The sequence below is a fragment of the Dyadobacter jejuensis genome (assembly GCF_003149085.1).
GTDB classification, from domain to species: domain Bacteria; phylum Bacteroidota; class Bacteroidia; order Cytophagales; family Spirosomataceae; genus Dyadobacter; species Dyadobacter jejuensis.
Genome location: NZ_QGDT01000010.1, coordinates 57,672 through 115,342 on the forward strand (window position 1 = coordinate 57,672; position 57,671 = coordinate 115,342).

Sequence of the window (57,671 nt, forward strand, 5' to 3'; positions counted from 1 at the left end):
GGTGGTAATGCCTGGGTGGTCAAAAGTGTAGCGCCGAACTCCATGGTATACCATCAAAGTAAAGTGGATGTACGCCAACAAACAGTAGCCTAGCCACTTACATAATACTTCGGATAAACCTGCGAACACTTTCCATATATAATGGCTCAGCCTGGGTAAATGCATATCTGGGCTGAGTCGTCATGGTCATGGAAACGAAACCATAAGTAAGGCACCAGAATTCATAATAGGTTTTGGTAACTGCATCGGCCGACTTGGGCCTCAGATGGGCAATCATTTCCCACACGGGATTGTCTTTAATGCGCATCGCCTCCGCATAGCTACGCTTAGAGTCACAATAGGCTCCTTCCAAATTAAACATCACTTGAAAAATCTCCGGATTTTCAATAGCAAACTCCCAAATATGACGGGCTACCTCCACCAGCTGCTTTTGGGGATTGCTGTAATGGGTTCGTAGGGAAACAAAAATCGTATTTAAACGCTCAAAACCCTCCATTCGAATAGCCTCTAAAAGCTTATCCTTACTTTCGAAATATTCGTATAAAATTGGAGGGCTATATTCAATAACCTCTGCAATTTTTCTGATTGACACAGAAGTCCAGCCTGACTCCCGGGCAATGTCCTTGGCAGTACGGATGATATCGGCCCGCACTTGCTTTCTGAGTCGCTCACGGCGCTCACTTATTCCCATACTATTACTTCCTTTGAGTGGCGCATGCTAACTAAGCACCAAAGATAAACAGATACGGGGTAGATCTCAAAACCGATCCAAACCTTAATATAACTTTTATCTTCTTCGTATTCAAGCGTATAAAACTATAGGTCAGTCGGCCACATCCTTACGATCCTCGGTGTCAAACTCATCCTTTATTCTATTTAAAGCGACCTTTTTCCATTTTTCCACCAGACGGTAATTGGCATCCTGTGCCCGTAACTTCGGGCGACCGTCCTCTTTTAAGGAAAGGTTATTCTGATACAAATCCAACTTAACGGCTTTCTGAGTATCGTTTTGGTAATTCCGAAGTACCAGCTTAAGCTGACTCTTCAAATTATCTTCTAATATCGGAAAGCATATGTCTATCCGTCGGTGCAGATTTCTAAAGGTCCAGTCGCAGGAAGATAAAAATATCTCCTCCTCGCCCCGATTACAAAAATGAAAGATTCGGGTATTCTCCACGAAACGATCGATATGACGATATACGGTGATATTATCGCTAATGGAAGGCAACCCGGCTATCAGGCAGCTACTCTCACTGACAATCACGTGTACGGACACCCCTGCCTGGCCCGCCTCATAGAGCTTATCGATCAGAATATGATCTTGAATCTGATTGATTTTAATGGTAACAAAAGCCCTAAGCCCGGCATTGCTATTCACTATCTCCCGGTCGATCAACTCGATGAGTCGTTTTTGTAGGTTGAACTGGGTCACCGACAGGGTGTTGAAAGGAAGGTATTTGTACTTTTTCGGCTCCTCTTGAGTAGCCAGATATCCGAACAACAGCTCCAGTTCATTGGTAATTTCCCTATTACAGGTCAACAGAGCATGATCGACAATTTCACGGCTCGTCAGCTTATAAAAGCCTCCGGTGCCCAAAAAGCCATATCGTTCCCACCCTTTTTGGCCTCGGCGCTTCACCAATGCGATTTTGGCATGCACTTTTAGGCCTGGGGCATTCAGAATGATCTTAACACCGGCATCCCGCATTTTTCTGGACCAGTGGATATTCTCTTGAATATCTAGCTTGGTATTCAATTCTACATAAGTCAACACCCGCTTACCATTCCTAGCTGCACTAATCAGCGAATTGAGAATAAAGGAGTTGGGGCTTATCTTATATAGGGAAACCTGGATTTCCTTCACCTGTGGATCAACGGCAGCCTCATTAAAAAAACGGATAATGGGCTCATAGGAGTGGTAGGGCAAGTGCAGCAGACGGTCTCCCTGTTGAATATAGTCGAAAACAGAGACTTGATCCCGGTACAAATCGCTCTGAATGGGCCTTATATCGGGGTAGGTCAATTTCTTAGAGACGAAAGGGAAGGTCATCAAATCTTGCAAGAATATATAAGGGCCGGAGTCATTGAATTCGTCGGGAGCTAGCGACAACCGGGTCACCATATAATTGCGCATATTAATAGGGACGCCTGTCTCCGTAAAATAGGGCAGAGATAATGCAAAATTCCTTTTCTCTAATTGCTTCAATATCCGCTGGGCCATTGGAAGGGGATATTCATCCTCTATATTGAACTCCACCTCACTCTCCATTCTGAAAGCATAGGAATCCAGGACTTCATAACCTGGAAACAGGATATTAAGATTTTCCTTGATGATGTCGTCTACAAAGGCATAATGCCTTTTGCCATCAAGTTCTGGTAATTCTATGAATCGGCCGAAGGAGTCTGTAGGGATATTGACCGTAGCATACAGGTCTTCATCTGGCTGTAACAACCGCTGCAACCTGATCACCAAATAAAGTTTCTTGGGTTCAAAAACGGCAAATTTAGCACTTCGTTTACTCTCTAAAAGAATGGGTTGGAGGTAACGAAAAAGCTTCTCTATAAAAAAATATCGAGAATAAGACTGATGCTCGGCGGCAAAACTCTCCTGGAAGTACAGGTGAACCCCTTGCTCATAGAGCTCAGGTAGCACCTTGTTAGAGAGAATATTATAAAACTCTATCTGCTGATTCTCTATGGTTTCTCGAACATGCTCTATTAGGGACTGCGGATAAATGTTGAGCTTAGATCGGATGTCGCTGGTAACTTCGCCCATGGCCATAATAGTGGGAATCCGGACTCGAAAAAACTCATTAGTCTGATAGGCATAATGCCCTAAAAATTGCAATCTTTCCCTTACAGGCACGGAATCGTCTTGGGCCTCCAACAGCAAGCGATAGTTGTTGGATAGCCAGCTTAAATTAACATCAAAATAAGGGTAAGAAGCGTCAATCATTTATGGTGGGCTAAAAAAATTCAAATTTCGCCACAATATAAAGACAATTGACCGCTTAGAATATACCTTTGCAATAGAAAATTAAAGATCGAAGTACTTCGTTATAGAATCGTATACAATTAATCTTAATTCCTCAAATAATGCGTTATCAATTATTGGGCCGTTCCGGCCTTAGGGTTTCAGAAATATGTCTTGGAACAATGACCTTCGGAAAAGAATGGGGCTGGGGAGCCGACAAGCACGAAAGTTTCAAAATATTTGATGCATATGCACATGCGGGCGGTAATTTCATAGACACTGCCAATCGCTATACCGAAGGAAGTTCGGAAAAATACCTGGGTGAATTCATCGAAGCAGACCGCGACCATTGGGTGGTAGGCACCAAATTCACGCTTAAAGATCGTAATGGGGACCTGAATTTCGCTGGCAACCATCGTAAAAATATGTTTAGGTCGGTAACCAACAGTTTAAAACGACTCAATACCGATTATATCGATCTACTGTGGGTACATTTATGGGATAACACCACCCGCGTCGACGAAGTGCTCCGAGGCCTTGACGACCTCATTTCGAGGGGAATGGTGCATTATATTGGTATCTCGGACACTCCCGCCTGGATCGTATCACAGAGTAATGCCATCGCCGACCTGCGTGGATGGAATGCCTTTACGGCCATTCAATTCGAATATAGCCTATTGCAACGTACCCCCGAAAGAGACCTGCTACCCATGTCGAAGGCGTTAGATTTGGCAGTAACTCCCTGGGGAGCCATAGGTGGAGGTGCCTTAACGGGTAAATACTTAAGGGGCGAGAAGGGTCGTGTTCCTGACGACAGCACTAGGAGAAACGAAAAAAGTGGTAAAATCGCTCAAACCGTTGTGGACATAGCCGACGAAATGGGGGTGACACCGGCTCAGGTAGCCATCAATTGGACTCGCCACCGCAACCAGGTGATGATCCCGATTATTGGTGCCTCTCGTTCCACCCAAATCCAGGATTCGCTCGGGTGCTTGGACTTTACCCTGCCCGAAGAAATGATAAACCGACTCAACCTAGCCAGTGCGATAGAGCTAGGATTCCCTCATGAGTTCCTGAAGTCGGACGGTGTAAAAGAAGAAGCATTTGGAGGAATGTTCGAAAAATTGATCAATCACCGCCTTTAAACAAAAAACGGGGAGCCCACTATGAACTAGAAGGCTCCCCGATTCAAATCCGTTATCTGATTATTTTTTACCCCAAGTGGACGGTTGAAGGCGCCATTCGGACAGATAGGCCTCCTGTTGTTGGGTGATCCTACCTTGGCTTACCGCCTCTTCCATCAAGGCCGAATAGTTACTAAGTACTGTTAGGGATACATTTTTAGCGGCAAACTGTTCGGCTGCCACAGCAAAGCCATAGGTAAAAATAGCTACCATCCCGGCCACTTCTATTCCCTGAGCCCTTAAGGCATCCACTACTTTAAGGGAGCTCCCACCGGTTGAAATCAAATCTTCTACGACCAATACCGACTGCCCGGTTTCGATACGGCCCTCTATTTGGTTACCCATCCCGTGTTTCTTGGGTTCGGGACGTACATAAGCGAAAGGCAAGTTGAGCACATCGGCTACCAAGGCTCCCATAGCGATGCCTCCAGTAGCTACGCCTACGATGGTATCGACGTTAGGATACTGTTCCCGTACAATGTCTGAAAGTTTTTGTTTTAGATAGTCTCTGGTCTCGGGATAAGAAAGAGCTACCCGATTGTCACAGTATATGGGGGAGTTCCAACCCGAACTCCATACGAATGGGTTTTCGGGACTTAACTTGATTGCCTGGGCTTGAAGCAATAATGCTGCCACTTTACTCGAAACTTCCTTCTCCATTTCCATCATTTTAGTCTTCAGATTCTTCCTTTTTATTATTAATTACAATTAATTTATCAATTCGGCTACGATCCATGTCCACCACCTCAAATTCAAAATGCTTCCAAACAAACTTTTCACCCGTTACCGGGATGTTTTCGAGTACGTGGAGTACAAAGCCACCGAGGGTATTGAAACCTTCGAACTCTCTTTTTTCTTGTTCGGGAATGCTCATATTGAAATAATGCAGGAAGTCATCGAAGGGCAACTGTGCATCGACCAAGTAGGAACCATCGTCTCTTTTAACGATTTCGGCATCCTCTTCCACATCCTCCGAGATGTCGCCCACCAGCGCATCCATAATATCGTGCATGGTTACCGCCCCCAAGATCCCCCCGTATTCATCGACGATAACCCCGAAATAAACCCGTTTCTCCTTAAATTTCTCTAAAACCTGGTAAGCTCGGTTGCTTTCGGGTAGGTAAACCGGATCGCGCATAATAGACTCTAGGTCGCCCAGTTGTTGGTCGATATCTGTAGCAATCAGATCTTTAACATACACCAAGCCAAAGATTTCGTCAATCGACCCCTTCCCTACGGGATAAATCGAGTGCCGACTATCAAATATTTTTTCTTTGTTGACTGCCGCCGAATCTTCAGTATCAAGCCATACCAATTCCTGGCGGTTGGTCATTAAGGAAGTGACCCGTCTATCACCCAGTTGAAATACATTATGGACAATTTCCTGTTCAATTTCCTCAAATACGCCCCCACTGGTTCCCTCTTGCATGAGGCTTTTAATTTCCTCTTCAGTTACAGAATTTTCCGACTGCTTAATATTGAGTAAGCCAATAATAAGGTCACTGGAAAAGCTTAACAGGGCTATAAAAGGGGAAGTAAGCCTCGAAAGGATGTTCATGGGACGAGCCATAAATTTGGCTATCGCCTCAGGCTTAGACATGCCGATTCGCTTAGGCACCAATTCGCCCAATACCAGCGATAGATAAGTAATAAGCACCAATACCGCACCCACTGCAATGGTATGGCTATATTCCTTAAAGATATCGAACTGAGCAATAAATGCTTCAAAGTCAGAGGTAATGTTATCGCCACTGTACATACCCGTCAAAAGCCCTATAAGGGTGATACCGATTTGTACCGTAGACAAGAAACGATTGGGTGAATTGGCCAAACTTAGAGCGGCCAGGGCCGATGCATCTCCATGTTTGGCAGCAGATTCTAATTTCGACTTACGAGAAGAGACGAGGGCTATTTCGGACATGGAAAATATTCCATTCAAAATGACCAGAAATAATATAATTAGGAGTTCCAAAAACGATAAATTTATTCCAACAGCAAATTTATCAAATATTATGGCTGTCTAAACTAAACTCTTTACTTATTTTGCAATCTAGCTCACTGAAACAAACGAACCATGATCTTATTTTTTGACGACCGGCCTTGCAAAATTGTTCGTCCTAACCGTATTTCGGCTGAAGAGACGTCGCACTTCGACCATATCATCGATTTACGCCTTTCCAAATTCTCGAAGGAAATGCTGAGTGGCCATGTATTATTTTTAAATACGACTGGTTCTGTTGCCGTTCAAATTGTTCAAAGCCTTGAAACCACCGTCCCCGTCGAACTTCTATCGATTACCATGGCTACCAGGGAGAAATCAATTCTAGAAGACCGAATCAAAGGGCTCTATAAGGTGGTGAAGGCCGCTGGCGGGGTGGTCATGAAGGAAGATAAATGGCTATTTATGTACCGCCGTAAAAAATGGGACTTACCCAAAGGCAAACTGGATAAGTCCGAAAAGTCGAAGGCAGCCGCAGTAAGGGAGATCGAAGAGGAAACGGGGGTCAAGGCCGTCATTAAGGACAAACTTTGTACCACTTGGCATACCTACACCTTTAATGGGAATAGAATATTAAAGAAGACCAAATGGTACGTTTTGGATTGTGTGGATGACTCCACCATGGCTCCTCAAGTCGAGGAACAAATTGAAAAACTCGACTGGCTTACCCCGAAGGAAGCCAAGACCGTTCTCATCAACTCCTTTAGTTCCATCCGTTTTGTGATCAGCACCTTGACCAAAATCCAACAAAAGAATGAGCAAGGGATCTCCTACAATCCCGAATAACCTGGCTTGGCGACGAAGACGCCACCCCTCAAGTAGGTCGTAATCAATTAGTTTCTTCCAGGCTTAGACTTCTCTGTTGAGCTGATTGAGCTCAGAAAGTGAATAAGGAAGAAAATCATCGACACTCTGCCCGTACCGGTGTAAGTCCCTAATAATGCTAGAGCTAATGGGGGCTAGCTGGGGGGAGGTGATCAGAAAGACGGTCTCAATCTCTTCATAGACATACCGATTGACCTGAGAAATGCCATTTTCATATTCAAAATCGGTGGTATTTCTCAGGCCTCTAAGCAAAAAGCGGGCACCGAGCATACGGGCCGTATGAGCCGTAAGGTCGTCGTAGGAAATAACTTTTATATTAGGATAATCGCTAAATGTCCTTGCTATTAACTCCTTCATCACCTCCAAAGGAAAATACCTTTTCTTGGTGGAATTAGTCCCAATACCTATTACTATTTCGTCGAAAAAACGTAGACCCCTTAGTACAATATCTTCATGCCCTTTGGTGAATGGATCAAAAGAACCAGGAAACAATGCAATTTTTTTCATATTTAATACAATACCGATAGGGTTAAAAATTACTTTCCCCTAAATAAGCTCATTTATTTCAATTTTGAATCCATATATCACAAGAAAAACACCAAAATGGTGTCCATTCGGAGGTCGGAACTTCTCATGATTACGAAATAACTCGCTACCATTTAGAGCCTCTTCTAAAAATCAACCCATAAATAATATGCTATTTGTGGGCTATCATCGAAGTCGGCCACCTGTTGGTCTATTCCGAAACGGTTGGGTGCAGGATAGCTAAGGCTAGCTCGGTAAAATCAGCCCTGTTACGCATACTAGCGATGCAGGAAACAATGAGTAGTCATTACGATTTAAACAGATCCCAGAAATTTCAATGGCCTTTCAAAAGGCCTAGGACGATACCAGGAAGGTATTAAACAATCCAAAATAACGATGCCCCGGAATATCTCCGCAGTGCTTACTATACCTAAGGGTAGTAGGCCCTCGCCCCAGGCTTAGGTTAGAAAAGAAGCGCATCAATTCGGCCACCAACTCCGAATCCATGGATATTTCTCCATAACAGATAACACGCACTTCCTCTGAGGAAAGGTTGAGCTGATGTAGGGCAAACAATACAATATAGGCCAATTCAGAAGCATGTTCGAATCGATAGCGATTGCATAATACCAATCGGTTGGTATCTGTTACAATCATCGTAAAGTGATCGACCTCGAAGTATAAGGATACAATTTTGACCTCTTCATTTTCAGCATGACTTACCAAGGCACCGATAATCAGAGGGCTGGTAATATGATAAAAGCTAATATGAGAAGAACTGAAGTGATTGACGATCCAGTCGTACCACAGGTTAGGAACACAAAATACATTATGTGCATGCACCAGCGGCACTTCGTGATAAAGGACCTTATCGTCGGCCGATACGGGGGCGCCCATCGCGAAATGAAGGTAATTATGGATGCGATGTTCTTCGAAAAGAATGGAAGGAATCAGGCTAAATGCGCGGGAATTGATGGCAATACGGACATTAAGCCAGGAATTGGACGACCATAACAAATGCCCCTTAAAGATTCTTTTTAGTCTTTCAAAAACTTCCGTTTCAGTGAGTACTTTATCGAACCCATAGTCCTCTATCCATACGCATTCGAGGTTTTCATCTCGAACGATGCAAAACCGAATCCTTCTCTCGTCCACCTCAATACAGAGCGTACAAAATGGAATGGAATCTACATCAAAAGAACCATCTCCTGCGAGAAGGCTAGGAATAACCTCAATAATTTGATTTTCGGTGTGTGCCATTTTGCTCTAAAATAATAAAAAAATCAAGCTTCGGTACGAGGAATTAAACCCTTCCATTGGGCTACCTCATCTAAAGACTTAAATTTCCGCAGTACTACATGTTTGTTTGCATCTGGCATGGATTCCAAATGAGATGCCGGTACAAACATGACCTTTTTAATGATTTGCTGGTCCTTCTCCATTTCAGGATCTTGTCCTTTCACCAGTCGTCCGGCCCTAACCTTCACTTTGAAGAACAACTCAACGGCATGCAAGGGATGGTCCAAAAACTCCGAGACTGACAACAATTCCTCCACTTCAATATCCAGCCCCGTTTCTTCCAAAAACTCTCTTTTCAAAGCCTGCTCCATCTCTTCTCCAAAGTCGACTCCACCACCGGGTGGTGCCCAAAACAGGTTCTCTGGATGTGCTCCTTGCTGGTGCCCTACAAGAAGTATGGAATCGCTCTCTACCAAAACGCCACATACCCGAACCCGAATCCGGCCGCCATAATGTTGGTCGATATGTAGACTTCTATCCATTGGCCTCGGCGATTGATGAACGCAAAGATAGGCAACAACGCATCAGGAACAACATCACGGCGTAGAATCCTTAGAGGGGGCTTCCCGAAATATAGCTTTCCAAGGATTTAATATGGGCCTTTTGTTCTCTTATGATAGCCGACACAATATCGTTGATCGATATAATCCCTACAAGTTTCCCTTTGTCATTAACGGGCAAATGTCGAATATGCTTTTCAGACATGATTTGCATACATTCTTCAATTTTTTGGTCGATCTCCACGGTAATCACCTTGGAGGTCATGACCTCCCCCACTAGGGTATCGCGAGAGGCACGCCCCAGCAAGATCACCTTACGGGCATAGTCCCTTTCTGAAAATATACCTATTAATTTCTCACCTTCTAGGACCAAAACCGCCCCGATATTTTTGGTGGACATTAATTCCAAGGCTTCAAAAACGGTGTTACCAGCATGAATAGACCAAATAGCATCGATTGTCTTACCTTCAAGAATCTGAAATACTTGCATATCGCTATAAGTTAGTTTTATGTATAAATTGCATCCTAATATATTCATTTACAATCAAAAAATCCAACTTATTCCCGGTATATTTTCGCACCCTATATGGATTTTGAAATTATACCACACATTAGTAGTTTCGTCGCCATGGATCAAAATGAAAAACTCCCCTCCCACTTGTTGTCTAAACGGTTTCCTTTTCGCCCTACAGAGGGTCAATTGCGGTTTTTCAAACAAATGGACGAATTCTTGGTCGATATACCCGGCCTAGAAAGGTATCGTGATGGATTTATATTGAAAGGATATGCAGGGACCGGTAAAACGACCATTATCAGTACCTTGATCAAAATTTTAAAACAATTTGGTTATCAGTCGGTGTTACTGGCTCCCACGGGCCGGGCGGCCAAGGTGATGTCCAATTATTCTGAAAGGATAGCCCTCACCATCCATAAAAAAATATACAAACAAACTGCTGACTCCCACTCGGGGAATCTAGTGTTCCAGAGGCAAAAAAACTACCACAACGATACGCTATTCATTGTGGACGAAGCCTCTATGATAACCGATGAAGCGGATTATGGGAGCCATAGCTTACTCTCAGACCTGATTGAGTATGTTTACGAAAATCCGGGTAACAAGCTGATGCTGGTAGGCGACGTGGCCCAGCTACCACCCGTGGGGCATCAGCTTAGTCCTGCTTTGGACCAGGCTTATCTAGAAAGCAGCTATTACATGTCGGTCTATGAGGAGGAACTTCGGGAGGTGATGCGCCAAGATTTAGAGTCCGGCATCCTTTTTAACGCCACCAATCTTCGAAATGAATTGGCGGAAAGCCTTCCTCAAATCAAAATTCAAACCAAACCCTTCAAAGATCTATTCAGGATGACCGGTGAAAAACTGGAGGAAGGGCTTCGCTATGCTTATGATAAGTATGGCCAAGAAAACGTGATCATATTGACCCGCTCCAATAAGACCGCCGTTCAATACAACCAATATATCCGAAGGGCCATCCACTTCTCGGAGGAGGAGCTAGACGCCGGCGATAGATTGATGGTTGTCCGCAACAATTATAGCACGCTTTCAGAAGATTCCCCAGCTGGCTTTATTGCGAATGGAGATTTTGTGGAACTCCTTAAACTAAGAAACATAGAAGAGATGCATGGCGCCCGCTTCGCCGACGCTACCTTAAGGCTTACCGACTATGAAAAACAACCGCCTTTTGAAGCCAAAATCATGCTAGACACCCTTCATACCGCCAGCCCTTCGCTTTCCTCGGAAGAGAACCGTAAGCTTTATGACAGTGTTTCACAGGATTATGCGGACATAAAATCTAGAAAGGAGCGTATGGAGGCCCTAAGAAAAGACCCCTACCTCAACGCACTGCAAATTAAATTTGCTTATGCCCTAACCTGTCATAAAGCGCAAGGAGGGCAATGGAGCGCCGTATTTATAGATCAGGGTTATCTACCAGAAGAGCAAATCAATACCGAGTTTCTCAGGTGGCTCTACACAGCCATCACCAGGGCTACCGAAGAAGTATTCCTCATGAATTTTCATCCTCAATTCTATGAATAATGCCTACGCCCCCCTCCCCCTACCCGTTAGTATGTCGGGGGGCAGGACTAATGGGCAGCCGCACGCCGTAAACGATCGTTAATAGCCCTTCCCAGTCCTATTTCTGGCACCTCCTCAGCGAATATTTTAGCATAAGAGAGCTGATCTAATCTTCTCAAATAGGAAAACAAATTTCTGGCAGCCTCCTGCATATCCCCCGTAGGAGAGAGCAACAGCTGGTCGGACTCCGCTACGTCGGGCAAGTACCGATCGAAAAGCAAATAGCCAGTACTGACTGACTGATCCTGCGCTAATTGGCCTCTTTCCATCAGATAAAAAGGCTTTCTTGGGGCATAATGACTTTTTAACATGCCCGGTGCCTGAGGGTTGGAGCTGGAATGAGGAAATACCTTAACCGGACCCGCCACGCGCTCGATCTCCTCGATGGCGTAGCCCCCCAAACGGTACACGACGGGATTTCCATCTTCAAAACCTATAATGGTCGACTCAATTCCTATTTCAGCCTCTCCGCCATTCAGTATTAGCTCTATTTCACCACCAAGTTGCTGGTTGACATGCTCGGCCGTTGTGGGGCTTATATAACCGAAAGGATTGGCACTCGGGGCCGCCAAAGGATAGTCCAAAATGGCCAATAACTCCAAGGTCATTGGATGCTTGGGGATACGTATCGCTACGGTGTCCAGACCAGAAGTAACCAAATCGGGAATGAGCTCCGACTTGGGCAGTAGCAACGTCAACGGTCCTGGCCAGAACGCCTCCGCTAACTGCCTAGCCGCAAGGGGGATGGTACGCACCAACTCCTCTACCTTCTTCAACGTATGGGTATGAACGATCAGAGGATCGAAGGCCGGTCTTTTTTTAGTATCAAAAATTTTGAGCACTGCATCCACATCCAGGGCATTGCCTGCCAGTCCATAAACAGTCTCAGTGGGTATGGCCACCAGTTCGCCCCGATCCAGGACTTCCTTGGCGGCTTCAATGCTTTCAGTAATTGTAGCCACGTATATCATTTTACAAAACACAAAGGTAAGTAAATTCAAAATATCCTATTAAACCCATTGTCAGGAATCAGGATATTAGCTTCCTGATTTAAAGTATTTTTTTGATATTTAACAGAACAAAAGACAGTAATACATGCTTAGATTCATTTTAAATTAGCCGAAAAAAAAGCTATTTTTAAAATATTTACAAAAGACTATCCCTATATTTATTCAATATTCTATTTCTTAAATACATTTTTGGCTATGTTTCAAATAAAAGAACAACCGACCGTTTTTGACGTCTGCATTGTAGGCTCAGGAGCAGGCGGTGGAATGGCTGCATATCAACTGGCTAAAGCCGGAGCAAAGGTAGCATTGCTAGAAGCCGGTGGATATTTCGACCCTGCTGACCCTAAGTATATCAATCAACTCAAATGGCCTTGGGAGTCGCCAAGACGGGGAGCGGGCAACCACCGCCCCTTTGGTGATTTTGATGCCGCTTGGGGAGGCTGGGAAATTGATGGAGAACCATATACCCGTAAAAATGGCACCCAATTCGATTGGTTTCGCTCGAGGATGCTGGGTGGGCGTACCAACCACTGGGGGCGCATCTCCCTGCGTTTCGGCCCTAAGGACTTCAAAAGGAAGAGCATCGATGGACTAGGCGACGACTGGCCCATTGGTTACGATGATGTAAAACCATATTATGACCAGGTAGATAAGCTGATTGGGATATTTGGAACCGTTGAAAACCTGGACAACGAACCAGACGGTATTTACCTTCCACCGCCAGCGCCAAGGTTACACGAGATGTTTATTCAAAAGGCCGGAAAAAAAATCAATATCCCGGTTATTCCATCGCGTCTATCCATTTTGACCCAACCTATTAATGACGAACGAGGCGTTTGTTTTTATTGCCGGCAATGTAGCAGGGGCTGCCAGGCCTATGCCGACTTCTCCTCCTCCTCGGTATTGGTGATTCCTGCCCTAAAAACGGGGAATGTGACGTTGATCAATAATGCCATGGCCCGGGAAGTATTAACCGACCCTAAAACTGGACTAGCCACGGGAGTTTCGTATGTAGATCGGGAAAAACTTACTGAACATACTATTCTTGCTAAAACGGTTATTCTGGCGGCAAGTGCCGGTGAATCGGCAAGATTATTGCTCAATTCAAAATCTGATAAACACCCCAATGGCCTAGCCAACTCCAGCGGAGTAGTAGGACGTTACCTTCACGACTCTACAGGAGCCAACCGGAGTGCATTCCTTCCACATCTGATGGAAAGAAAACGATATAATGAAGACGGGGTTGGTAGCTTGCATGTATACACCCCTTGGTGGCTCGACAACAAAAAGCTAGATTTCCCTAGAGGTTACCATATCGAATATGGTGGTGGTATGGGTATGCCTAGCTATGGCTTTGGCTCTGGAATAGAAAGTCTTAATGGCAAATACCCCACCTCCGATGGCACCATGCGCCAAGCAGGCGGATACGGCGCCAGCCTCAAAGAAGACCACCGTCGCTTTTATGGTGCCCATGTTGGTATGGCGGGCCGAGGAGAGGCTGTCCCCAGTTATGACAACTACTGCGAGATAGACCCCAATACGGTCGACAAATTCGGGATACCTGTACTGAGGTTCAACTATAATTGGTCCGATTATGAGATCAAGCAGGCTAAGCATATGCAGGATACCTTCGAAGAAATAATTCATTCCTTAGGAGGGGTACCCAATGGTAGCAAACCGGACGCGAGCAATAATTATGGACTGGAAGCACCGGGACGGATTATCCATGAAGTAGGAACGGTACGTATGGGTAACGACCCAAAGACTTCCGCCTTAAATAAATTCTCTCAAGCCCACGACGCCAAAAACTTATTTGTAGTGGATGGCGGTTCATTTGTTTCGCAAGCGGACAAAAACCCTACCTGGACCATCCTGGCCCTGTCAATGAGGGCTTCCGACTATATTATCAATCAGGTGAAAACAAAAAAAATGTAATCACTCAGCCGTATAACAAGTAACAATATGAAACGTAGAGATTCGCTAAAAGCACTTACCTTTAGTTCACTTGGGTTGGCGTCGATTAACCCCCAGATGGCTCTGGCCGAGCAAAGGGAACAAGCCAGCGCAGTTGAAACAGGGAATGAGGAGATAGAAATTCCTGCAGGCCGTACCAAGGAGGAAGCCATTCGTGATGCCAAACTCATGAAGGAGACCTATTTGACGAAGGAAGAATTGGCAACAATTACCGTACTTTCCGATATCATCATCCCTGCCGACGATGTATCAGGGAGTGCCAGTAGTGCTGGAGTACCTGACTTTATAGCCTTTATCGTTAAGGATATGCCTCAGCACCAAGTACCTCTTCGAGGTGGACTTAAGTGGTTAGATATTGAATCGAACAAACGATTTAAAAAGAACTTTGTCAATCTAAGTCACGACCAAAGGATCAATATTGTCGACGACATTGCTTATCCCAGAAACGCCAAACCACAGTTTAGCCAAGGTGTCGCGTTTTTCACCCTCATGCGCAACCTGACGGCTTCGGGCTTCTACACTTCCAAAATTGGTATAGATGATATCGGGTACGTCGGGAACACCCCCAACATATGGACTGGCCCACCGGCAGAAGTTTTAGAACAATACAAAGAATACCTCCCATAAAAAAAGGAGCCCGCTTGGGCTCCTTTTTTTATTGTTAGTAAAGCTGCTTACGCTGCTCTTTTATATAATCGTCGTGTAGGTACTCATCGTAACTCATCAGTTTATCCAAAGCACCCTTAGGCCCTATTTCGATGATTCTGTTAGCCACCGTGTGCACAAACTGGTGATCATGGGAGTAAAATAACAGACAGCCTGTAAAATCGATCAAACCATTATTGAGTGCAGTAATCGATTCAAGATCCAAATGGTTGGTAGGATCGTCAAGAATCAATGCATTCGATCCCGAAAGCATCGTTCTAGAGAGCATACAACGTACTTTTTCTCCTCCAGAAAGAACTCCCGCTTTTTTAAGTGATTCCTCACCAGAGAACAACATCCGTCCCAAGAACCCTCTAATAAAACTCTCATCTTTTTCCTCGGAATACTGACGCAGCCAATCTACCAGATTAAGGTCCACGTCAAAGAAAGAGGTAGGATCCTTAGTAAAGTACGATTTGGTAATGGTAACTCCCCAATTATAAGTCCCTGTATCGGCCTTGGTTTCTTCATTCAAGACGTCGAACAAAGCACTCACTGCTAATACATTTTTGCTTATAAAAGCTATCTTATCCCCCTTGTTGACATTGAAGCTTAGGTTACGGAATAACACCGTTCCATCCTCAGCAGTCTTGGAGAGGCCATCTACATTTAGTATTTGATCGCCCACCTCACGGTCCGACTTAAAGGCGATGTAAGGGTATTTCCTAGAAGATGGCTTAATATCCTCTACGGTAAGCTTTTCAAGGAGTTTTTGGCGTGAGGTCGCCTGTTTCGATTTCGAAGCGTTGGCACTAAATCTACGAATAAATTCTTCAAGCTCCTTTTTCTTGTCTTCCGCCTTCTTATTGGCATCCTGGCGCTGCTTCAATGCCAATTGGCTCGATTCGTACCAGAAAGAGTAATTCCCCGAGAACATCTGAACCTTGCTGAAGTCGATATCGACCACATGGGTACATACTTCATCCAAGAAGTGCCTATCGTGAGACACTACAATGACGGTATTCTTAAAATCGGCCAGGAAGTTTTCTAGCCACAGCACCGTTTCAACATCTAGGTTGTTGGTAGGCTCATCTAGAAGTAGCACGTCTGGATTACCAAAAAGTGCCTGCGCCAATAAAACTCGAACTTTGTCGTTGGCGTTGAGCTCGGCCATCATCGTCGCGTGAAGCTCTTCTCCTAAGCCCAGGCCACTTAATAATTGGGCGGCTTCGGTCTCGGCGTCCCATCCATTGAGGTCGGCAAACTCCGCCTCTAACTCGGCCGCTTTCTCACCATCGGCATCGGTAAAGTCGGTCTTCTCATAGATGGCCTCACGCTCCTTCATGACCTTATAGAGCTTTTCATGGCCCAATATCACGGTATCCATCACTGAATACGCGTCAAACTCGAATTGATCTTGTTTCAAAAAAGTCAATCGTTCACCCGGATTCAAACTAACCAAGCCAGTTTGAGGCTCTATTTCTCCTGAAAGTATCTTTAGGAAGGTAGATTTTCCGGCTCCATTCGCCCCAATGACACCGTAACAGTTTCCGGGTACGAACTTAATATTCACTTCATCAAATAAAACCCTTTTACCGTATCGTAGCGACACGTTTTGTACCGTAAGCATTGTTTAATCTTTTTTTTATGAACGAAAGTGCAAAACTACACATTTCGAGATGAATATATAGAATATGACCTATTAAAACCGAAGGAATACTTCCAATGGCTGCTCCCCCAGTTAGCCGCCTTAAAGGCCCCAGTCGGCAGGACTATACCTTCGTAGAACCGTCTTAAGACGAACGAAATCGGCGCATGACCTAGAAAGCCTAGCCCATTTGGGATGTTATTAACTAAAAAGACCGGCACGAGGCCGGTCCTTATAGTAATAACTATTTGGTTTTATCTTCCATCAAGGAATCACACGTACCGTATGAGCACCTTTACCAAGACTTACCTTCGCATCTTGTTTCTTCAGAGCAGGTGTATCTCCTTTGGTTACCGTCCAGAACTCTACCCCCCCGTTACCAGTACCAAACTCTAGATATTCGAATACTGTTACGGCGATGTTGGATCCGTCTTTATCGAAGGCTACACTACGTGGGTAGATTCCTTCGAAGGGGTAATCGGCCACTTTAGATAGTGTACCATCAGCACCAATTTTGAAAAGATTCAACGATGAACCTACTCCCGATCCTGGCTCAGTCCATTGTGAACCACTTTTGGCGGCGTTAACCGCTACTAATAGGCTACCGTCAGGGCTAATCGCAAAAGAACCTGGGTTTACTCCAATATTGGTTTGGCTGGCTATTTTGTGCTCTGCCGAACCATCCATCGAGAAGTCTACTACCAATAACTCTCCTGCCTCTGTTCCCTTGCCTTGGACACTTTTACCGTCAACGATGAAATAATGCTTACCATCTGGAGAAAAAGAACCAAAAGTTGGGTTGCTACCTACTTTAATGGTTTTGCCTAGCAAGTCCACATTTTTCAATTTTCCAGCTTCCCGAATCACCTTATAGATTCCTACCTCGTGGTTATCTAAGGTAAAGGCGATAAAGTCACCAGATGGATGCCATGAAAGGTCTACAATACGGGTAGTAGAATCGATGGCAGCCGGTAAATTAAGGAAACGAGTAGGCTTACCATCGGCTGCTGTTTCTATAAATACCAACTCTTTTCCAGCTTCGCTGGTAGATATTATCAACTCGTTCTTATTAATATCGATGGACGTAGGATTTTTCCCTACTGGGAATCCAAATTTAGCTTTAGGATCTGCCAAGTTAGAAATATCGACAACATATAGCTTCTCTCCGATGGGGAACTCCGACAATATATCTTTGTACTCTGCAGTTCCATCTGCAGGGCGAACTTTATTTTCTAATACAAATGCCAACCGACCAAAAGTAGGAACGGCCATTGTTTTGGTATTTCCTATGACCGAATTTGCGATAATACTACTACCTACCCCCTTAGTGCCTCTTACGGCAGGAAACTTAATAGTGGTCAATTGATCTTTCGCAGCGATGTCGGTCAATAACTTTCCGTCTACCAAAGCCGAAGCTTCCATGTCACCGTCAGACAAAACAACGATTCCTTTGGCATTAAAATCAATGGTAGACTGGGCTACGGCTGGCACCGATCCCATGGCGATTAAACCGGCAAAAAGGGCGATTCTTTTCATAAAATTGTTAATAAATTAGGTTTAATTATTTAATACAATACATGCCTTATAACATGCCAAAAGAAACTTCAACAGACCGAAATGTCTCATTAAAGTTTCTTTCACGATTCTGCAATTTAATAAAAAAATGGGTAAATAGAAGGTTTGGCCTCATTTTATGCCAAATTTCCATCGGGCTACAGCCGTCATTTAGTGGCTTCGAACGGGATAAATAAATGGCTGATAAAGCCTAAAAATAAAAATACCCTGATGGAAAACCATCAGGGTATTTTTATATATTATCTTACTAATATTTATGCAGCAACTGCCAAAGAGTTAACAAGCTTAGCCAGTTTAGATTTCTGGTTAGAAGCTTTTTTCTTATGAATAATGTTCTTCTTTGCCAAACGATCTAGCATGCTTGAAACGGTCTTGTACACTTCAATCGCTACAGTCTTGTCGGTTGTTTCACGCAATTTTTTAACATAAGAACGAGTAGTTTTATGCTGATAACGGTTGCGCAAACGCTTTGTTTCGTTTGCACGAATTCTTTTTAATGCTGATTTATGATTTGCCATTTTCTAATGATATATATGAGTCTATTCTCAATCGGTTGACAAAAGTAAGAATAACACTTTTAATAGACAAACATCATGTTGATTTTTTTGTCTTTTATTCTGCCATTTGCTTCATATCGGACGATAAATACTCTGTTAATCGGTTGAAGAGTTCCGAACCAGGCACATTTGAAATCAACTCTCCTTCAATGGCTAGGGAAATCTTACCGGTTTGCTCAGAAATAACGATCACAATAGCGTCGGTAGCTTCGCTCATTCCGATAGCGGCCCTATGCCTGAAGCCTAAGGAGGAAGAAATGTCGATACCGTCGGCCACGGGTAACACACAACGCGCAGCTTTAATACGGCCATCAATCACCAATACGGCTCCATCATGAAGCTCGCTGTACTGATTAAACAAGGAAACCAGCAAGGGCTTGGAGAGCTTCGCATCCAAAATATCCCCTGTTTCTATATATTTCCCCAAGTCATCCTTTTTATTGATCACGATAAGGGCACCGGTAAAGCTGGCTGCCACCGCTTTGCTGGCCTCTACGATCTCTTTCAAATTTTGTGATTTTACATCTATTACCGCATTGCCCAGAATCCTTTTCATGATTCCATTATTGGTATATATAGTCGACTTACCGATAATAAGCAGAAACCGCCGTATTTCCTGTTGAAAAATAACGATCAATGCCACGGCACCTACCCCCATAAAATATTGAAGAATGGCCGTCATAAGCCCCAGGCCCAAACCGCGAACGACCAAGTAGAAGAAATAAACAAAAAGATAGCCCATAAATACCCTACTGGCTATACTTCCCCGTACCAAAGTATATACCTGGTACAACAACACTGTCACTAAAAAGATATCGAGAACGTCCGTCCAATGAATATCCAAAAAACCAATCCGCATAAAAAAGTTAAAAATACCCAGCTAATTTACCAAAATATTATTGTAATGTATGTGTTTCTGACCATAGTTTTATAACTTCTACAGCCGGCCGTACATCATGAACCCTTAAAATGGAGGCCCCTCTTTCGATTGCCAGCATATGCAAGGCAGTCGTTCCGTTCAGCGCATCCTGTGGTGCGCAGCCTAAGGTCCTCCATACCATTGCTTTTCGGGACACCCCCACCAGTATGGGCAAATTTAATGCCTGAAAAGCATCCAAATGACGCAATAATTCAAAATTCTGTGCCTGTGTTTTAGCGAATCCAAACCCTGGATCCACAATGATATCGGCTAACCCATCGGCCTCGAGCCGTCGGATCGTAGGAAGGAGGTCACGAATCACATCTTCCACCACATTCCCATACCCCGTCAGCTGCTGCATCGTTTGTGGGGTCCCCCGCATATGCATCAGTACATAGGGTACCTTCAGCGCCAAAACCTCCCGCAACATATGGGGGTCCAAAGTCCCTCCCGACACGTCATTAACAATATGCGCACCCTTTGCTACTACTAACTTTGCAACTTCTGAACGAAAAGTATCAACAGATATGATAATTTCAGGTAAGAATTTATTAAGCGGTTCGACGACCGGCATCAATCTATCCAGCTCTTCGGACACACTGATATCGATCGCCCCTGGACGGGTAGAATACCCACCAATATCAATAAAACTGGCCCCCTGCTCCCACATGCTCCCCGCAATATCGATCAGTTGGTCAACAGAGGCTATTCGACTGCCATGATAAAAGGAATCTGGAGTAAGATTTAGTATTCCCATTACCTTAGGGATAGAAAGGTCGACTAACCGCCCACCTACATTGAGCGTTTTTTTACTAACTTGCGGCATATTTAGTTAAGTTAATCAGATAACACGACGTGAAATCCACAGAAGCGGAATATCAGGAAATCATTCAGCATTGCCAAGATCTTTTTACAAAAAAAAATCAGGATTATGGAACCTCTTGGCGCATACTAAGGCTTCCTTCCATTACTGACCAGCTATATATCAAGGCACAACGCATACGTACGATCCAAGAAAAAGGACAACAAAAAGTGGAAGACGCTATAGCTGGTGAGTTTATTGGTCTCATCAACTACTCCGTGATGGCTTTGATTCAAATAGAGCTATTGGACACCACAGAACCAGAATCCGACTTAAGCCAGGCCTATTCGCAGGTAGTTTTGGAGGTACAAGAACTACTCTTTAACAAGAATCACGATTATGGTGAAGCCTGGAGGGCCATGCGCATTAGCTCCATGACCGACATCATTCTCATGAAACTACTGAGGATTAAACAGATTGAAGACAACCATGGTGTTACCTTGGTTTCGGAAGGCGTGAAGGCAGGCTATCAAGACATCATCAACTATTCGGTGTTCTGCCTGATACAGTCCAATGCCCTCCAGACCAACTAAAGAATCTATACTAAAACGACCCTTAATATGAAGATCCTAGCCCAGATTTCGAGAGTTATAGTAAGTCTATTATTTATCTTTTCAGGCCTAATAAAACTCAACGATCCGGTTGGCACACAATATAAGTTAGAAGAGTATTTTGAAGTATTCGCCGCAGACCTGCCTCCGTTTCACGACCTTTTTATGGCCATGGTGCCCTTTGCCCTTTACTTTTCGGTGTTCTTATGTGTGGCCGAAGTAGTGCTGGGAATTGCCTTACTGCTCGGCTACAAGCCTAAGACTACCTCTTGGCTACTCTTATTGATCATCCTATTTTTCACCTTCCTTACCTTCTATTCGGCCTATTTCAATAAGGTGACCGACTGCGGGTGCTTTGGCGCCGCTATAAAACTAACTCCCTGGACTTCGTTCGGTAAGGATCTCTTCTTACTAGTACTCATTATTATTATCGTCCTTTATCGATCCAAATTCAAAGCGCTGCCTACCGGAATGTTGGTCATGCTCGCTACGGTAGGCTCCTTGGGTGTGGCCTTTTATGCCCTGCGCCATTTACCCCTTATCGACTTACTACCTTACCGGGTAGGCGCTAGTATTCCGGAACAGATGAAGCCGTCGGAAGCCTTTCGGTACCAATATATTTTCGAGAAAAATGGGGAAACCTTTAAGTACGAACAATACCCTAGCGACACCACGCTCACCTATAAGGATATGGTGGTGTTAAATCCAGAAGCAGCTCCTAAAATCACCGATTATAGAGTCTGGAAGGGTGATATCGATTTTACAGAAGAATCTTTTCAGGGTAAAAAGCTCTTTGTAATTCTAAAGAACTTTACCGATATCAATACCGCCGCATTGCCTGGCATTCAAAAGCTTATTACTGAACTAGGGAGTTCCGATGTTCAGCCTATTATACTCAGCTCGGGAAGTAGCGATCGGATAGAAAGCTTTATTGAACAACATCAGCTAAATGCTCCTTATTATTTTGTAGATGGCACTGTTCTAAAAACTATTTCTCGGTCCAATCCTGGTCTATGGTTGCTAGAAGACGGTGTTGTCAAAGGAAAATGGCATTATAATGACACCCCTACCGCCCAAGACGTATTGACCTTGGTCCGCTAATTAATTACAGACTCGTTATCTATATAAGGAACTTCTGATGAAAAATATCATCCTAGTGGGCATGATGTCCTCTGGCAAAACCACCGTAGGCAAACGACTTGCCGCCCGTTTAGGGTATCAATTCATAGACCTCGACCAACGAATCGTAGCGTTGGAGGGTATGGAAATATCTGATCTTTTTAAAACTAAAGGGGAAGCCTATTTTAGAGAAGTAGAACTTCGAGCCCTCCTCGAGTTAAAACCAGAAGCAGGCTTGGTAGTAGCTACCGGAGGCGGAACCCCTTGCTTTTTTGACAATATGACCACCATCAAATCGCTCGGGATTAGTGTATTTCTGAATATTCCGGCGGAAGTGCTGGCCAAACGAATCGAAAAGCATGCCAAGGACGACCGTCCGATTTTGTCAGGGGCCGTGTCCTTATTGGGCACTCTAGAGGCAAAAATACGAGAAAGATCCCCATTTTACGCCATGGCCGATTATACGCTGGAGGGCGAACAACCGGTGGATGAATTAGTGGCCAGAATAGAAAAAGTCCTTTCACAGGCTTAAATGCCCCCTCCCCTTCTAATGAGAAATATACGCTACTAAAAAAAGCAGGAACCTGTTTGAATTTTAATAATTGAATTGCTTCTCACAGTGGTAGCCCAAAAAGAGCATCAACAATCATATGGTTAATTTTCAAACAGGCTCCTTGCATTTAGAAAAAATATTGACTCTATGGTCTTACTGTCCAAAGAATACTCCCGCCGACAATTGGACGTTAAGGGATGTGTTTTTGATCTCCGCCGAATAATAGTCCTGTGCATTATTTAGCACATAAGGAGTAAAAGCAGTTTTATAGGGGCTGAAAGTCGCAGATATATCTAGAAAATATTTGTTATTGCGAACACCGGCTCCGAACGATGCCAACCAACGATCCCGGTTGACGCCATCGTTTCGACTTAAATATGGGTCAGCCAGGTAGGCCATTCCCGCACGGGCGCGAAAAACGCCGGTTCTGAACTCCCCTCCAACTCTTACGTTCACCGTGTTTCTGTAAGTGTTTGCGATCTCATTTTTAGTATTGGTTTTGAAGGCACTATTCCTTTCAGCGCTAAGATCCTTAGTGTTAGCGCCCATCCCGTTATAGCCAATATATTCGATGGTACCGGTAATAAAACCACTTCTATTGATCAAATAGGTGGCCCCGACGGCTCCCTTAAAGGGGCCCGTCAGCTGATACTTAAAGTCATTAGGAGCCATATCTACAAAGTCGTACGAGGGACTGATCAGGTTGCCATTACCGTCCGGCACCACACCATCGACAAAAGTCGCTCCAAAATACTGATAAAACGTTTCATTCACCCCCGTGAAGGTGGGAGTAGACAATTGCCCGCCCAGCTGAAAGCTAGGTGTAACGCGGTACATCATACCCAAGGTAAGGTTCACACCGGTACCACGTACGGTAAGGGAATCGACTTTGGTATTGGAAATAATATCGGGGCTATTTAGATATAGGTCGTCATGATAGAAACGATAATCGTATCGAATGCTACTAATCCCCAAATTCCCGCCTACATATAACTTGTCATCGTAGTTCCCTGCATAGGCAAAGGACCACTGTGTGGTGGCTCCCTTGGACTCAAAGGTCCCCAACTGATCGACAGCGCTTTCGGCATCGAGGGCAGTCCAGGTATTGGGAACATTGGTTTGGGAAGAAGTCGGATTGATCAGGTAAAGTTGGTAATAGGCGGCTGGCACACTATACGCTAAGGGCACGGAGCCATTGCTACCCGCATCAAAATCGCTCGTTATCTCGTTGATAGAATATTGTTGCGCATTGGCATCTTCTACCACCTGGTCCAAATAGGCGCTGCGATCGTTAACACCAGCGTAAGTAAAACGGTTAGTAAAAGCTTGCTGCCGGGAGAAAGAGACGCCAAACGTCGACCGCTTCCATTTCCTTTGGAAACTGGGTTGGCTAGTCAGTATCAAACTGGCTTGGCCGATATTAAAATTCGCCTTGCTGTCGACACTTTCAGTTCCTATATAATTGGTTTTGGTATTGAATGAAGTTACGGCCGGCGAAATGGACAGCTCGGAACGGTTGTAAAAGCCCAAGCCAGCTGGATTGCCAAAAATATTGCTAGCATCGCCACCCAAGGCGGCATGGTTACCGCCCACCCCTTGAAAGCGTGCGGTCCCGGTCTGGGCACTTTCAGAATACCTAAAAGCATCTCCGGCATATTGTGCCTTAGCTCCGAAGGCAAAACAACTGAATAAAGAAAGATAAAAATAGTGCTTAACTGGCATCATGGCTAAGAATAGATTAAAAAATACGTTTTCGCTTATAAAACGAAAACCCTGCAAAAATAGGATAAATTTTGCAGGGTAATCGTAGCTTTTTGTTATAAAACATGCGGTATTATATCATCTGGGCCCCCTGGAAGACGAACGGCTCGAGCCTCCGCTTGATGACGGTGCGCTACTCCTGCTCGGAGCGCTGTAAGTACGCGTAGGAGCCGTGTACGTTCTGGTGGGCGCCTGATAGGTCCGTTGCTGAGTTGGAGGCGTATAAGACTGAGTCGACCTAGAAGGTGCCGTATAAGTCCTGCCATTAGGAGCCGAATTCGTCACCCGAGTTCTGCTACTTGGCGTGCTGTAGCTGGACCTAGAGGCTGGGGAGCTATAAGAACCACTTCTCGAAGTATTGGTGCTCCGTGGCGCATAATAAGTATTGGCCTCCGAGGCTGTCCTATAGCTACGCGACGAGCTGGACGAAGGAGTGGAAACACTACCTGATGAGCGACCACCGTAATAGGCATTGGCACGTGTGCTAGAAGCGGCTGCCCTGGAATTAGAATATGCACTGGAATTGACCGTGGCCGAAGAGGCCTGACGTGCACTCCTACTAGAGCTAGAATTCACTACAGCATTACCCCTCGAGGAATTAACCGCCGCACTGTTATAGCTGCTTGTGCCCGACCGGGTTGTTCTTGGACCAGCAGTCCTAAGCCCTACCCTTTCGTAGTTATTGACTACGACCACCGGCCGGCTGTAAGCCCAGGGATTGTACCCGTAGCCATAGCCACCGTAGTATCGGTTGTACATTCCATATCCCAACATACTACCATAACCGAGCATACTGCTATATCCGAATGGTGAATAAAAGGGGTCATACATGAAAGGATCGTAAAAGCCCATCATATTGCCGTACCCGTAGGGAGAATATCCCATCCCATAACCCATGCCGTAGCCAAGAGAGATGGAAGGACGGAAACCAAAACCGCCAAAGCCTAAACGAAAGCCCATACTGGAACCGGGCCAATAATTGCCCATTCCATAATAAGGATTGGAAAGCCGCGTGGCTTGATTGAAACCATCGGCGAAGCCACTATTATAGCCTACCTGGTCGGAAACCCGACGCTGCACGCTTCTGGAAGATAAATAATTCTCATCGTAATAATCGGCCGATCCCGATTGCTGGGACTCATTGCCCACGGCATAGTCCGGATTATCATAGCGCGAAAGCTCCTCTGGTACAGCACGTTGGTATCTTTGCACAGACGAGCTGCCCCCTCCGTAAAGGTCATCATAATCCGCGCCAGATTTGGAAATATAATTATTGGTCGTGCAGCCCAAAGTTCCAAAGAGGGCTAACATGGAAAATAGATTAAATTTATGGAAAATCTTCATGGCTGCTTTAAGATTAAAAGTTCGGTACTAATATACAAAAAATTTATACCCATTATCCTGTTTTAACATCAAAATTAACGCTTTAATTCCAAAGTTAGTATAATAACCTATCTTTGCATCCAAAAGTCAAAACGACGATCGAACCGCATAATCAGGCGAAATCACTCGAATAATTAATAACCTAAATATGAGCAAATCCTTACCAAAGCGTAGTGAAAACTACTCCGAATGGTACAATGAACTGGTAAAAAGGGCCGATTTGGCCGAAAACTCCGCGGTAAGGGGTTGTATGGTAATAAAACCATACGGTTTTTCTATCTGGGAAAAGATGCAACGCGCACTGGACGATATGTTCAAGGAAACTGGTCATACAAATGCTTATTTCCCCTTATTTATCCCTAAGTCTTACTTGAGTAAAGAGGCCTCACATGTGGAAGGCTTTGCCAAGGAATGTGCCGTAGTGACCCACTACAGGCTCAAAAACGACCCGAATGGAAAAGGGGTCATTGTGGACCCGGAAGCCAAGCTAGAGGAAGAACTGATCGTAAGACCTACCTCCGAAACGGTGATCTGGAGCACTTATAAGAATTGGATACAATCCTATAGGGACTTGCCTCTACTAATTAACCAGTGGGCCAACGTAGTACGATGGGAAATGCGTACCCGACTGTTCCTGCGGACGGCGGAGTTTTTGTGGCAGGAAGGCCATACGGCACATTCCACCGCCGCAGAAGCCATTGCTGAAACCAAGCAAATGCTCGAAGTGTACACCACTTTTGCCCAAGAATGGATGGCCCTTCCCGTACTTAGAGGGGTTAAAACAGCCAATGAGCGATTTGCTGGGGCGGTGGACACCTACTGTATAGAAGCTCTGATGCAAGATGGTAAAGCCCTACAAGCGGGAACCTCCCACTTCCTAGGCCAGAACTTCGCAGAGGCATTCGACGTCAAATTCCAGAGTAAAGAGGGTAAGTTGGAGCATGTCTGGGGGACCTCTTGGGGCGTAAGCACCCGGCTCATGGGCGCCCTTATTATGGCTCACTCAGACGATAACGGATTGGTGTTGCCTCCGAAGCTAGCCCCTATTCAGGTCGTAATCGTACCTATTTATAAGAGCGAAGAGCAACTCCAAGCCATTGCCGACAAGGTAAAACCCATTACCACCGAATTGAAGAAAAGAGGTATCTCCGTCAAATTCGACGATAATGATGCTTTCAAACCCGGTTATAAATTTGCCGAATATGAACTTAAAGGCGTGCCTGTCCGCCTCGCCATCGGAGCTAGGGACCTCGAGAACAATACCGTTGAGGTGGCACGAAGAGATACAAAAACCAAAGAAACAGTGGTATTGGATGGAATTGTAGACCATATTAGCGACCTACTCGACGACATTCAATTATCCATTTATAATAAGGCCTTGGCTTTCAAAGAGGAGAATACTACATCCGTAGACAGCTATGAGGAGTTCAAGCGCGTATTAGATGAAAAAGGCGGATTCGTTTTGGCCCATTGGGATGGGACTTCCGAAACAGAAGAGCAAATCAAGGAAGAGACTAAAGCTACCATTCGTTGCATTCCCCTTGACCAAAAGCAAGAAGACGGGGTATGTTTTTATTCCGGTAAGCCATCGAAAGGAAGGGTAGTATTTGCTCGGGCATATTAATTTTAAGACTTTTGTATACCGGACGGCCGACGGGTTATATTTTTTTCGGTCGAGATACTAAACATTTTTTACTTATGAAACAGGCGCAAGCAGGTGATACCGTTCATGTTCATTACAAAGGAACACTAACTGATGGCCAACTTTTTGACTCATCGGAAGGACGTGAACCACTTAGCTTTCAATTGGGAAGCGGCATGGTGATTAAAGGATTTGACGACGGCGTTACTGGAATGGCCATTGGCGAAAAAAAGACCATTAATATTCCAAATATGGAAGCCTATGGTCCCGTTAATGAGGAAATGGTGATTAAATTCCCTAAGGCACAAATTCCTGCCGATATACCATTGGAAATAGGTAGCTCCTTGAACATGCACCAAGAAGGTAACGGTCAAACGGTACAGGTCATTGTCAAAGAGGTAGGTGATGAATTTGTAGTTCTTGATGCCAATCACCCTTTGGCGGGTAAGGACTTGATTTTTGAACTTGAATTGGTAAGCATAGCCGAGTAATACCGCGGCAAGCCAGTATTAAGAAGGCGCATGGTTTCATGCGCCTTCTTTCATTCCGACCATTTTAGGCTGTACTCTCCCGCTTTAGACACTTTCAATAGTATTTGCTTCTCCGCTAAGTTATTCAGCATTCTTTCTGCCCTTTTTTCCGAAATATTAATCACCCGACTAAATGCCTTGGGGTTAATCGTATCATTCTCTTTCAATAAGTTGATGAGCGTCTTTACATGCCTAGTGGTGAGTAGCTTTTCAGTATCTGCGTCCACTTCCCCAGCCATGAGTAACCTGGGGATGGGAATACTCTTGTCCTTTACCCGAACATAGATAATCCGTTCCTGTTTTTCATTGATCAGGTAATGCGGTTTCTGATCACTTTCGGGAATTTCCACTCTTAGAATCGTTTTACCCTCTATTTTAGGGGATTTGATGCGCACGGCCATCGGCGGATCGATTAGTTGCGTTACAATACGCTCCAACTTACGGAGTTCGTTTAGTTCGGAAGGAACCCCTACGATCTCCCCCTTATCCCCAATTCCAATCAACAACACCCCACCTGAAGTGTTGGCAAAGGAGTTAATGGTTTTAGCGATTTTATAAACGCTATCGATTTTGCGCTTAAATTCTATACAGAGGCCTTCCCCTGATTTGATAAGTTGGATCGTCGTTTGCTGTTTCAAATTAAGCCATATTTTTTACCAGGTAAGGATTTAACCATTCCCTGAAATTCAAGACTGAGTAAAATATTCGCCAGTGTGTTCAGATGTAGGCCACTTTGCCAGGCGATTTCGTCGAGCTGCATCGGTCCGTGCTGGTAGAGCATCGACAACACCTGCCCTTCATTTTGACTAAACCCATCAAAAACTCCCTGTTGCCCCCCTATGGTGGCATTTAAATCGAATAATTCGGGATCCATTCTTTCATGCCATCCCAAAGCCAAGGCCATATCTTCGACGGCTGTAAACAACGAGGCCTTGTTGTCCCGAATCAAAGCATTACAGCCCTCCGAATGGGCCTGTCCCAGATTGCCCGGCACGGCATACACCTCCCGATGGTAATTTAAGGAAAACTCCACGGTTATCATGCTTCCCCCTTTTAAGCCAGATTCTACAACGATGGTAACGTCGGCCAGTCCGGCAATAATACGATTTCTTGCTGGGAAACGCATAAAATCTGGCCGGGTCATTAAGGCATTCTCGGTGACGATGCCTCCACGTACCATCATTTCCTGAGTCGATTTTATATGTGCTTCTGGATATATGACATTAAGCCCGCTGGCCAACACCCCTATCGTAGACAGATTGTGCTTCACACAGGCCCTATGGGCGGTAATGTCCACACCATAAGCCAAGCCACTGATCACCGTGGCGTCGTAAGGTGACAGATCCCGGACTATGGCCTCCGTCACCCGCTTACCATAGTCGCTGATTTGCCGTGTACCTACAATTCCGACCGAAAGCCCCCTGTTAAAATCCACGTTGCCCCGCGAATAAAGGACTATTGGCGCATCATAGAGGGGCTTTAATCTGGTAGGATAAGTTGCATCCATGTAAAAATGTAAATGCGTCCCCGATTTTAGACAGGTGTTATACTCTTGCTCGCCAAACGCTATTCCCGACTTGAGCCTGATCGTTCGGGCCATTTTTTCCCCTACACCCGGAATTTTCAGTAGTTTACGGGATTCGCTGGCGAACACTTTCTGGGCACTTCCACAATAACTTATAAGTTGCCTTACGGTAATAGCCCCTATCCCCGGCGTGTGCATCAATGCTAAGGTACATATTTTCTCTTCCTCCGATAAGTGTACCATGGCCCTTCATCATTTGGTGAGCAAAACATACGGACAATTCCCCAACAAAACCTCCCCAATTACCCTAAATGGGGTTGGCACAAGAATTATAAGAACAAAACCGTATCATGTCAGTAAAAATAGCAATAATCTTCAGATGGCACTATGAAAACAATAGATAATGATGTTGTAGAATCGGAAATTGGCGACTACGGAATGGGTGCCACTTGCCTACCACAAGGGGTATATTTTAAAGTATGGGCCCCGCACGCCGAAGCGGTAGCTGTAGTCGGCTCATTTAACGAATGGAATCCTGACAGCCATCCCCTACAGCCCACTGGAAATGGGCATTGGGAAGCCTTAGTAGATGGAGCCCAAGAAGGCGATGAGTATAAGTTCCACATTAAAACTGCCGACAACAGTTTTACAAAAAATGATCCGTACGCAGCTAAAGTAACCAATTCGGTAGGTAATAGCGTGGTATACCACCAGGGCCATTTCGATTGGGAAGACGACACCTTCACCATTCCGGCGTGGCATGAGCTGGTCATTTATGAAATGCATGTAGGCACCTTTCATGTTAAAGAAGAAGGCCGGGTGGGCAATTTTTCCAGCGCCATTGAAAGGCTCCCCTACTTGAAAGAAATGGGCTTCAATGCCATAGAGCTTATGCCATGTTCGGAGTTTGCAGGAGATAAATCCTGGGGCTATAACCCTTCCAACCTCTTTGCGATCGAATCGGACTATGGCGGCCCCGATGGATTGAAAGCCTTCGTAAAAGCGGCACATCAGTCGGGAATGGCCGTGATCCTCGATGTGGTATACAACCACCTAGGGCCATCGGACCTTGACCTTTGGCAGTTTGACGGTTGGAATGAAAATGGGCAAGGCGGCATTTATTTCTATAACGACTGGAAAGCCGAGACGCCCTGGGGAAACACCAGGCCCGACTATGGTCGACAGGAGGTGCGCCAGTACCTTTTCGACAATGCCATGTTCTGGCTAGAACATTACCATATCGATGGCCTTCGCATGGATATGGTACCCTATATTAGAAACGTAAAGGCCGACGGAAATCCTGGCAACGACATAGAGGATGGTATCTCGCTGATTCGGTGGATCAATGGCGAAATACGATCACGTTTCCCCAATCATATCACCATTGCCGAAGATATGCATGCCTTGGATTTTATTACCCAGTCGACCGATGGCGGTGGCCTAGGCTATGGCTCCCAATGGGATGCGACCTTCGTGCATAATATCAGGGAGGCGATCATTACCCAGCAAGATGAAGATCGGAATATGGAAGCCGTCGAACGCGCCATACTACAACGCTATAACGACAATGCCTTCGAAAGGATTATCTATACCGAATCGCACGATGAAGTGGCCAATGGCCAGGCCAGAGTGGCTGAAGAAATAGCCGTGGACGATGTAAATAATTGGTACTCCAAAAAACGAGCCGCATTAGGGGTTGCCTTAGTGCTCACCTGCCCCGGAATTCCCATGATATTTCAGGGCCAACCCCTATTGGAAGATCGATGGTTCTCCGATACCGACCCATTGGATTGGTCCAGACTCGAAGCTTTCAGTGGGTTTGTTCAGCTGCACAAGGAACTCATTCATTTGCGAAGAAACTGGTTTGGCGTTACCAAGGGGCTACAAGGGCAGCATACTGATATCATTAGGGTGGATCAAGATCATAAGGTAGTGGTGATCCATCGATATAGTGAAGGTGGCCCCAAAGACAGTGTCGTCGTTGCTTATAATTTTTCAATTTCCAACTATGAAGACTATAAGGTAGGCTTTCCCGCTACGGGCGAATGGAAACTACGGTTCAATAGCGATGAAAAAAAGTATGATCCGCATTTCAACAATATTGCCCGGCACGACCTTGAAGCCTGGGAAGGAGCGTATGACGCACTCCCTGCCTATGTATCGATGAATCTCCCCCCCTATTCGGCCCTTATATTCTCACAAGAGTGAATGAAGGCCAATAGGCTATAATATTCGGAACCAGCACAATACGATCTTGCGCTGGTTCCTATTCAATAGACATCCATGCTCAACTATAAGGCTTAAATATAATTCTTTTTGATATATAATGTTTAATTATATATCAAAATTTAACCTAAAAAAACCCCGGCCAGCGGGGTTTTTAAGTTTATATCTGTTAACTATTGCTTAGTCAATCACTCTAAATAGTCGGCTCCAACGTATTTTGTTGAAGAAGCTTGTAGGATTCGGATCGATCGACATCCATACGAAAACGGCTTTACCTACAATATGATCGTATGGAACGAAGCCCCAATACCTCGAATCGGCCGAATTATGGCGGTTATCGCCCATCATAAAGTAATAATCTTGCTTAAATGTATATTTCGTAATCGCTTCTCCACCCACCTTAATCTCATTGTCCAGGATCTCCACTTGCTCATTATCCTCGTAGTTCTTAATAACGGGCCCGTACATGGCAATATTCTGAGGAGTCATTTCTACAGTCATACCCTCTTTAGGGACGGTAATAGGACCATAATTGTCTCTATTCCATTTAAAAAGATTAGAATTTGGATAAAGCATTGGCTCACTAATTTCCTTAGGGGCCATCACCTTCGAAACCGACTTCACGAAATCATACGACTCCAGCGTCTTGGCGATTTCTACGGTAGTCCACACCAAATAACCCTGTTGATCATTACCAGGAATGGTGTCGTTAAAGGTCTCCGTGTAGCTATTAAACTCCGATATACCATTTTCGCGGAACACCTTCAATTCGTTAACGGAAGTAGTAGTAGCCACAAAATATTCGTCTTCCATACGCACAGGATCGGGCACTTTTTCACCATTGGCGTATACTGACAGTTGGCGCACCTCTAATTGATCGCCAGGCAAGCCCATACATCTTTTGATATAATTCGTTTTTAGATCGATAGGGTGTTGCAATTCGGGAGGGTAGTTAAACACCACCACATCTCCGCGCTTCACCTCGCTAAAACCGGGTAATCTAAACTGCGGAAGCTGAACCGCATCCGAATACGAAGGAATATTAGTACCCCAGATGGTTTGATGGGTTAATGGTACCTGAAGGGGGGTTTTGGGAGTACGGGTCCCATAATGCAACTTACTCACGAAAAGAAAATCGCCTACCAAGAGGCTATTCTCCATAGACGGAGTAGGAATTGTAAAAGCTTCAAAAAACAGCCAGCGAATCAGGGTAGCGGCAACGACTGCAAACAACACAGAGTCGAACCATTCTCTTAAAGGAGATTTATTTTTTTTGGAAGTAGTAGCCATAGAGGATTTCAGGTAACAATTTCTAAGTTAAAGGTTTAATATTTAATGATAATGGGACTAATCGTCCAAGTGACTGAGCAAGTCTTCCATTCCGAATACTCCTTTTTTACCAGGCAACCATTCGGCCGACACGACGGCGCCTAACGCAAATCCCTCACGATTATGGGCCGTATGGGCTATTTCGATGGTATCGACCTCAGAGGTATACTTCACGATATGGGTCCCAGGAACCTCTCCTTCCCTTTCAGATAAGATCGTGATCGCATCGTCGCTCTGTTCAGGTGCGAGTTTCCATTGGCTCAGATGGTCCGTTTCGGCCACTAGGCCCTCAGCCAGAGTAATAGCCGTCCCACTAGGCGCGTCCAATTTGTGAATATGGTGAATTTCGGTCATACTGGCCTTATACCCTTGGCCATTCATCAGTCTGGCTAGCTGCTTGTTAAGTCTAAAAAACAAATTTACCCCAATGCTATAGTTAGAGGCATAGAAAAAAGAGCCCCCATTCGTTTTGCATAAGTCCTCTATTTCCGCCTTATGGTCCAGCCAACCAGTGGTACCACTCACTACTGGCCAGCCTTTTTTGATACAATAAGTAATGTTGAGATAAGCTGCCTCGGGAGCACTAAACTCGATGGCTACATCCACATCTTGAGCCCCTAAAGCCTCCATTTCGTCTCTGTTCCCTAGATCGATTCGCCCTACAATTTGGTGTCCTCTTTCCATTGCTATGCGTTCAATAGTCTTACCCATTTTACCATAACCGAGCAATAAAATATTCATTCCGTTCACTTTACAATATTATTATTTATTTCAAATTAAAAACCAGCCTAATCCCCGGTGTCGGTGTCAGCATACGTGGTTGCTGCAGTTTAGGTCCAATTTTAAGGCTTAGATCCTCCGATAGGTCGAAGGTTTTGAGGTGGGCCGCCACATTGGCCTCCACTATAGTAAGTCCATAAATGATCCCAGCTACTATAATAGAAAGATTTTTGCTCCTTCTCCAATATGTTTTCCCTCTCTTTACCTGGTCGATGGTCAAATCCTGAATCTTACTTTCGGTATGGAACAAGTTACGAACGAGCACGGGTCGGGTAGCGTCTCCGGTCACCTGGCCATAATCTGGGTTGTCTACCACGTCTCCATTTTCATCGATTATGGTTTCGTTCAAGTCATAGAACGACTTATAAGCCGAAAGATAATCTTGGTATTTGACTTGATTTAAAACATAGGCATATACGCCACCGCCAATCCCGAGGTAGATAAGAGGGAGCTTCCAATAATCGCGGTTATACAGCTGTCCTCCGCCCGGGATAAGGGCCCATCGAGTGGCCTTCTGCGGAACGGGAATAAACTTATCCTCCTTCCGGTGTAAAATGGAATCCACCTGGCTCGTCAGGACACTATCCGCATCTTGCGTGGTAATGTGGAGGTCATCCGTACCCACCACCTGAGCCATGACCGGATGCATCAGCCCTATGGCCAATAATATTATAATAAGGTTTTTCAATTCTATGGACTATATTTTCAGGGTATTCAATATGCGTTGTAGTTCCTCCTCCGACGTAAAAGGGATCTTAATTTCTCCTTTATGGTCGGAATTACTCTTCACCGATACCTTGGCACCAAATAGTGATGACAGTTGGAACTGTAATGTCTTTAGCTCCTGACTTGTAGAAGGCTTTTTGGCAGGCTCAGGATTGGAGAGAGAAGTCGTCCCTAGTCTTCTGACTTCTTCCTCGACCTTTCGAACCGACCATCCTTCTTCAATAGTTTTACTAAATATCCGAAGTTGACTCTCTTCATTATGAATGGTTATAAGCGCCCTGGCATGCCCCATGCTAATTTGGTTGTCACGAAGGGCCGCCTGAATGACCGGCGGTAGCTTGAGAAGCCTGATATAGTTATTGACTGTCGTCCGATTCTTACCTACCCTAGCACCTAGTTCATCTTGTTTTAGGCTACATTCCAATATTAACCGCTGATAACTAAGGGCAATTTCTATGGCATTCAGATTTTCCCTTTGAATGTTTTCTATAAGGGCCATTTCCAGCATCTGCTGGTCGTCGGCGGTGCGTACATAAGCCGGAATCCGACTCATGCCTATAGAACGGGAAGCCTGTAGTCGACGCTCCCCAGAAATCAGCTGATATTTATCACTACTGAGCTGTCGTACCGTAATGGGTTGGATAATCCCCTGGGTTCTAATAGAATCGGCAAGTTCCATTAAGGCCTCCTGATCGAAATTACTCCTGGGCTGAAACGGGTTGGCCTCTATTTGGTCCAACTCTATTTCGGACATATTGCCTACCGTATCGGGAGAGACAATCCGAGCATTGGCCCTAGGTGTATTTACCTTTTCAGAGTCTTGTAGCAATGCCCCCAAGCCTCTTCCCAATCCCGTCATTCTTTTGTTCTTATTATCCATCAGATCCTTCATCCAGTACAAATATCAATTTCAACTTATGCCCATTTGGCTGTCAGTAGAAAAATGTCCATTTTTCTCGAGTATTTCCCGAGCTAGGTTCAAATAACTCACTGCTCCTTTACTTTCAGCATCCTGGGCCATTACCGGAATACCGTAACTAGGGGCTTCACTAATACGAACATTCCGTGGAATAATTGTATTGAATACCAAGGATTGAAAATGATTGGTAACCTCTGTAACCACCTGATTCGACAAGCGTAACCGCAGATCGTACATCGTCAACAAGATCCCTTCGATAATCAGATCGGTATTGAGCCTAGACTGAATGATGGTAATCGTATTGAGGAGCTTACCTAATCCTTCAAGGGCGAAATATTCGCATTGAACGGGTATGATCACCGAGTCGGCAGCTGTAAGGCTGTTAATGGTAATTAATCCCAATGACGGTGAGCAGTCTATGATTATAAAATCGTACAGCTCTTTAATGTTCGCAACGGCCATTTTCATCCGGTGCTCTCTATCCTTCAAGTTGATCATTTCGATTTCGGCGCCAACCAAATCGATATGAGAAGGAATCAAATGCAGATTCGGAAAATCCGTCTCAATAATGATACCTTCCGTTTCCACTTGTTCGATCATACACTCGTAGATGCTATTCTGCATATCTTGGGGGTTAAACCCAAGTCCGGAGGTAGAGTTGGCCTGCGGATCAGCATCGATAATAAGTGTACGAAACTCCAGAGCAGCCAAACTTGCCGCTAGATTAATCGCTGTGGTTGTCTTCCCGACACCTCCCTTTTGGTTTGCAATTGCAATGACTTTGCCCATGAATATTGTGTGTTACCAGATATCAAATTTCCGTTATTCGGATCAATTCACCAAAAAATGTTCCACGGAGTTCCAACAAACTTAGACAATCTACTCATTTAAAGCGATTTGATTGGCATTATTATTTAATTAATTTTTGAAGCTTAAAGGGAAAAACTTCATGTTTCACGCCCAGACCTGGGTTCCTTCCGTACAGTTTTTACACATTTCTATCTCCGATCTCGATTTGATTAAGGAAGCGCGAAAAGCCCTATATTTTTCTCCCTTCCAAAGTTGGGTAAAAGTCTCCTGCTTCATATCACCTAACTTATACTCGGCATCTTTATCGAAACAACAAGGCACCACGGCGCCATCCCAGGTGATCACACAGGAGTGCCACATTTTCCAGCAATGGTCGATAAACTTGTTTTTGATGGCATATTTCCCCTCTTTCTCCTTTTTATATCGGGAATATTTATCGATGGTAGGGATCAGGTCCGACCCCTCTTCATAATCATAAATCTGAGCCGTTTTCAGCCCCACTTCATCCACGCCCATCTCAAGGGCCAATTGCTTCACCTCGTCTATCTGATGCTCATTGGGCTTCACCACCAGAAACTGAAAGATCACATGAGGTGTACTAGAGTTAAGCTCCTTTTTCCATTTTATGATGTTACGCGTACCTTCCAGTACTTTTTCTAAATTACCCCCTACCCGATATTGCTCGTAGACGTCTTGAGTCGTACCATCTATAGAAATAATGAGCCGATCCAAGCCCGATTCAACGGTTTTTCTTGCCCTGTCGTCATTCAGATAATGTGCATTGGTAGAGGTGGCCGTGTAGAGGCCCTTTTTGTTGGCGTAAGTCACTAAGTCAAAGAACTTAGGGTGCAAATAGGGCTCACCTTGAAAGTAAAAGATCAAATACAGCAGCCGGTCCGCTAGTTCGTCGATCGTACGCTTATAAAGCTTTTCCTCCATCATCCCCGTTGGACGGCTAAAGGACCGCAGCCCACTGGGGCACTCCGGGCACCGTAGGTTACAGGATGTAGTAGGCTCAAAAGATATGGCTATGGGCATACCCCAATGCACCGGCCGACGGGATACTTTCGAATAGAAATAACTACTCAATATTTGTATGGCATTCCAAGCCCTTGTTGGTGTCACTTTTGACAGCAAATTAAGGCCATCTTTGATGTTTTTGTTCATTGACGATTACTACCTAATTCTCAAATGGAGATTTCCGTAGTATTTTTAATTTCAGATATTACAAAGTATGTGCTGATGTGCAGGACACTCTTCAAGACCGATAGCTTATATTGATAAAACTGGTTAAAAGCCTCGCCATCCTGCACCACTATTTTCAACATGTAATCAAAATTACCAGATACCATTGAACATTCAAGCACTTCTTCCATTTCTTTCGCGGCATTATTAAAATCCTCGAAGCTTTCCTTTTGCTGTTTATCGAGGGTAACATGGCAATAAGCCATTAATGCCTTCCCTAAAATCTTACGATTTAACAACCCTACATATCGATCGATATAGCCTTCCTTCTCGAGTTTACGAATTCGCTCATGTACAGGGGTAACCGAAAGGTTAATATCGCTGGCAATTTCTTTAATAGTCAACCGGGCATTTTGTTGCAAGCGCCTGAGGATTTTTTTATCGGTTTCATCTGGAAACATGCGCGGATTTTTTTTCTGTTTGAACCATCTTTAAACAAACCAAATAGATTTTTATTCTAGCAAATAAATAACTTTTAGTTTTTATTTCCATCCTTTTAGGGCACCACAGAAAATATTTTTACTGGGATGTATTTTTGTAGGAAAATAAACTGTCATCCATTACACCATCCAAAATTAAGCATAGACGATGATCATTGGCGTTCCTAAGGAAATAAAAAACAACGAAAACCGGGTGGCTGTGACCCCGGCAGGCATCAACGAATTCAAAAGACAGGGACATACCGTATACGTCCAAAAGCAGGCGGGAATAGGCAGCGGGTTTTCGGATGAGGCCTATACGGCCGCAGGCGCCGAGATACTACCTACCATAGAGGCGGTGTATGCCCAATCCGAAATGATCATAAAAGTGAAAGAACCCATAGAATCGGAATACCCTTTAATTAAGGAAGGCCAACTGATATTTACCTATTTTCACTTTGCTTCCTCCAGAGCCCTCACCATGGCGATGATAGAAAGGAAGGCCATTTGCCTGGCCTATGAAACGGTAGAAAGAGCCGATCGCTCCCTGCCTCTACTGATCCCTATGAGCGAGGTGGCTGGACGAATGGCCGTTCAAGAAGGCGCGAAATACCTAGAGAAGCCCATGGGGGGCTGTGGCATCCTGCTCGGTGGTGTAGCTGGCGTTAAGCCCGCCAATGTGCTGGTGCTTGGGGGTGGAATTGTAGGCACTCAGGCAGCCAAAATGGCCGCCGGACTGGGAGCCCACGTTACCATAGTCGATATCAGCCTGGCTCGGCTCCGGCACCTAGAGGAGGTGATGCCCGCCAATGTCGACACCATTATATCGAATGAATACAATATTAAGGAGCTGATAAAAGACAGCCACCTGATCATTGGAGGCGTGCTTATTCCCGGCGCCAAGGCCCCCTCACTCATTACCAGGGATATGCTCAAGCTTATGCGCCCCGGAACGGTGCTCGTCGATGTGGCCATCGATCAGGGAGGGTGTTTCGAAACTTCCCATGCCACCACCCATGCCGACCCCACTTACGTTATCGACGAGGTTGTGCACTATTGCGTGGCAAATATGCCTGGTGCCGTTCCATATACCTCTACCCTGGCCCTTACCAACAGCAGCCTCCCCTACGCCCTACAACTAGCCAATAAAGGATGGAGGCGTGCGTGCCAGGAGAATGCCGAACTCAAAAAAGGACTCAATATGATACACGGCCAAGTGGTGTTTAAGGGTGTAGCCGAAGCCTGGAACCTCCAATATACCCCTTTGGAAGGACTTGTATAAGGCCTTTTGAATCAGATTATCGGTGAAAGGTTGCTAGAAATAAAAATTCGAAGAATACAAAATTGTCCTTTTGCCATCGCCTCCCTAAAAGCCGTTGTATGCCATACATTAACTTTCAGGGAGGCGCCTAAAATGGCATGATAACCCAATAACCCGCTCATCTATAAGGATTCTAAGCCTTTTTGGTATTATACTCATCAATTATAGTAAAATCAGGGAGGGCCCCCTGCATATCTAAAAATACTCCTATTATTTTCTTTATTGGGATTGACTATTGATTTATTTTGTGTACTTTTGTATAAATTTTTTGAACGAACATCCGTTCGCTTCTCTGCTTCATAGCCGGTAAAGGCCAACGATTGGCCGCCCAACCCATTCCATATGTCCGGTTGGCCTACCGCCTCCAACACGCAGAGCCCCACGGATTGTTTGTGGTGGGCTTTGCACAATCCCTATTTAATTTACAGTTTTAGTGAACATCAAGGAGTTAATGCCGACTTATTGGCTGCTACTAGGTGAGCTAACAAGCAAGTGTGCTAAAAATATTCTCTATTACCCGTTTTTCGATTCGGGAATGGGGTTGGTATGCTGCTGTATTTACTTTTGAATATTATAATAACAACAATAGAATGACAACTGAAATTATTGAATCTTTCTCGGAGCTTAGCCTCTCAGAAAACACCCTGAAGGCCTTAACTGAAATGGGTTTTGAGAAACCATCTCCTATTCAAGCCCAAGGTATCCCTGCCGTAATGGGTGGCTCTGACGTAATAGGTCAGGCTCAAACCGGAACCGGAAAGACCGCCGCCTTTGGTATCCCCGTATTAGAAAGAATCGACACAAGCCAAAATGCCGTACAGGCCTTGGTATTATGTCCTACCCGAGAATTGGCCGTACAAGTGTCTCAGGAATTGGGCCGCTTGGGCAAGTTCCATAGAGGAATAAAAATAGAAGCCATATATGGTGGAGACTCCATCGATCGCCAAATCAGATCCCTCAAGAAAGGCGTACATATTGTAGTAGGTACCCCTGGCCGGGTAATGGACCATATGGAACGTCGTACCTTAAAATTCGACGAAGTTAAGATGATGGTTCTTGACGAAGCCGATGAAATGTTAGACATGGGCTTCAGGGAGGATATCGAAAGCATCTTGGCAGAAATGCCCGAGGAGCGCCAGACTATCCTTTTCTCGGCCACTATGTCGAAGCCTATCATGTCGATCACCAAGCGATTCCTTAACGATCCCATCTTGATCAAGGTGGTTAGGAATGAGCTCACCAATCAGAATATCGAACAGGTATGCTACGAAGTGAAGCCTCAAGCCAAGCTGGAAGTGATGACCCGTCTTATTGACATGTATCACCTAAAATCTTTGTTGGTATTCTGTAATACCAAAAGAAAAGTAGATGAAATAGTAGAAGAACTTCAATTACGCGGTTACGCTTCTGAAGGGATTCACGGCGATTTACGTCAGCAGCAACGCAGCAACGTAATGAGCAAGTTCAAGGCCGGAGTTACTACCATCCTTGTAGCCACCGATGTAGCCGCAAGGGGTATTGACGTGAGTGGTCTGGATGGCGTAATCAACTACGACATTCCTTTGGACGAAGAATATTACGTACACCGTATTGGTCGTACGGGCCGTGCCGGTATGTCGGGTAAGGCTTTTTCATTGGTAGCTAGAGATGAAAAGTTCCGTCTGCGCCAAATCGAAAATTATACTAAAGTAAAAATTGAAAAAGGGGTAATACCTTCCTTCGAAGATATCGTGGGCGTACGCAAGGCTCGCTTTGTAGAAAGCATCACGGCTACTATCGAAAACGGCGAAACCGATATGTATCAGGATGTATTGGAAATGCTCCAACACAGCGGATACGCTATCGAACAAATCGTCGGTGCCATGGCCAAGCAAATAATGGGAGTTCAGAAAAACGAGTATTCCGACGGTAATTTGGCATGGGAAGAGAGAAGAGGAGGCGATAGAAGAGAATCTTCTGATCGCTACGACAGAGGCCGTGGAGGCAGCCGTTTCGACAGAGGCGGTGACCGTCGTGGTGGTGGTGACCGCTTCGAAAGAAGAAGCTTCGGTGACTCTAAAAAAGGAGCTGCTCCAGAAGCCGGAATGACACGCTTATTCCTTAGCCTAGGACGCAAAGACCATATCTTACCAAAAGATATCGTAGGAGCCATTGCTGGAGAGTCAAATATCCCGGGGAAAACCATTGGAGCCATAGACATTTATGATAAATTCACTTTCGTAGATGTTCCTGAACGCGACGCACGCACGGTACTCCGGGCGATGGATGGCAATACGATCAAAGGGAAACCGGTTCAGATCGATATAGCCAAACAATAATCGACTATCTCTTTTTAACTATACTTGTTAGTTAAAAAAATACATACAAAAAGAGGAGCTTGTAAAATTGCTCCTCTTTTTTGTATATTTAGCTATGAATTCAACTAAACTAAAAGAGGTCTGGCTAAGAGGCCCCATCTCCGGTATTGAAGCCCTACTACAGCCGGTGGCTCATGCCCTGCTACAAACAGAGGAGGAACTCGCCCAGATAGGGATTGATTTCCCCAAGCAACTATTATGGGAAAAACCGGCAGGCTTGGCCTCGGTGGGCTTTCACCTGCAACACTTGCGCGGAATACTCGACAGGCTATTTACCTATGCACGGGGAGAGTCGCTCTCCGAAAGTCAATTGAATTATCTTTTAAGTGAAGGCCAACCACCCTCGAGCACTTGCACCTACCAAGAGCTACTGGCCGATTACCGTCGCCAAGTAGGGATAGCTTTTGAGCAACTTAAAGAAATAGACCCCGATAGCCTTACAGAGCTCCGCTATGTAGGCAGGGCTATGATTCCTTCTACCCAGCTAGGGCTGCTTTTTCATGCTGCCGAGCATGCCCAAAGACATGTAGGCCAGCTCATTGTGACGGCACGAATCCTTCGTCAGGCACCGTCCAAATAATCCCCCCCATTCCGTCATTAAGGTTAAATTAGGCCTCTTGGTCAGGAATTCCCTCGTATTGAACTAAAAAAAATAGCTTTTATCGTATTTTTGCTGAAATTGAAAAAGTTTAAGTCCAAGAGCGGCTGTAAAAACAACTAATACAATAAAACAAGTATAAAAGTTATGACCTTAAATCGTAGATTTTTCTTAAAATCGGCTAGTTATGCTGCTGCCTGCTCCTTGGTATGGTCCCTATCGGGTTGCGGAACTAAGGAAGGAAGCGGAGAGGGATCGGACTCTACTGCACTGTCCGCTGGCAATGAACTGGTCCCATCGATCCCCGACTTTGGCCTGCAACTATACAGTGTGCGCGACGTCATCGGTGCCGACCCCAAAGGAGTTTTAAAGCAGATTGCAGACCTAGGGTACAAAAAAATTGAAAGCTACCAGGGCGATCAGGGGATCTTCTGGGGAATGTCGCCCACAGCCTTCAAAGCCTATGTTGAAGAATTGGGCATGACCATCGTGTCGACCCATGCCGATACGACTAAAGATCTTGAAAAAACGGCTGCTCAGGCCGCCGAAGCGGGTCTATCTTACGTATTACAACCGTACATCGGCCCTCAAAAATCTGTGGATGAATGGAAGAAACGCTGCGACGAGTTTAACAAGAGAGGTGAAATATGTAAAAAGGCGGGCGTCAAGTTTGGCTATCACAACCACGATTATTCTTTCAAACCGATAGACGGACTGATTTCTCAAGAAATCATGTTGGATAACACCGACCCATCCCTGGTGGTTTTTGAACTAGACCTTATGTGGATACAGGTGCCAGAGGTAGATGCAGCGGCACATCTCAAAAAATATGCAGGCCGATACGAGCTCTGCCATATTAAAGATTTTGTAAGAGAACCAGAAGTAGCCTCAACCGACTTAGGCCTAGGGTTGTCCGACTACCCCAGCCTACTCAAAGTGGCCTCGGAAAGCGGGATCAGCCAATTTATCGTTGAGCAAGAGAACTATCCATCACCAGTTATGGAATGTATTGCTAACGACGCAGTTTACATGAAGCAATTGGTTTTCAAAGCTTAGCACCCCTTTCCCTATTTAGGGTTCGGGGCGAATAACCAGCGGAGGGCTCTTCTCATAACGGGAAGAGTCCTCTTCTATTTTTTGTGTCCTTATGCTTAGGAGCACATTTAGGTCAGGTTGTCCGGCATTCACCCAGCAGGTATACCAGGTATCGCCCACCATCTGAATGGCTTTACGCATTCGACGCTCCACCTGACCCGCCAACAACCCCTGATACTCCTTAGCAAACCCAACCGAATAGGTACGTGTGAGCACATTATTCCGTAATTCATAAGTAAATTTTTTATCGACGGCTATTCGTTCGGTAGCTAGGTGTTCCATTAAAAACACACTGTCACAGGCATGATGTGAAGCCAAGGCGGTGCTCCAAACGGCACGGGAGATGGAAGTAAGGTAGCGTACAGGCCCTATCCACAGATCATATTCGTCGGCAAAAAGTTCGGGTAACCTAGATTCCCATAGGCCATGGATGCCCACCTGATTCGTCAGCTGTCCGTTATAGTTTTCGGAGGTATGGAGAGGAACATGTAAATCGGCAATATAATGCCCCATATCAGCCGAAAGTCGTAGTATTTTTGATACATCCTTCGCCTTGAATGCTTGCGTCAAAGCAAAGGAAGCCTTCTCGATATTCCATGGTGCTATACCATGCTTTTTTAGGCTGTCGGCACCAAACCTTTTTACTGCATTATTCCAAATTCGAACTTCCAGGTCTAGGCTATCAATCTGATATACGTCAAGGTCGATATAATGTTTCTCCGCCTCTCCTACTACAGCATATCGACGCCGGTCTGGCGCTACGGCTTGCTCGGTAATGTAATCAATTTTGGCCTTGTAGAAACCCTGCATTTCGGCCGGAAGTCGGAATACTGCCAGATAATTGATGCGTTTATGTGCCCAGAAGCCCCAGGTTACTTCCGTACTCGGGGTGCTTTCAATGCATAAAAGCAGCATTCCTGCGAAAAAAAGGCTATTTTTTTTCATTTTTTTTTCAGAAAACACACCGTTTTTAGGGCATTGCTCCAAAAGAAAATTCCGTCGTTATTTTATCTATAAAAAAGCCTGTTTTTGTAGAAAACGCGACTTTTTTAGGCGTTGTCAAGCATTATGAAACCCATTTTGGCCAAAAATGCAAAATACTGGTTATCAACCCCATATAATGAGTGGCCTTTAGTCTAAATTTACAGCTAAATTCGATGAAATAAAACCATATATAATTTTTCAAGGCCAGAAGGCACTTCTTAAAAATTTTGAAAAAAACACAAAAATCCATATAAGTTATATATTTTATCAGCAAAGTACTATTTATGAGTTATTGTTTTACCTTTGCAGCATACTATTAAAAACAACGACACAAGCTTTATAATGAATCAATATATTAAGAAAACATTGGGGTACCTCGTACCCGTATTTGCCCTAGGCTGTTTCATGCTAATCATCCATGGCGCCTATGTACCACATAAATCGGCTGAGATTCAAAGGGTGGTCTGCATTAAATTTAAACCAGGTGTTACCGCTCAGGATTTGGAACAGCATTTTAGCGAGTTTGCTACTATGAAAAACAAGATCAAGGATGTAGTAGCTTATTCGGCGGGTAAAGTCCAAGCCTCAGAAGCTGGTAAGTCTTATGACGTGGTCCATTACTTGACTTTCAGAACGGTAGAAAGTGCTGACGAATATGTACAGCACGCCTCTAGAAAGGAATTCATAGACCGCAACCACGATAAATGGTCTGAAGTATTGGAGTTAAACTCGAATATCGAAAAAAAATAAGAAATTAATAGGAGTGAAAATTGGAAAAAGAGTTGGGTTTCCCAGCTCTTTTTTTGTTACTTCCAGTCTATCTCCTCCAGTCCATGGGATCGTAAGTAGGCATTGGCCCTGCTAAAATGACCCGATCCAAACCACCCACCCCGATTGGCCGACATGGGAGAAGGATGCGTAGAGCGAAGAATCAAATGCTGCTTTGGTTCTATAAAAGAGGCCTTCTTCTGGGCAAAACTTCCCCATAACATAAATACGACATGTTCCTTTTCTTGAGCGATCAGGTCTATTACAGCATCGGTAAACCTCTCCCACCCCCATTTTTGATGCCCTCCTGGGGTAGCGGCAGGCACGGTAAGTGTGGCATTGAGCAATAAAACCCCTTGTTTTGCCCACCTTTCCAAATCGCCCTGAGGCAAAGTACTTATGCCCAGATCTTGTTCTATTTCTTTAAATATATTCCGTAACGAAGGGGGGATCCGCATACTGGAATTGACTGAAAAACTCAACCCATTCGCTTGCCCTGGCCCATGGTAAGGGTCTTGCCCCAAAATAACGACCTTGCAATCCTCAAAACTACATTGATTAAAGGCATTAAATATTTGTGGACCCGGAGGGAAAACCACCTGAGTGCTATAGGCCTGCCGTACCCTTTCTGTAAGTTCCACAAAATAAGGCTTTGCGAATTCCGTCCCGAGGCGACTTTTCCATGAATCCATTATCTTTACTTCTGGCATTTGTTTTGTAAATTTGGTAAGCATCAAATAAAATCAATTTTGCCTTGTTTTATACAGGTCTTGCACACTAATTTCGTTACTAATAAACAATATATCGTCCAAGGAATTGGATAAAATATCACACCCTTACCCTGATTCTTATGGTTTCTCAAATTACGGATGGTGTTAAAGTTACCGTTCAAACAGAATATCAGCCAGATTATTCCAGTCCAGATCAGAATCATTACGTATTCACCTATAAGATCGTCATCGAAAACGGTAGCGAGCATACTGTTAAGCTATTAAGACGTTACTGGGTTATTTTGGATGCAAACAGGGGGATCCGGGAGGTAGAAGGTGAAGGCGTAGTAGGGCTACAACCTATACTCGAACCCGGCGACCGCCACGAATATGTCTCTGGCTGCAATTTAAAGACCGATATAGGTAAGATGTCGGGTACCTATCTAATGGAAAGGATTCTGGATGGAAAAAAATTCAATGTTTCCGTGCCCGCTTTCTCTCTAATAGTCCCCTACCGACTAAACTAAGTCCACATCTTTCAACAATATAAATACTCTTGATAACTTCTTATTTAAAATTTTTGTTAAAGTCTGGTAACGAGCATGCCATTCACTCTCCATTTTTGTTCGAATTATACACAAGGGTTATCGCCGTAAAAGGGGACGAACATCCCGACTACGACCTCATCAAGACCTTTAGGAAGGCCATGCTCAAGGACGAAGAAACCATCGAGATTTTGGATCTTGGGGCCGGCTCAAGGGTTGATAAATCCAACAAACGTAGCATTAAGTCCATAGCCAAAAATGCGGAAAAACCTGAAAAGTTCGGAAAGCTATTCTATCGATTAATTCAGTATTTTCAACCAACCCGGGTGTTGGAACTAGGCACCTCCTTGGGGATTACGACGCTGTATTTGGCCAAGTCCACCCCCCAAGGCCAAGTAATGACCTTCGAAGGCTGTCCGGCTACGGCAGCCATAGCCAAAAGGAATTTCGAAAATGCCCAAATCCAGAATATAGAAATTGTGTTGGGAAATATTGACCTTACCCTTCCTGAGAGGCTAAAAACCGTAGACCGCATCGATTTCGGTTATTTCGACGCCAACCACCGATATGAACCTACCATCCGATATTTTAAAGCCTGCCTGCCTTATATCCATAACGACAGTGTTTTTATAATGGATGATATCTATTGGTCGGAGGAAATGAAAAAGGCTTGGGAAGAAATAAAACAACATCCTCAAGTTACCCTCACCGTCGACCTTTTTTGGATCGGGTTGGTATTCTTTAGGAAAGAACAGCCAAAAGAAAATTTTTATTTAAGATTCTAATCCATTCGAACTCTCTGGCCTTGGCGGGCGCCCTTCGCATCATTAGCCGATCGACTGAAACTCCGCAGTTGCTGCAGCAGAATTCGATCCTAGGTTCTTACACGCACCAAGCGCTTGGATGAACGCCCCGTTAAGGTATTCGATAAGGACATATCGGCATGGTACGGTTTTTTTAATTTATTTCACAACCAATCTGCGACTCCTAAGAGTATATGGAAAATAAGGATGCATGAAGTACTCCAAAGTATTGGAACGAGCGTAAGGTAACCGTTAGTTTGGTTAACCTTAACTTGCAACCGCTTAGATTGAACCTGAAAGTATCATATTTTGTTAAGAGCACTCTTACAACCCCTATACGAAGGACCCATATGCGTGTAAAAAGTTGCAAACCACCATTAAAGAACGAAACGATCCTATGACTACGCCGACAGGAAGAAAACCTGTATTCACTAAAAATCTTGATTTTGCATTCCTATCCGTTTATAATGGATTTACGTTTATGGGCAAGTTTTTCCGTGAAGCATTTAAAGGCCGCATGGAAGTTCAAGAGATTATCAAACAATGCTATGCCATTGGCAACAAGTCGCTCGTACTAATAAGCCTTACCGGCTTTATAACGGGGATGGTATTTACCAAGCAGTCGCGGCCGTCCTTAGCCGAATTTGGGGCGACTTCCTGGCTCCCGTCGTTGGTCTCGATAGCGGTGATAAGGGCACTGGCAGCACTAGTAACCGCACTCATCAGTGCCGGTAAAGTGGGTTCCAGTATTGGAGCAGAACTGGGCTCCATGCGAGTTACCGAACAAATAGACGCCATGGAAGTGTCGGCGATCAATCCTTTTAAATATCTGGTCGTTACGCGGGTAGTTGCAGCCACTATCACCATCCCCGTATTGATGTCCTATTGCGGAATGGTCGGCCTGATGGGTGCCTACCTCAATGTAGCCCTCAATGAGGGTACCAGTTTACAGACCTTTATCCAAAAAGCATTTGAGCAGATTACCTTCTTGGATATAGGCACCTCCCTGGTGAAGGGAATAGCCTATGGATTCACCATAGGTATTGTAGGGTGTTACCAAGGATATAATGCCAAAAAAGGCACCGAAGGAGTCGGTAGAGCCGCCAATTCGTCGGTGGTAATTTCTATGTTCCTAATTTTTATTGAGGAAGTTATTATTGTTCAAATTTCTAATTACTTCCGGGTATAGACTATGAAAGAGACCAATCAAGAGCCTATTATTCACATCAAAGACCTATACAAGTCCTTTGGCGATCTGGATGTCCTTAGGGGGGCTAGTCTGGATGTATTCAGAGGCGAAAACGTAGTGGTACTCGGCCGCTCCGGTACGGGCAAATCGGTACTTATCAAAATCCTGGTGGGACTACTCACCCAAGACAGAGGCACCGCCCAAGTTTTGGGAAAAGAAGTGGCCACATTAACAGAAAAAGAACTCAGGGACTTAAGGCTAAAAATTGGCTTTTCATTCCAAAATAGTGCCCTCTATGACAGTATGACGGTAAGGGAAAACCTTGAGTTTCCCCTGGTTCGTAATATTGCGAACCTTACCCGTGGACAGATAGATAAGGAGGTAGAAACGGTATTGGATGCCGTGGGCCTACTGCAGACGATCAATCAGGTACCTTCGGAACTATCGGGTGGTCAACGCAAACGAATCGGAATTGCCCGGACGCTCATCCTCAGGCCCGAGATAATGCTTTATGACGAACCGACCGCTGGCCTCGACCCTATCACCTGCCTGGAGATCAATGAGCTGATCAATGAGGTAAAGGAAAAATACAAAACTACTTCCATTATCATTACCCATGATCTTACCTGCGCCAAAGTGACTGGTGATAGGATAGCCATGCTTTTGGATGGCAGCTTTGTAAGGCAAGGAAGCTTCGAGGAGGTCTTTGATACCTCCGAAGAGCGGATTAAAAGTTTTTTTGACTACAATTTTATTCAATAATGGAAACCAAGGAAAAAAGATCAATAAAAGTTGGACTATTCATCATCATTGGCGTGCTGGTGTTTATCTCGGGGGTTTTGACTATCGGGAATATGAAAAAGCTTTTTGGCTCCACCATTACCGTAAAAACCATTTTTGACGATGTGAGCGGGCTCAAGTCGGGGAATAATATATGGTACTCGGGGGTAAAGATAGGAACTGTCAAATCTATTCGCTTTCTGGATAACTCCCAAGTGGAGGTGTTGCTCAATATAGAGGAAAAATCTAAAGAATTTGTGCGAAAAAACGCCAATGCTAAAGTGACTACCGACGGGCTTATTGGCAACAAGATTATCGTCATCTATGGTGGGACCACCAAGGTAGCACATATTGAAGATGGGGATGAGATCCATGTTGAAAAAATAGAATCGACCGAGGAGATGATCAGTGTCCTCTCCGAAAATAATAAGAACTTACTGGGGATCACCTCTGCATTTAAGACTATCAGCAAGAACATCCTCGAAGGGAAAGGAACGGCGGGGTTATTGCTCAACGATGAGCGTCTGTACAATAAACTGGACAATACCATGGCCAGCCTAAACCAAGCCGCTCTAAACGCCCAGTCCCTCACTGCCTCATTGGCCACCTTCTCGCAACAGCTCAACAAAAAAGGCGGGCTAGCTCATGACCTGGTCACCGACACCTTGGTCATGAAGGATGTGCGCTCGGCCATTACCAATCTCAACCAGACAGTCGCTGGGGCAAGTTCGATGGTCGACAACCTTAAAGAAACGACCGAAAGCATTAAAAACGATAGGACTAGTACGCTGGGTGTTTTGATGCACGATAAGAAAACGGCAGAAAACCTGCAGAAAACCATCCAAAACTTGGAGTCCAGTACCGACAAATTGGATGAGAATATGACCGCTTTGCGTTCTAATTTTCTATTTAGAAGATATTTTAGAAAGAAGGATAAAAATGCAGAACCTGCTGACAGCACGTCCTTATAGTTTATCCATTTTCTTTAATTTAATTCTATACTTGTCACAAAGTTTTTCTGTATGTTTGTCGTGTTTATTATAATTTTTTATTCATCAAATGAAAAATGGGGCTAAATATTGACAACAGTTTAGACACGGCGCACCTACGCCAAGTATATGGAGATGACCATGCTATAATTGCCTTAATTTTTGACGCGTTTGTAACCGATTCTTATACCCGCTGGCAAGACTTAAAGCCGGTTCTAACAGACCACAACCTCATCGAAGCCGCCAGTATCGTCCATGGATTAAAACCATCTTTCCCCATGGCCGGTATGACTTGGCTCAGACCCAAAGTGGAGGAGTTAGAACAGCGAATCAAGAATAAGAATGGGGTGGCCGCTTTAATGGAGCTATACCAGGAGATCGATGAGGAGTTGGATCACCTAATTCCGGTCCTTATTGCCGAAGGCAAAAGGCTATCGGCCATAGAACCTGGGGTTTAGGCATCATATTTACGACTTACGTACCGATTTCTCCCAAATAGCACTCTGCTTTCCCTTGGCGAATCGGTAGATACCCGCCAGCACGGCCACGTTCATCATACAGAAATAGTAGGGCACAAATAGGGCTTTTAACCTTACTTTACGATTCTCCATGACCCAGCCCAACAGGGCAAGCCCGTAGAACACCCCTTGGGCCAACAGTGCGAGGTTATAAATAGGTGCAGCATGAGGTTGCGCTACAATAAGGATATTTAGCAGTAATATAACGGGAAGCAGCAGTGGAGTAAGCGTCCAGCGCAATACCCGATGGCTAATATACTGAAACGACAAAAGAGGGTATTTAAATGGATTGAGCAGTGCTTTTAACCAAATAATGGACTGAATACCCCCTGCCGCAATCCTTATTTTTCTTTTTAGCTCTTCGTGTATATTTTCTGAGCCCCATTCTACCGCATAGGCTTCTGGCTCATAGATGATGCGGTAGCCCTTTTGAGCAATTTGCATCGATATCATAAAATCGTCGAGAATGGCGTTAGAAGGGACTGGTTGATATAAGGCGGTCCGGATGCTGAAGAGTTCACCAGCCGCTCCCACAACCGTAAACAATTCGGAATCCCATCTCTTTAGCGTCGATTCGTATTTCCAGTAAAGCCCCTCTCCAGCAGTAGCGTCGGCCTGGTCGGGTGCTTGCACTCTTTTTTCGCCCGATACTGCGCCTACCGATGGGTCGGCATAATGCCTCGCCAGGGTCAGCAAGGCCTCCTCATTGAGGAAGGTATTGGCATCTGTAAATACCACCACCTCGCTCTCAATAGCCTCCATGGCCCTATGAATAGCGTGAATCTTACCCCGGCGAGCGTCCTCATGCATGACCTCGATACCCAAAAGGTCCCGCTGGCTCATTTGACTTATCAGCTCTGGCGTCCCATCTGTAGACCCATCCGTCATAAAGACGACACGTAACTTTTCTGCCGGGTACTGCAGACTACAGGTATTTCGGACTTTCTCCGCTATAATATCCGCCTCATTATAGGCGGCTACTACCAATGTAAGGGTGGGCAACTCCACAGGAGCCGAGAGGCTACGTCCTGACTTTCTAAAAATACGCAGGAGGTGCAACAATAGGTAGAGTACCATGCCGTAGCCTAGAAACGTATAAAAAACGAGGCCAAGACTAATCCAAAAAAAAATTTCCATCTTATTTGCGTTGAGTAAATCCTAAATATTCACTATTAGGAGCATTGAAAAGGTGCCAGGACATGGCCCTTATCAATATTTTGATATAGCTATATTGCCCTTTCCTGATGTATTCGATGATATTTCGGGGCATAACCAACCCCATAAAATAAAAACAAAATAAGAGATATTGATACCAGGTAGCATTGCGACGTACGAATAATATACGGTTCCTATTCATGAAATAGGTTTTCAATGGAGAATTTCGTCCTACCGACACCGATTCTTTATGGTGAATCAAGAGGTTGTTGTTGACATGAATCTCAAAACCTGCTCGTTTTATAGCCTCCACCCAGTCGAACTCCTCATAATATAAAAAGTAGTTTTCGGGCATAGGGCCCGCCATTTCTATGGCTTGCCTACGCACCATCATCGCAGCACCATGGATATAGCCTGTCTCTCCTACCAGTTCGTCGTATTGACCCTTGTCCTCTTCAAACTGGCCCACGCAACGGTTCCTAGCCGTAACGAAGTTCATGGCGGTATACCCAGCATATTGAATAATTCCGGGCTCATCGAAATAATGGATCTTTGGCGACAGCATCCCCACCTTGGGTCTTTCTTCCATATAGCCAACCATTCCGGCTATCAGGTGGGCCGTTACTTCTGTATCGTTATTAATAAAAAGTAGAAAGTCGCCTAGCGCGGCCTTTATCCCCAGGTTATTCCCCCCAGCGAAGCCCAAATTATCTTCGGAGCGAATGAACTTTACGGTTGGGTATTGGACCGCCCATTCGCGGGTCTTATTCACCTCACTACCATTATCAACCACTATTACCTCAAGTTCTTGATAGTCGTTGACCTCTATCAAGGATGAAAGCAAGGCCTCGGTTACTGAGGGTTGATTAAAATTTACGGTTATGACTGAAACCTTGATCATTTATATACCAACTACAATTTCTATCTATCACTGACTTAGTTCAGTCATAATTCATGGCAAGAAGTAGAATTATTTCCAATAATAAAAAAAACTTCATTTAAATTTATGTGGTCGATACAAGGGTTCGATATTTGACAGCAACCATCTAATTATAATTATATCTTTTATAGAAGGAATGACGTTCCTAGGCCCAATATTCTGTGACTCATGATTATACTATACTACCAGGCAAACCCCTCTCGAATTTTGGAGAATAGATATAAATTATTTCTACATCATTTATGAAAAATCCATAGAGGATCAATATTTTTACAAAAAAACGGATCCATGCGTGTTGAACTGATATAGCATATCGTAATTTGAATGTAATTTTTTATGAGCTTTTATTTCCCCGAAACGACTTTACTCATCACGCATTACAACCGTAGCCAGTCGTTAAAGCGGCTCCTCGACGCCTTCATCCAACTAGGATGCCAGTTTGGGGAGGTTATTGTTTCGGACGATGCGAGCGGGGATCAACAACTTAAGGAATTACATACACTTCAGTCCCAATATGATTTTAGGCTCATCACCACCCCTATTAACATGGGGCTCGGTGATAATATTAACAAGGGCCAACGGGCCGTCAGCACCCCATATACCTTATATGTCCAGGAAGACTTTGTACCTAAGGATGGCTTTCCCGAGCACTATAAAGAGGCGGTACGCATGATGCAAGAAGATTCTAGTTTAGATATTATCCGATTTTACGCCTACTTTGCCTACCCCCAATTAAAGCACTATGGCCAAGGGTTTGAGGAAATGGTGTTTTCTTATTGGAATCCGGATCATATCAAGTTTTATATGTATAGCGATCACCCACACCTGAGACGAACTAGTTTTCCGAGCAAATTTGGGCCATACGCTACCGATATTGGGCCCAACGAAACGGAATTTCAAATGGCGCTACGCTTTCTAAAAAAGAAAGGGCGCGGGTTGTTTTTCAAGGAATACACTACCTTATTCGATCAAATCAATACCAGTTCCGAGCCGAGCATGATTCAAAAGTCCAATTGGCGCACCGGAAAAAATCCGATTATATTGCTTATCCGGCAGATGTATCTTGTTTTTCGCTGGCTAAAAAACACGATACAATTAGTTCTTACACGACCCTGACCCTCCACATGACCCCTAGCACTTATTTTTTTAAGGATGTATCCTTGCTGATCACCCATTACAACCGCAGCCATTCGTTACAAAATCTGCTGGAGTCCCTGATAGGGCTATCCTGCAGTTTCGAGCAAATTGTGGTTTCGGACGACGGCAGCCAACCACAGCATTTGCAAAAGCTTGAGGAATTGAGCCACCAATATGGGTTCCTTCTGGTGAAAGCTCCTGTCAATAAGGGGCTGGGACATAATATCAACAAGGGTCAGAATGCGATAAAAACGGAACTTACCCTGTACGTCCAGGAGGACTTCGTGCCTACTCCCCTTTTTCCATCAAAATTCCAAGTAGCCCTACAGCTGCTTCATGCCAGGCCGGATATTGACATGGTTAGGTTTTATGCTTATTTCGAATACCCTTACCTCACACCTATTCGGGATGGGTATTATGAAATGAAGTTTAACATTTGGAAACCTGGTTTCCGCAAATTCTACGTCTACAGCGACCATCCCCACCTAAGACGGAGCAATTTTCTCAAGAAATTCGGCTCGTACAGAGAAGGAATAAAAGGCGATAATACCGAATACGGAATGATGATGTCTTTCCTCAAAAACCAGGGTAAGGCCTTATATTATAAAGGCTATACCCAGTTATTTGAACAAAGGAACTCAATGCATGAGCCTAGCACTATGCATCGAAACATCTTACGAGAAAGCAACAATTATTTTATCAGAAATTGTCGATATCTCTATAGGCATATTAAGTTCAATTACGATTACTATTTCAAACCCAACCCCGTCCGTTCCCCATCGCGGGAAGGCTCTAAGGATGACTCGCTGGGATCCGGTGTATAGGAGGCCCATCGGCCATAGATAGATGCGGACATTTCGTCTACCCGCCTATCCCAGGTATTATTTCGGGCCACATCAATTCGTTTTTTAACCGAATCGGGCGACTTGTCCGACGCGGCATTCCGTATGGCAGCAACGAACGTAGGCACGGTGCTACAATAAGCCACGGTATCCATAGAGAATTCGGCTAGGTCGAGGTTAAAATCGGTGCATACCACAGGCTTTCCAGCGCCCAAATATTCAAACAATTTAAGGGGGAATATCGTCCTACTCACTTCGTCTTTCTTAAAAGGGATAATGGCCACATCGAAGCCCTTGAGGACGGAAGGGAGCTCGCTGTAGGGCACTGGGCCATAAAAAATGATATTGGGACATTGGACCAGGGAATCCGGAACGTATTCCTGTTGTACAGGGCCCACCAGCAGGAAGGTTATGTCGGGAAGCTGCTTAGCGGTAGCCTCCAGTAAGGGATAGTCGATCCGTCTTTCTATGGCGCCAAAGTATCCCACGACAGGGCCTGTGATGGACGCATACAGGGGGTGAATCGGCATACGGTCATCGAGACTTCGGATGCTATGTCTTATATCGGCAGCGTTGGGGATGAATGTGCAATGGGGGTTCAGCAGCCTTTTCTCTTCATATAGGCTCCGGCTGCTGCAAATTACCAGGTCACTCCCCACGATTAGCTCTCGCTCCGAAAGTAGCCCATGACGCCTATCAAAAGCGACGATCAGGGGGTCGAGACAATGGTATACCTTCAGGACCGGTTTAAGATACCTTGTGAGGGTAGGATAATGAAAGTTAAAGGAGTTGATATAAAAATAGGAGGCAAAATTCTGCTTTTTAAGGATTCTATTCAACTTCCAACCCAACAGAAACTCATTAACCCAGAGCGCCAGTCGATACAGCAGCCCTTCGGGCAAAAAGTTGATTGATAATAATACAGGTGGTATAACGATACTCAAATTGGGAATATCTGTGGGCATCACCTCTGTCGACCAAAGGGACAAATACCCTTTCCTACGCTTCATTTTGGACGAATGTCTTTCGGACCAATAATCCCTGAGAGTATGCGGGTTTTCAACATAGATCACCCGGTTATTTCGGGCCAATATTTTTGCCGAAGTATAATTGGTCGATTCCAGCTCCGAATCGAAACGGGGCAAGCCCAGTATCAAAATATTTTTATCGTTGAGTTTCATAGGTCCCTAGGATTGAACTCACAAGTTAAGCCACTTGTCTTAAATACCTTTACACATCAACTATAATTTTTTCTACACCTGAAATTTTCCCTTCTAAAAATGAAGTGGAGCACCTCTAGCCGAGATGCTCCACCAAAATTCACCATAAATTCAAAGAATTTAGACGAGTTGTTCGGTTTTAAATTCAGATGTAAAATGAAACTGGATTTCAGGGTTGTTTTCCTGGTTCATACGAATCATCCAATCCGACTCGGCCAGAAACACTGGGTTCCTATCCTTATCGTAGGCAATTTGGTTGCCCTTTAAGCGTACGAATTGGTCTAGAATGGCTTTGTCCGAACTGGTTAACCAACAAGCCCTGGAAATATTCATATTGACCCATCTACATTTGGCTCCATATTCGTGCTGTAGTCGATACTGAATTACATCGAACTGAAGCTCTCCCACGGTACCCACTATTTTTCTATTGCCAAGGTCCAGGGTAAACAATTGGGCTACCCCTTCGTCGGTAAGCTGCTGGATACCTTTTTCCAATTGTTTGGATTTCATAGGGTCCAGATTGACAATCTCCTTAAATATTTCTGGAGAGAAGCTCGGAATACCTGAAAACTGCAGTACTTCTCCTTCGGTGAGGGTATCTCCGATCTTAAAATTACCGGTGTCGTACAGCCCCACTACATCGCCAGGAAAGCCTTCATCGAGGACTTTTTTGTCGGAAGCCATAAAGCTAAATGGGCTAGAAAATCGGATATCCTTGCCTAAACGAATGTGTTTATAAAACTTACCTCTTTCAAACTTCCCCGAACAAATGCGCAGAAAAGCAATTCTATCGCGGTGGCGGGGGTCTAGGTTCGCATGAATTTTAAAGACGAACCCTGTAAATTTTGGCTCCATAGGATCCACCTTCCGGGTGTCGGAAGGGCGAGGCTGAGGGAGGGGCGAAATATCACAAAAAGTATCTAGCAATTCCTTAATCCCAAAGTTATTAATGGCACTCCCAAAGAAAACGGGTGCCAACTCCCCCGACTGATAAGCCTCTTGAGAGAAAGGATCATAAACCCCTTCTACCAACTCTACATCCTCTCTGATTTGATCGGCATCCCTTTGGCCTAGCAAGCTAGGAAGTTCAACATCCTCGAGGTTGATTTTGGCTACGTCCCTTTCAATCTTAGTCTTATTCACTGCAAAGAAGTACAGCATTTTCTCATATAGACTATAAACCCCTTTGAAAGATGCCCCCATATTGATAGGCCAGGTAAGTGGCCTCACCCTGATCCCTAGCTTGGTCTCAAGCTCATCTAAGAGTTCGAAAGGGTTCTGTCCCTCCCGATCCAATTTATTGATAAAGACAATAACGGGCGTATTCCTCATCCTGCACACTTCCATAAGGCGCTCCGTTTGTTCCTCTACGCCTTTCACACAATCTATCACCAATATTACGCTATCGACGGCCGTTAGGGTCCGATAGGTATCTTCGGCAAAGTCCTTGTGACCCGGCGTATCCAAAATATTGATGAGAAGGTCCCGATACTCAAAAGTCATCACAGAAGTCGCCACCGATATCCCCCTTTGTTTCTCTATTTCCATAAAGTCGGAGGTAGCGGTTTTCTTTATTTTATTGGATTTCACGGCTCCAGCCGTTTGTATAGC

General features: G+C 44.7%; 56 protein-coding genes (2 of these 56 cut by a window edge). 25 read left to right on the forward strand and 31 right to left on the reverse strand.

What is annotated here, in order from left to right; translation table 11 throughout:
• Positions 1 to 93, forward strand: the end of a protein-coding gene (gene epsC / locus CLV98_RS16945; protein WP_109676094.1) for a serine O-acetyltransferase EpsC. It extends 735 nt beyond the left edge of the window; 93 of the gene's 828 nt are visible here — the last part of the coding sequence; its start codon lies beyond the left edge, outside the window; it ends in the stop codon at positions 91 to 93.
• Positions 94 to 97: 4 nt separating this feature from the next.
• Here the strand turns inward: epsC and CLV98_RS16950 are convergent, their stop codons facing one another.
• On the reverse strand, positions 98 to 691 hold the full coding sequence (locus CLV98_RS16950) for a TetR/AcrR family transcriptional regulator (protein WP_109676096.1): 594 nt from the start codon (positions 689 to 691) through the stop codon (positions 98 to 100).
• Positions 692 to 823: 132 nt separating this feature from the next.
• Complete coding sequence (ppk1, locus tag CLV98_RS16955; protein WP_109676098.1) at positions 824 to 2,956, reverse strand: polyphosphate kinase 1; 2,133 nt, start codon at positions 2,954 to 2,956, stop codon at positions 824 to 826.
• A gap of 140 nt (positions 2,957 to 3,096) precedes the next feature.
• Here ppk1 and CLV98_RS16960 point away from each other — a divergent pair, with 140 nt between their 5' ends.
• A complete protein-coding gene (locus CLV98_RS16960) occupies positions 3,097 to 4,119 on the forward strand; it encodes an aldo/keto reductase (protein ID WP_109676100.1) in 1,023 nt (340 codons plus the stop codon).
• Positions 4,120 to 4,179: 60 nt separating this feature from the next.
• Here CLV98_RS16960 and pyrE read toward each other — a convergent pair whose 3' ends face one another.
• Complete coding sequence (gene pyrE, locus CLV98_RS16965) at positions 4,180 to 4,824, reverse strand: orotate phosphoribosyltransferase (protein ID WP_109676333.1); 645 nt, start codon at positions 4,822 to 4,824, stop codon at positions 4,180 to 4,182.
• A gap of 4 nt (positions 4,825 to 4,828) precedes the next feature.
• Positions 4,829 to 6,130: a hemolysin family protein gene (locus CLV98_RS16970; RefSeq protein ID WP_109676102.1), complete on the reverse strand. Its 1,302-nt coding sequence runs from the start codon at positions 6,128 to 6,130 to the stop codon at positions 4,829 to 4,831.
• Between the two features lie 102 nt (positions 6,131 to 6,232).
• Between CLV98_RS16970 and CLV98_RS16975 the strand changes: the two genes are divergently transcribed.
• The gene (locus CLV98_RS16975; protein ID WP_109676104.1) at positions 6,233 to 6,943 is read left to right on the forward strand and encodes an NUDIX hydrolase; all 711 of its coding nucleotides are present in this window, start codon (positions 6,233 to 6,235) and stop codon (positions 6,941 to 6,943) included.
• Between the two features lie 63 nt (positions 6,944 to 7,006).
• Here CLV98_RS16975 and coaD read toward each other — a convergent pair whose 3' ends face one another.
• From coaD to CLV98_RS16995, 4 genes are all read right to left on the reverse strand, one after another.
• Positions 7,007 to 7,489 carry a pantetheine-phosphate adenylyltransferase gene (gene coaD, locus CLV98_RS16980; protein WP_109676106.1) on the reverse strand — a complete coding sequence of 161 codons (483 nt, stop codon included), beginning with the start codon at positions 7,487 to 7,489 and terminating at the stop codon, positions 7,007 to 7,009.
• Positions 7,490 to 7,861: 372 nt separating this feature from the next.
• On the reverse strand, positions 7,862 to 8,767 hold the full coding sequence (locus CLV98_RS16985; protein ID WP_109676108.1) for a DUF3822 family protein: 906 nt from the start codon (positions 8,765 to 8,767) through the stop codon (positions 7,862 to 7,864).
• Positions 8,768 to 8,790: 23 nt separating this feature from the next.
• A complete protein-coding gene (locus CLV98_RS16990) occupies positions 8,791 to 9,288 on the reverse strand; it encodes an NUDIX domain-containing protein (RefSeq protein ID WP_109676109.1) in 498 nt (165 codons plus the stop codon).
• Between the two features lie 70 nt (positions 9,289 to 9,358).
• Positions 9,359 to 9,796: a CBS domain-containing protein gene (locus CLV98_RS16995; RefSeq protein WP_109676111.1), complete on the reverse strand. Its 438-nt coding sequence runs from the start codon at positions 9,794 to 9,796 to the stop codon at positions 9,359 to 9,361.
• Positions 9,797 to 9,934: 138 nt separating this feature from the next.
• On the opposite strand from CLV98_RS16995, the gene CLV98_RS17000 reads away from it, so the two are divergent.
• A complete protein-coding gene (locus CLV98_RS17000) occupies positions 9,935 to 11,362 on the forward strand; it encodes an ATP-dependent DNA helicase (RefSeq protein WP_109676335.1) in 1,428 nt (475 codons plus the stop codon).
• A gap of 47 nt (positions 11,363 to 11,409) precedes the next feature.
• Here the strand turns inward: CLV98_RS17000 and CLV98_RS17005 are convergent, their stop codons facing one another.
• Positions 11,410 to 12,363: an L-threonylcarbamoyladenylate synthase gene (locus tag CLV98_RS17005; RefSeq protein WP_229203428.1), complete on the reverse strand. Its 954-nt coding sequence runs from the start codon at positions 12,361 to 12,363 to the stop codon at positions 11,410 to 11,412.
• Positions 12,364 to 12,606: 243 nt separating this feature from the next.
• Between CLV98_RS17005 and CLV98_RS17010 the strand changes: the two genes are divergently transcribed.
• Both CLV98_RS17010 and CLV98_RS17015 read left to right on the forward strand, forming a co-directional pair.
• Positions 12,607 to 14,346, forward strand: coding sequence for a GMC family oxidoreductase (locus tag CLV98_RS17010; RefSeq protein WP_109676115.1), 1,740 nt, complete (start codon positions 12,607 to 12,609; stop codon positions 14,344 to 14,346).
• A 27-nt stretch (positions 14,347 to 14,373) separates the two neighbouring features.
• Positions 14,374 to 15,012: a gluconate 2-dehydrogenase subunit 3 family protein gene (locus CLV98_RS17015; protein WP_109676117.1), complete on the forward strand. Its 639-nt coding sequence runs from the start codon at positions 14,374 to 14,376 to the stop codon at positions 15,010 to 15,012.
• 34 nt (positions 15,013 to 15,046) lie between these two features.
• Here the strand turns inward: CLV98_RS17015 and CLV98_RS17020 are convergent, their stop codons facing one another.
• The 5 genes from CLV98_RS17020 to folP form a co-directional block, all read right to left on the reverse strand.
• Entirely contained in the window at positions 15,047 to 16,660 is a 1,614-nt protein-coding gene (locus CLV98_RS17020; RefSeq protein WP_109676119.1) for an ABC-F family ATP-binding cassette domain-containing protein, read from the reverse strand.
• Positions 16,661 to 16,942: 282 nt separating this feature from the next.
• Complete coding sequence (locus tag CLV98_RS17025) at positions 16,943 to 18,214, reverse strand: lactonase family protein (RefSeq protein WP_109676121.1); 1,272 nt, start codon at positions 18,212 to 18,214, stop codon at positions 16,943 to 16,945.
• A gap of 293 nt (positions 18,215 to 18,507) precedes the next feature.
• Positions 18,508 to 18,771: a 30S ribosomal protein S20 gene (gene rpsT, locus CLV98_RS17030; protein ID WP_090335882.1), complete on the reverse strand. Its 264-nt coding sequence runs from the start codon at positions 18,769 to 18,771 to the stop codon at positions 18,508 to 18,510.
• Between the two features lie 94 nt (positions 18,772 to 18,865).
• A complete protein-coding gene (cdaA, locus tag CLV98_RS17035; RefSeq protein WP_109676123.1) occupies positions 18,866 to 19,669 on the reverse strand; it encodes a diadenylate cyclase CdaA in 804 nt (267 codons plus the stop codon).
• Positions 19,670 to 19,706: 37 nt separating this feature from the next.
• Positions 19,707 to 20,555: a dihydropteroate synthase gene (gene folP, locus CLV98_RS17040; RefSeq protein WP_109676125.1), complete on the reverse strand. Its 849-nt coding sequence runs from the start codon at positions 20,553 to 20,555 to the stop codon at positions 19,707 to 19,709.
• A gap of 29 nt (positions 20,556 to 20,584) precedes the next feature.
• Here folP and CLV98_RS17045 point away from each other — a divergent pair, with 29 nt between their 5' ends.
• Genes CLV98_RS17045 through CLV98_RS17055 form a run of 3 tightly spaced genes read left to right on the forward strand, consistent with a single transcriptional unit; the run spans position 20,585 to position 22,793 of the window.
• Complete coding sequence (locus CLV98_RS17045; protein ID WP_109676127.1) at positions 20,585 to 21,124, forward strand: DUF1599 domain-containing protein; 540 nt, start codon at positions 20,585 to 20,587, stop codon at positions 21,122 to 21,124.
• 27 nt (positions 21,125 to 21,151) lie between these two features.
• Positions 21,152 to 22,243 (forward strand): BT_3928 family protein, encoded by a 1,092-nt coding sequence (locus tag CLV98_RS17050; protein WP_109676129.1) that lies wholly within the window; start codon positions 21,152 to 21,154, stop codon positions 22,241 to 22,243.
• 37 nt (positions 22,244 to 22,280) lie between these two features.
• Positions 22,281 to 22,793 carry a shikimate kinase gene (locus CLV98_RS17055; RefSeq protein ID WP_109676131.1) on the forward strand — a complete coding sequence of 171 codons (513 nt, stop codon included), beginning with the start codon at positions 22,281 to 22,283 and terminating at the stop codon, positions 22,791 to 22,793.
• Positions 22,794 to 22,967: 174 nt separating this feature from the next.
• Here CLV98_RS17055 and CLV98_RS17060 read toward each other — a convergent pair whose 3' ends face one another.
• Positions 22,968 to 24,539, reverse strand: coding sequence for a hypothetical protein (locus tag CLV98_RS17060; RefSeq protein WP_109676337.1), 1,572 nt, complete (start codon positions 24,537 to 24,539; stop codon positions 22,968 to 22,970).
• Between the two features lie 114 nt (positions 24,540 to 24,653).
• On the reverse strand, positions 24,654 to 25,886 hold the full coding sequence (locus CLV98_RS17065) for a hypothetical protein (protein WP_229203429.1): 1,233 nt from the start codon (positions 25,884 to 25,886) through the stop codon (positions 24,654 to 24,656).
• A gap of 220 nt (positions 25,887 to 26,106) precedes the next feature.
• On the opposite strand from CLV98_RS17065, the gene proS reads away from it, so the two are divergent.
• Entirely contained in the window at positions 26,107 to 27,582 is a 1,476-nt protein-coding gene (proS, locus tag CLV98_RS17070; protein ID WP_109676135.1) for a proline--tRNA ligase, read from the forward strand.
• Positions 27,583 to 27,656: 74 nt separating this feature from the next.
• Positions 27,657 to 28,091, forward strand: coding sequence for an FKBP-type peptidyl-prolyl cis-trans isomerase (locus CLV98_RS17075; protein WP_109676137.1), 435 nt, complete (start codon positions 27,657 to 27,659; stop codon positions 28,089 to 28,091).
• Positions 28,092 to 28,141: 50 nt separating this feature from the next.
• Here the strand turns inward: CLV98_RS17075 and CLV98_RS17080 are convergent, their stop codons facing one another.
• Positions 28,142 to 28,768, reverse strand: coding sequence for an AlbA family DNA-binding domain-containing protein (locus CLV98_RS17080; RefSeq protein ID WP_109676139.1), 627 nt, complete (start codon positions 28,766 to 28,768; stop codon positions 28,142 to 28,144).
• Positions 28,765 to 29,898: a DNA-processing protein DprA gene (gene dprA, locus CLV98_RS17085; RefSeq protein ID WP_109676141.1), complete on the reverse strand. Its 1,134-nt coding sequence runs from the start codon at positions 29,896 to 29,898 to the stop codon at positions 28,765 to 28,767. The genes CLV98_RS17080 and dprA overlap by 4 nt, the downstream gene beginning before the upstream one ends.
• Before the next feature lie 144 nt (positions 29,899 to 30,042).
• Between dprA and CLV98_RS17090 the strand changes: the two genes are divergently transcribed.
• Positions 30,043 to 31,863 carry an alpha-amylase family glycosyl hydrolase gene (locus tag CLV98_RS17090; RefSeq protein WP_109676143.1) on the forward strand — a complete coding sequence of 607 codons (1,821 nt, stop codon included), beginning with the start codon at positions 30,043 to 30,045 and terminating at the stop codon, positions 31,861 to 31,863.
• Between the two features lie 198 nt (positions 31,864 to 32,061).
• Here the strand turns inward: CLV98_RS17090 and lepB are convergent, their stop codons facing one another.
• From lepB to CLV98_RS17125, 7 genes are all read right to left on the reverse strand, one after another.
• The gene (gene lepB, locus CLV98_RS17095; RefSeq protein ID WP_109676145.1) at positions 32,062 to 33,171 is read right to left on the reverse strand and encodes a signal peptidase I; all 1,110 of its coding nucleotides are present in this window, start codon (positions 33,169 to 33,171) and stop codon (positions 32,062 to 32,064) included.
• Between the two features lie 57 nt (positions 33,172 to 33,228).
• Positions 33,229 to 33,951 (reverse strand): 4-hydroxy-tetrahydrodipicolinate reductase, encoded by a 723-nt coding sequence (gene dapB, locus CLV98_RS17100; RefSeq protein WP_109676146.1) that lies wholly within the window; start codon positions 33,949 to 33,951, stop codon positions 33,229 to 33,231.
• Positions 33,952 to 33,976: 25 nt separating this feature from the next.
• On the reverse strand, positions 33,977 to 34,678 hold the full coding sequence (locus CLV98_RS17105; RefSeq protein ID WP_109676148.1) for a DUF5683 domain-containing protein: 702 nt from the start codon (positions 34,676 to 34,678) through the stop codon (positions 33,977 to 33,979).
• Between the two features lie 9 nt (positions 34,679 to 34,687).
• The gene (locus CLV98_RS17110) at positions 34,688 to 35,596 is read right to left on the reverse strand and encodes a ParB/RepB/Spo0J family partition protein (protein ID WP_109676339.1); all 909 of its coding nucleotides are present in this window, start codon (positions 35,594 to 35,596) and stop codon (positions 34,688 to 34,690) included.
• Positions 35,597 to 35,626: 30 nt separating this feature from the next.
• Positions 35,627 to 36,424 carry a ParA family protein gene (locus CLV98_RS17115; protein ID WP_109676150.1) on the reverse strand — a complete coding sequence of 266 codons (798 nt, stop codon included), beginning with the start codon at positions 36,422 to 36,424 and terminating at the stop codon, positions 35,627 to 35,629.
• A 165-nt stretch (positions 36,425 to 36,589) separates the two neighbouring features.
• Entirely contained in the window at positions 36,590 to 37,612 is a 1,023-nt protein-coding gene (locus CLV98_RS17120; protein ID WP_109676152.1) for an SPASM domain-containing protein, read from the reverse strand.
• A gap of 20 nt (positions 37,613 to 37,632) precedes the next feature.
• Positions 37,633 to 38,091 (reverse strand): Lrp/AsnC family transcriptional regulator, encoded by a 459-nt coding sequence (locus CLV98_RS17125; protein ID WP_109676154.1) that lies wholly within the window; start codon positions 38,089 to 38,091, stop codon positions 37,633 to 37,635.
• 187 nt (positions 38,092 to 38,278) lie between these two features.
• Here CLV98_RS17125 and ald point away from each other — a divergent pair, with 187 nt between their 5' ends.
• The 4 genes from ald (at position 38,279) to CLV98_RS17150 (ending at position 43,441) form a co-directional block, all read left to right on the forward strand.
• The gene (gene ald / locus CLV98_RS17130; RefSeq protein WP_109676156.1) at positions 38,279 to 39,391 is read left to right on the forward strand and encodes an alanine dehydrogenase; all 1,113 of its coding nucleotides are present in this window, start codon (positions 38,279 to 38,281) and stop codon (positions 39,389 to 39,391) included.
• Positions 39,392 to 40,020: 629 nt separating this feature from the next.
• Complete coding sequence (locus CLV98_RS17140; RefSeq protein WP_109676160.1) at positions 40,021 to 41,748, forward strand: DEAD/DEAH box helicase; 1,728 nt, start codon at positions 40,021 to 40,023, stop codon at positions 41,746 to 41,748.
• 94 nt (positions 41,749 to 41,842) lie between these two features.
• Complete coding sequence (locus CLV98_RS17145; RefSeq protein ID WP_109676162.1) at positions 41,843 to 42,367, forward strand: DinB family protein; 525 nt, start codon at positions 41,843 to 41,845, stop codon at positions 42,365 to 42,367.
• Between the two features lie 165 nt (positions 42,368 to 42,532).
• Positions 42,533 to 43,441, forward strand: a complete 909-nt coding sequence (locus tag CLV98_RS17150) for a sugar phosphate isomerase/epimerase family protein (RefSeq protein ID WP_109676164.1) — start codon at positions 42,533 to 42,535, stop codon at positions 43,439 to 43,441.
• A 15-nt stretch (positions 43,442 to 43,456) separates the two neighbouring features.
• On the opposite strand, the gene CLV98_RS17155 is transcribed toward CLV98_RS17150, so the two are convergent.
• A complete protein-coding gene (locus CLV98_RS17155) occupies positions 43,457 to 44,425 on the reverse strand; it encodes a zinc dependent phospholipase C family protein (protein ID WP_229203430.1) in 969 nt (322 codons plus the stop codon).
• 381 nt (positions 44,426 to 44,806) lie between these two features.
• Here CLV98_RS17155 and CLV98_RS17160 point away from each other — a divergent pair, with 381 nt between their 5' ends.
• Positions 44,807 to 45,214: a Dabb family protein gene (locus tag CLV98_RS17160; RefSeq protein ID WP_229203431.1), complete on the forward strand. Its 408-nt coding sequence runs from the start codon at positions 44,807 to 44,809 to the stop codon at positions 45,212 to 45,214.
• 56 nt (positions 45,215 to 45,270) lie between these two features.
• On the opposite strand, the gene ung is transcribed toward CLV98_RS17160, so the two are convergent.
• On the reverse strand, positions 45,271 to 45,924 hold the full coding sequence (gene ung / locus CLV98_RS17165) for a uracil-DNA glycosylase (protein ID WP_229203432.1): 654 nt from the start codon (positions 45,922 to 45,924) through the stop codon (positions 45,271 to 45,273).
• A 158-nt stretch (positions 45,925 to 46,082) separates the two neighbouring features.
• Between ung and apaG the strand changes: the two genes are divergently transcribed.
• The 6 genes from apaG to CLV98_RS17195 all read left to right on the forward strand — a co-directional run bounded on the left by apaG (position 46,083) and on the right by CLV98_RS17195 (position 50,706).
• A complete protein-coding gene (gene apaG, locus CLV98_RS17170) occupies positions 46,083 to 46,469 on the forward strand; it encodes a Co2+/Mg2+ efflux facilitator ApaG/CorD (RefSeq protein WP_109676166.1) in 387 nt (128 codons plus the stop codon).
• A 53-nt stretch (positions 46,470 to 46,522) separates the two neighbouring features.
• Entirely contained in the window at positions 46,523 to 47,272 is a 750-nt protein-coding gene (locus tag CLV98_RS17175; RefSeq protein WP_310588733.1) for an O-methyltransferase, read from the forward strand.
• Between the two features lie 415 nt (positions 47,273 to 47,687).
• Positions 47,688 to 48,479, forward strand: a complete 792-nt coding sequence (locus tag CLV98_RS17180; RefSeq protein ID WP_109676347.1) for an MlaE family ABC transporter permease — start codon at positions 47,688 to 47,690, stop codon at positions 48,477 to 48,479.
• Between the two features lie 3 nt (positions 48,480 to 48,482).
• Positions 48,483 to 49,241, forward strand: a complete 759-nt coding sequence (locus tag CLV98_RS17185) for an ABC transporter ATP-binding protein (RefSeq protein WP_109676170.1) — start codon at positions 48,483 to 48,485, stop codon at positions 49,239 to 49,241.
• A 92-nt stretch (positions 49,242 to 49,333) separates the two neighbouring features.
• A complete protein-coding gene (locus CLV98_RS17190; protein WP_229203433.1) occupies positions 49,334 to 50,230 on the forward strand; it encodes an MlaD family protein in 897 nt (298 codons plus the stop codon).
• A 95-nt stretch (positions 50,231 to 50,325) separates the two neighbouring features.
• Positions 50,326 to 50,706, forward strand: coding sequence for an Hpt domain-containing protein (locus CLV98_RS17195; protein ID WP_109676174.1), 381 nt, complete (start codon positions 50,326 to 50,328; stop codon positions 50,704 to 50,706).
• 9 nt (positions 50,707 to 50,715) lie between these two features.
• Here the strand turns inward: CLV98_RS17195 and CLV98_RS17200 are convergent, their stop codons facing one another.
• Together CLV98_RS17200 and CLV98_RS17205 are read right to left on the reverse strand one after the other, a co-directional pair.
• Complete coding sequence (locus tag CLV98_RS17200; RefSeq protein ID WP_109676176.1) at positions 50,716 to 51,903, reverse strand: glycosyltransferase family 2 protein; 1,188 nt, start codon at positions 51,901 to 51,903, stop codon at positions 50,716 to 50,718.
• Between the two features lies 1 nt (position 51,904).
• Entirely contained in the window at positions 51,905 to 52,822 is a 918-nt protein-coding gene (locus CLV98_RS17205; RefSeq protein ID WP_109676178.1) for a glycosyltransferase family 2 protein, read from the reverse strand.
• Between the two features lie 375 nt (positions 52,823 to 53,197).
• On the opposite strand from CLV98_RS17205, the gene CLV98_RS17210 reads away from it, so the two are divergent.
• The gene (locus CLV98_RS17210; protein ID WP_109676180.1) at positions 53,198 to 53,977 is read left to right on the forward strand and encodes a glycosyltransferase; all 780 of its coding nucleotides are present in this window, start codon (positions 53,198 to 53,200) and stop codon (positions 53,975 to 53,977) included.
• Positions 53,978 to 53,985: 8 nt separating this feature from the next.
• Entirely contained in the window at positions 53,986 to 54,822 is an 837-nt protein-coding gene (locus CLV98_RS17215) for a glycosyltransferase family 2 protein (protein WP_109676182.1), read from the forward strand.
• Here the strand turns inward: CLV98_RS17215 and CLV98_RS17220 are convergent.
• Together CLV98_RS17220 and CLV98_RS17225 are read right to left on the reverse strand one after the other, a co-directional pair.
• Complete coding sequence (locus tag CLV98_RS17220) at positions 54,747 to 56,021, reverse strand: glycosyltransferase (RefSeq protein ID WP_109676185.1); 1,275 nt, start codon at positions 56,019 to 56,021, stop codon at positions 54,747 to 54,749. The two genes, CLV98_RS17215 and CLV98_RS17220, sit on opposite strands and share 76 nt — an antisense overlap.
• A 159-nt stretch (positions 56,022 to 56,180) precedes the next feature.
• Positions 56,181 to 57,671: the 3' portion of a peptide chain release factor 3 gene (locus CLV98_RS17225; protein WP_109676349.1), read on the reverse strand. The gene runs 105 nt beyond the window's last position; 1,491 of the gene's 1,596 nt are visible here — the last part of the coding sequence; the start codon falls outside the window, past its right edge — the gene reads right to left on this strand; its stop codon occupies positions 56,181 to 56,183.

Coding starts and splice junctions, on each gene's coding strand:
- CLV98_RS17160 (WP_229203431.1), top strand. CDS start 44,807: ATGAATCAATATATTAAGAAAACATTGGGGTACCTCGTACCCGTATTT.
- CLV98_RS16950 (WP_109676096.1), bottom strand. CDS start 691: ATGGGAATAAGTGAGCGCCGTGAGCGACTCAGAAAGCAAGTGCGGGCC.
- CLV98_RS17200 (WP_109676176.1), bottom strand. CDS start 51,903: ATGGAAATTTTTTTTTGGATTAGTCTTGGCCTCGTTTTTTATACGTTT.
- ppk1 (WP_109676098.1), bottom strand. CDS start 2,956: ATGATTGACGCTTCTTACCCTTATTTTGATGTTAATTTAAGCTGGCTA.
- CLV98_RS17000 (WP_109676335.1), top strand. CDS start 9,935: ATGGATCAAAATGAAAAACTCCCCTCCCACTTGTTGTCTAAACGGTTT.
- CLV98_RS17180 (WP_109676347.1), top strand. CDS start 47,688: ATGACTACGCCGACAGGAAGAAAACCTGTATTCACTAAAAATCTTGAT.
- CLV98_RS17215 (WP_109676182.1), top strand. CDS start 53,986: ATGACCCCTAGCACTTATTTTTTTAAGGATGTATCCTTGCTGATCACC.
- CLV98_RS17090 (WP_109676143.1), top strand. CDS start 30,043: ATGAAAACAATAGATAATGATGTTGTAGAATCGGAAATTGGCGACTAC.
- apaG (WP_109676166.1), top strand. CDS start 46,083: ATGGTTTCTCAAATTACGGATGGTGTTAAAGTTACCGTTCAAACAGAA.
- CLV98_RS17150 (WP_109676164.1), top strand. CDS start 42,533: ATGACCTTAAATCGTAGATTTTTCTTAAAATCGGCTAGTTATGCTGCT.
- CLV98_RS16975 (WP_109676104.1), top strand. CDS start 6,233: ATGATCTTATTTTTTGACGACCGGCCTTGCAAAATTGTTCGTCCTAAC.
- CLV98_RS17190 (WP_229203433.1), top strand. CDS start 49,334: ATGAAAAAGCTTTTTGGCTCCACCATTACCGTAAAAACCATTTTTGAC.
- CLV98_RS17050 (WP_109676129.1), top strand. CDS start 21,152: ATGAAGATCCTAGCCCAGATTTCGAGAGTTATAGTAAGTCTATTATTT.
- CLV98_RS17210 (WP_109676180.1), top strand. CDS start 53,198: ATGAGCTTTTATTTCCCCGAAACGACTTTACTCATCACGCATTACAAC.
- CLV98_RS17125 (WP_109676154.1), bottom strand. CDS start 38,091: ATGTTTCCAGATGAAACCGATAAAAAAATCCTCAGGCGCTTGCAACAA.
- CLV98_RS17155 (WP_229203430.1), bottom strand. CDS start 44,425: ATGAAAAAAAATAGCCTTTTTTTCGCAGGAATGCTGCTTTTATGCATT.
- ung (WP_229203432.1), bottom strand. CDS start 45,924: ATGGATTCATGGAAAAGTCGCCTCGGGACGGAATTCGCAAAGCCTTAT.
- CLV98_RS17025 (WP_109676121.1), bottom strand. CDS start 18,214: ATGAAAAGAATCGCCCTTTTTGCCGGTTTAATCGCCATGGGATCGGTG.
- CLV98_RS17110 (WP_109676339.1), bottom strand. CDS start 35,596: ATGGATAATAAGAACAAAAGAATGACGGGATTGGGAAGAGGCTTGGGG.
- CLV98_RS16985 (WP_109676108.1), bottom strand. CDS start 8,767: ATGGCACACACCGAAAATCAAATTATTGAGGTTATTCCTAGCCTTCTC.
- CLV98_RS17020 (WP_109676119.1), bottom strand. CDS start 16,660: ATGCTTACGGTACAAAACGTGTCGCTACGATACGGTAAAAGGGTTTTA.
- proS (WP_109676135.1), top strand. CDS start 26,107: ATGAGCAAATCCTTACCAAAGCGTAGTGAAAACTACTCCGAATGGTAC.
- CLV98_RS17010 (WP_109676115.1), top strand. CDS start 12,607: ATGTTTCAAATAAAAGAACAACCGACCGTTTTTGACGTCTGCATTGTA.
- CLV98_RS17145 (WP_109676162.1), top strand. CDS start 41,843: ATGAATTCAACTAAACTAAAAGAGGTCTGGCTAAGAGGCCCCATCTCC.
- CLV98_RS16990 (WP_109676109.1), bottom strand. CDS start 9,288: ATGGATAGAAGTCTACATATCGACCAACATTATGGCGGCCGGATTCGG.
- CLV98_RS17220 (WP_109676185.1), bottom strand. CDS start 56,021: ATGAAACTCAACGATAAAAATATTTTGATACTGGGCTTGCCCCGTTTC.
- ald (WP_109676156.1), top strand. CDS start 38,279: ATGATCATTGGCGTTCCTAAGGAAATAAAAAACAACGAAAACCGGGTG.
- CLV98_RS17120 (WP_109676152.1), bottom strand. CDS start 37,612: ATGAACAAAAACATCAAAGATGGCCTTAATTTGCTGTCAAAAGTGACA.
- CLV98_RS17185 (WP_109676170.1), top strand. CDS start 48,483: ATGAAAGAGACCAATCAAGAGCCTATTATTCACATCAAAGACCTATAC.
- CLV98_RS17065 (WP_229203429.1), bottom strand. CDS start 25,886: ATGTTAGCCCTCTTTGGAACTTTGGGCTGCACGACCAATAATTATATT.
- CLV98_RS17075 (WP_109676137.1), top strand. CDS start 27,657: ATGAAACAGGCGCAAGCAGGTGATACCGTTCATGTTCATTACAAAGGA.
- cdaA (WP_109676123.1), bottom strand. CDS start 19,669: ATGCGGATTGGTTTTTTGGATATTCATTGGACGGACGTTCTCGATATC.
- CLV98_RS17205 (WP_109676178.1), bottom strand. CDS start 52,822: ATGATCAAGGTTTCAGTCATAACCGTAAATTTTAATCAACCCTCAGTA.
- CLV98_RS17015 (WP_109676117.1), top strand. CDS start 14,374: ATGAAACGTAGAGATTCGCTAAAAGCACTTACCTTTAGTTCACTTGGG.
- folP (WP_109676125.1), bottom strand. CDS start 20,555: ATGCCGCAAGTTAGTAAAAAAACGCTCAATGTAGGTGGGCGGTTAGTC.
- dapB (WP_109676146.1), bottom strand. CDS start 33,951: ATGAATATTTTATTGCTCGGTTATGGTAAAATGGGTAAGACTATTGAA.
- dprA (WP_109676141.1), bottom strand. CDS start 29,898: ATGGTACACTTATCGGAGGAAGAGAAAATATGTACCTTAGCATTGATG.
- CLV98_RS17055 (WP_109676131.1), top strand. CDS start 22,281: ATGAAAAATATCATCCTAGTGGGCATGATGTCCTCTGGCAAAACCACC.
- CLV98_RS16995 (WP_109676111.1), bottom strand. CDS start 9,796: ATGCAAGTATTTCAGATTCTTGAAGGTAAGACAATCGATGCTATTTGG.
- coaD (WP_109676106.1), bottom strand. CDS start 7,489: ATGAAAAAAATTGCATTGTTTCCTGGTTCTTTTGATCCATTCACCAAA.
- CLV98_RS17140 (WP_109676160.1), top strand. CDS start 40,021: ATGACAACTGAAATTATTGAATCTTTCTCGGAGCTTAGCCTCTCAGAA.
- lepB (WP_109676145.1), bottom strand. CDS start 33,171: ATGGCTACTACTTCCAAAAAAAATAAATCTCCTTTAAGAGAATGGTTC.
- CLV98_RS16960 (WP_109676100.1), top strand. CDS start 3,097: ATGCGTTATCAATTATTGGGCCGTTCCGGCCTTAGGGTTTCAGAAATA.
- rpsT (WP_090335882.1), bottom strand. CDS start 18,771: ATGGCAAATCATAAATCAGCATTAAAAAGAATTCGTGCAAACGAAACA.
- pyrE (WP_109676333.1), bottom strand. CDS start 4,824: ATGGAAATGGAGAAGGAAGTTTCGAGTAAAGTGGCAGCATTATTGCTT.
- CLV98_RS17060 (WP_109676337.1), bottom strand. CDS start 24,539: ATGATGCCAGTTAAGCACTATTTTTATCTTTCTTTATTCAGTTGTTTT.
- CLV98_RS17195 (WP_109676174.1), top strand. CDS start 50,326: ATGGGGCTAAATATTGACAACAGTTTAGACACGGCGCACCTACGCCAA.
- CLV98_RS17115 (WP_109676150.1), bottom strand. CDS start 36,424: ATGGGCAAAGTCATTGCAATTGCAAACCAAAAGGGAGGTGTCGGGAAG.